General features: G+C 68.4%; 51 protein-coding genes (2 of these 51 cut by a window edge). 34 read left to right on the top strand and 17 right to left on the bottom strand.

The features are described 5' to 3' along the window. The 13 genes from NDR87_RS13005 to NDR87_RS12945 form a co-directional block, all read left to right on the top strand. Positions 1-2,104: the 3' portion of a hypothetical protein gene (locus tag NDR87_RS13005; RefSeq protein WP_251912462.1), read on the top strand. It extends 443 nt beyond the left edge of the window; only the last 2,104 of its 2,547 coding nucleotides appear in the window; the start codon falls outside the window, past its left edge; it ends in the stop codon at positions 2,102-2,104. A 92-nt stretch (positions 2,105-2,196) separates the two neighbouring features. Beyond that, positions 2,197-2,691 (top strand): DUF6301 family protein, encoded by a 495-nt coding sequence (locus NDR87_RS13000; RefSeq protein WP_251912464.1) that lies wholly within the window; start codon positions 2,197-2,199, stop codon positions 2,689-2,691. A 231-nt stretch (positions 2,692-2,922) separates the two neighbouring features. Further along, entirely contained in the window at positions 2,923-3,237 is a 315-nt protein-coding gene (locus NDR87_RS12995; protein WP_251912466.1) for a hypothetical protein, read from the top strand. Continuing rightward, complete coding sequence (locus NDR87_RS12990; RefSeq protein WP_251912468.1) at positions 3,234-5,783, top strand: zeta toxin family protein; 2,550 nt, start codon at positions 3,234-3,236, stop codon at positions 5,781-5,783. The genes NDR87_RS12995 and NDR87_RS12990 overlap by 4 nt, the downstream gene beginning before the upstream one ends. A gap of 29 nt (positions 5,784-5,812) precedes the next feature. After that, on the top strand, positions 5,813-6,691 hold the full coding sequence (locus tag NDR87_RS12985; RefSeq protein ID WP_251912469.1) for a phage tail protein: 879 nt from the start codon (positions 5,813-5,815) through the stop codon (positions 6,689-6,691). Next, positions 6,688-8,346, top strand: coding sequence for a phage tail protein (locus NDR87_RS12980; RefSeq protein WP_251912471.1), 1,659 nt, complete (start codon positions 6,688-6,690; stop codon positions 8,344-8,346). The genes NDR87_RS12985 and NDR87_RS12980 overlap by 4 nt, the downstream gene beginning before the upstream one ends. 37 nt (positions 8,347-8,383) lie before the next feature. Beyond that, positions 8,384-8,806 (top strand): DUF2744 domain-containing protein, encoded by a 423-nt coding sequence (locus NDR87_RS12975; protein ID WP_251912472.1) that lies wholly within the window; start codon positions 8,384-8,386, stop codon positions 8,804-8,806. After that, complete coding sequence (locus tag NDR87_RS12970) at positions 8,803-10,416, top strand: hypothetical protein (protein WP_251912475.1); 1,614 nt, start codon at positions 8,803-8,805, stop codon at positions 10,414-10,416. Before NDR87_RS12975 ends, NDR87_RS12970 begins: the two co-directional genes overlap by 4 nt. Beyond that, on the top strand, positions 10,413-10,634 hold the full coding sequence (locus NDR87_RS12965) for a hypothetical protein (RefSeq protein ID WP_251912476.1): 222 nt from the start codon (positions 10,413-10,415) through the stop codon (positions 10,632-10,634). Before NDR87_RS12970 ends, NDR87_RS12965 begins: the two co-directional genes overlap by 4 nt. After that, entirely contained in the window at positions 10,631-10,960 is a 330-nt protein-coding gene (locus NDR87_RS12960) for a hypothetical protein (RefSeq protein WP_251912478.1), read from the top strand. The genes NDR87_RS12965 and NDR87_RS12960 overlap by 4 nt, the downstream gene beginning before the upstream one ends. Positions 10,961-11,005: 45 nt before the next feature. Further along, a complete protein-coding gene (locus NDR87_RS12955; RefSeq protein WP_251912480.1) occupies positions 11,006-11,368 on the top strand; it encodes a hypothetical protein in 363 nt (120 codons plus the stop codon). Positions 11,369-11,502: 134 nt separating this feature from the next. Then, positions 11,503-12,591 (top strand): lytic polysaccharide monooxygenase auxiliary activity family 9 protein, encoded by a 1,089-nt coding sequence (locus NDR87_RS12950; protein ID WP_251912482.1) that lies wholly within the window; start codon positions 11,503-11,505, stop codon positions 12,589-12,591. A gap of 154 nt (positions 12,592-12,745) precedes the next feature. Then, positions 12,746-14,353 (top strand): ABC-F family ATP-binding cassette domain-containing protein, encoded by a 1,608-nt coding sequence (locus NDR87_RS12945; protein ID WP_251912484.1) that lies wholly within the window; start codon positions 12,746-12,748, stop codon positions 14,351-14,353. A 6-nt stretch (positions 14,354-14,359) separates the two neighbouring features. Here the strand turns inward: NDR87_RS12945 and NDR87_RS12940 are convergent, their stop codons facing one another. The 13 genes from NDR87_RS12940 to NDR87_RS12880 all read right to left on the bottom strand — a co-directional run bounded on the left by NDR87_RS12940 (position 14,360) and on the right by NDR87_RS12880 (position 28,072). Continuing rightward, a complete protein-coding gene (locus tag NDR87_RS12940; protein ID WP_251912486.1) occupies positions 14,360-14,692 on the bottom strand; it encodes a YnfA family protein in 333 nt (110 codons plus the stop codon). Positions 14,693-14,917: 225 nt separating this feature from the next. Further along, positions 14,918-16,099, bottom strand: coding sequence for an acyl-CoA dehydrogenase family protein (locus tag NDR87_RS12935; RefSeq protein WP_251912487.1), 1,182 nt, complete (start codon positions 16,097-16,099; stop codon positions 14,918-14,920). After that, on the bottom strand, positions 16,096-16,725 hold the full coding sequence (locus NDR87_RS12930; protein ID WP_251912489.1) for a flavin reductase family protein: 630 nt from the start codon (positions 16,723-16,725) through the stop codon (positions 16,096-16,098). Before NDR87_RS12930 ends, NDR87_RS12935 begins: the two co-directional genes overlap by 4 nt. After that, the gene (locus NDR87_RS12925; RefSeq protein ID WP_251912491.1) at positions 16,722-18,071 is read right to left on the bottom strand and encodes an FAD-binding oxidoreductase; all 1,350 of its coding nucleotides are present in this window, start codon (positions 18,069-18,071) and stop codon (positions 16,722-16,724) included. Before NDR87_RS12925 ends, NDR87_RS12930 begins: the two co-directional genes overlap by 4 nt. After that, positions 18,068-18,391: a hypothetical protein gene (locus NDR87_RS12920; protein ID WP_251912494.1), complete on the bottom strand. Its 324-nt coding sequence runs from the start codon at positions 18,389-18,391 to the stop codon at positions 18,068-18,070. Before NDR87_RS12920 ends, NDR87_RS12925 begins: the two co-directional genes overlap by 4 nt. Then, entirely contained in the window at positions 18,388-19,683 is a 1,296-nt protein-coding gene (locus tag NDR87_RS12915; RefSeq protein WP_251912496.1) for an acetyl-CoA carboxylase biotin carboxylase subunit family protein, read from the bottom strand. The genes NDR87_RS12920 and NDR87_RS12915 overlap by 4 nt, the downstream gene beginning before the upstream one ends. A 29-nt stretch (positions 19,684-19,712) precedes the next feature. After that, positions 19,713-20,750: an FAD-binding oxidoreductase gene (locus NDR87_RS12910; RefSeq protein WP_251912499.1), complete on the bottom strand. Its 1,038-nt coding sequence runs from the start codon at positions 20,748-20,750 to the stop codon at positions 19,713-19,715. 1 nt (position 20,751) lies between these two features. Then, positions 20,752-22,275, bottom strand: a complete 1,524-nt coding sequence (locus NDR87_RS12905; protein WP_251912501.1) for a class I tRNA ligase family protein — start codon at positions 22,273-22,275, stop codon at positions 20,752-20,754. Between the two features lie 2 nt (positions 22,276-22,277). Continuing rightward, on the bottom strand, positions 22,278-22,676 hold the full coding sequence (locus tag NDR87_RS12900; RefSeq protein ID WP_251912503.1) for a cupin domain-containing protein: 399 nt from the start codon (positions 22,674-22,676) through the stop codon (positions 22,278-22,280). After that, complete coding sequence (locus NDR87_RS12895) at positions 22,673-23,977, bottom strand: SidA/IucD/PvdA family monooxygenase (protein WP_251912505.1); 1,305 nt, start codon at positions 23,975-23,977, stop codon at positions 22,673-22,675. Before NDR87_RS12895 ends, NDR87_RS12900 begins: the two co-directional genes overlap by 4 nt. A 456-nt stretch (positions 23,978-24,433) precedes the next feature. Beyond that, positions 24,434-25,927 carry an ABC transporter substrate-binding protein gene (locus tag NDR87_RS12890; RefSeq protein WP_251912507.1) on the bottom strand — a complete coding sequence of 498 codons (1,494 nt, stop codon included), beginning with the start codon at positions 25,925-25,927 and terminating at the stop codon, positions 24,434-24,436. Beyond that, positions 25,924-26,778 (bottom strand): isocitrate lyase/phosphoenolpyruvate mutase family protein, encoded by an 855-nt coding sequence (locus tag NDR87_RS12885; protein WP_251912509.1) that lies wholly within the window; start codon positions 26,776-26,778, stop codon positions 25,924-25,926. Before NDR87_RS12885 ends, NDR87_RS12890 begins: the two co-directional genes overlap by 4 nt. A gap of 127 nt (positions 26,779-26,905) precedes the next feature. Further along, positions 26,906-28,072, bottom strand: coding sequence for an NB-ARC domain-containing protein (locus tag NDR87_RS12880; protein ID WP_251912510.1), 1,167 nt, complete (start codon positions 28,070-28,072; stop codon positions 26,906-26,908). 1,312 nt (positions 28,073-29,384) lie between these two features. Here NDR87_RS12880 and NDR87_RS12875 point away from each other — a divergent pair. Beyond that, positions 29,385-31,676 (top strand): bifunctional (p)ppGpp synthetase/guanosine-3',5'-bis(diphosphate) 3'-pyrophosphohydrolase, encoded by a 2,292-nt coding sequence (locus tag NDR87_RS12875; protein ID WP_372494164.1) that lies wholly within the window; start codon positions 29,385-29,387, stop codon positions 31,674-31,676. A 485-nt stretch (positions 31,677-32,161) separates the two neighbouring features. Here NDR87_RS12875 and NDR87_RS12870 read toward each other — a convergent pair whose 3' ends face one another. Beyond that, entirely contained in the window at positions 32,162-33,004 is an 843-nt protein-coding gene (locus NDR87_RS12870) for a DMT family transporter (RefSeq protein ID WP_251912647.1), read from the bottom strand. Positions 33,005-33,421: 417 nt separating this feature from the next. Between NDR87_RS12870 and NDR87_RS12865 the strand changes: the two genes are divergently transcribed. From NDR87_RS12865 to NDR87_RS12790, 16 genes are all read left to right on the top strand, one after another. Beyond that, positions 33,422-35,020 (top strand): cutinase family protein, encoded by a 1,599-nt coding sequence (locus NDR87_RS12865; RefSeq protein WP_251912512.1) that lies wholly within the window; start codon positions 33,422-33,424, stop codon positions 35,018-35,020. A gap of 132 nt (positions 35,021-35,152) precedes the next feature. Next, positions 35,153-36,031, top strand: a complete 879-nt coding sequence (locus NDR87_RS12860) for a hypothetical protein (protein WP_251912513.1) — start codon at positions 35,153-35,155, stop codon at positions 36,029-36,031. A 13-nt stretch (positions 36,032-36,044) separates the two neighbouring features. Then, positions 36,045-36,914 (top strand): hypothetical protein, encoded by an 870-nt coding sequence (locus tag NDR87_RS12855; RefSeq protein WP_251912514.1) that lies wholly within the window; start codon positions 36,045-36,047, stop codon positions 36,912-36,914. Further along, positions 36,911-37,576 (top strand): hypothetical protein, encoded by a 666-nt coding sequence (locus NDR87_RS12850; protein ID WP_251912515.1) that lies wholly within the window; start codon positions 36,911-36,913, stop codon positions 37,574-37,576. The genes NDR87_RS12855 and NDR87_RS12850 overlap by 4 nt, the downstream gene beginning before the upstream one ends. Positions 37,577-37,700: 124 nt before the next feature. Continuing rightward, positions 37,701-37,997: a hypothetical protein gene (locus tag NDR87_RS12845; RefSeq protein ID WP_251912516.1), complete on the top strand. Its 297-nt coding sequence runs from the start codon at positions 37,701-37,703 to the stop codon at positions 37,995-37,997. A gap of 13 nt (positions 37,998-38,010) precedes the next feature. Continuing rightward, the gene (locus tag NDR87_RS12840) at positions 38,011-38,259 is read left to right on the top strand and encodes a hypothetical protein (protein WP_308212083.1); all 249 of its coding nucleotides are present in this window, start codon (positions 38,011-38,013) and stop codon (positions 38,257-38,259) included. 13 nt (positions 38,260-38,272) lie between these two features. Beyond that, entirely contained in the window at positions 38,273-38,914 is a 642-nt protein-coding gene (locus tag NDR87_RS12835) for a hypothetical protein (RefSeq protein ID WP_251912517.1), read from the top strand. Then, complete coding sequence (locus tag NDR87_RS12830) at positions 38,911-39,747, top strand: hypothetical protein (protein ID WP_251912519.1); 837 nt, start codon at positions 38,911-38,913, stop codon at positions 39,745-39,747. Before NDR87_RS12835 ends, NDR87_RS12830 begins: the two co-directional genes overlap by 4 nt. 79 nt (positions 39,748-39,826) lie before the next feature. Next, the gene (locus NDR87_RS12825) at positions 39,827-41,311 is read left to right on the top strand and encodes a hypothetical protein (protein ID WP_251912521.1); all 1,485 of its coding nucleotides are present in this window, start codon (positions 39,827-39,829) and stop codon (positions 41,309-41,311) included. Further along, on the top strand, positions 41,308-42,798 hold the full coding sequence (locus NDR87_RS12820; protein ID WP_251912522.1) for an SCO6880 family protein: 1,491 nt from the start codon (positions 41,308-41,310) through the stop codon (positions 42,796-42,798). The genes NDR87_RS12825 and NDR87_RS12820 overlap by 4 nt, the downstream gene beginning before the upstream one ends. Before the next feature lie 930 nt (positions 42,799-43,728). Continuing rightward, positions 43,729-45,900 (top strand): hypothetical protein, encoded by a 2,172-nt coding sequence (locus tag NDR87_RS12815; protein WP_372494165.1) that lies wholly within the window; start codon positions 43,729-43,731, stop codon positions 45,898-45,900. Between the two features lie 34 nt (positions 45,901-45,934). Next, positions 45,935-46,243 carry a transposase gene (locus tag NDR87_RS12810; protein WP_251912525.1) on the top strand — a complete coding sequence of 103 codons (309 nt, stop codon included), beginning with the start codon at positions 45,935-45,937 and terminating at the stop codon, positions 46,241-46,243. A 217-nt stretch (positions 46,244-46,460) separates the two neighbouring features. Further along, a complete protein-coding gene (locus NDR87_RS12805) occupies positions 46,461-48,149 on the top strand; it encodes a peptidoglycan DD-metalloendopeptidase family protein (protein ID WP_251912528.1) in 1,689 nt (562 codons plus the stop codon). A 185-nt stretch (positions 48,150-48,334) separates the two neighbouring features. Beyond that, the gene (locus NDR87_RS12800; RefSeq protein WP_251912530.1) at positions 48,335-48,883 is read left to right on the top strand and encodes a hypothetical protein; all 549 of its coding nucleotides are present in this window, start codon (positions 48,335-48,337) and stop codon (positions 48,881-48,883) included. Positions 48,884-48,920: 37 nt separating this feature from the next. Next, positions 48,921-50,759, top strand: a complete 1,839-nt coding sequence (locus NDR87_RS12795) for a type IV secretory system conjugative DNA transfer family protein (RefSeq protein WP_251912532.1) — start codon at positions 48,921-48,923, stop codon at positions 50,757-50,759. Beyond that, positions 50,756-51,151 (top strand): DUF4913 domain-containing protein, encoded by a 396-nt coding sequence (locus NDR87_RS12790; RefSeq protein WP_251912535.1) that lies wholly within the window; start codon positions 50,756-50,758, stop codon positions 51,149-51,151. The genes NDR87_RS12795 and NDR87_RS12790 overlap by 4 nt, the downstream gene beginning before the upstream one ends. 78 nt (positions 51,152-51,229) lie before the next feature. Here NDR87_RS12790 and NDR87_RS12785 read toward each other — a convergent pair whose 3' ends face one another. Together NDR87_RS12785 and NDR87_RS12780 are read right to left on the bottom strand one after the other, a co-directional pair. Continuing rightward, complete coding sequence (locus NDR87_RS12785) at positions 51,230-51,793, bottom strand: hypothetical protein (protein ID WP_251912537.1); 564 nt, start codon at positions 51,791-51,793, stop codon at positions 51,230-51,232. Between the two features lie 453 nt (positions 51,794-52,246). Beyond that, positions 52,247-53,122: a peptidylprolyl isomerase gene (locus NDR87_RS12780; protein WP_251912538.1), complete on the bottom strand. Its 876-nt coding sequence runs from the start codon at positions 53,120-53,122 to the stop codon at positions 52,247-52,249. A 152-nt stretch (positions 53,123-53,274) separates the two neighbouring features. Between NDR87_RS12780 and hisS the strand changes: the two genes are divergently transcribed. The 3 genes from hisS to NDR87_RS12765 all read left to right on the top strand — a co-directional run bounded on the left by hisS (position 53,275) and on the right by NDR87_RS12765 (position 56,498). Continuing rightward, positions 53,275-54,552, top strand: a complete 1,278-nt coding sequence (gene hisS, locus NDR87_RS12775; protein WP_251912540.1) for a histidine--tRNA ligase — start codon at positions 53,275-53,277, stop codon at positions 54,550-54,552. A gap of 87 nt (positions 54,553-54,639) precedes the next feature. Further along, positions 54,640-55,260: a hypothetical protein gene (locus NDR87_RS12770; protein ID WP_251912542.1), complete on the top strand. Its 621-nt coding sequence runs from the start codon at positions 54,640-54,642 to the stop codon at positions 55,258-55,260. 230 nt (positions 55,261-55,490) lie between these two features. After that, entirely contained in the window at positions 55,491-56,498 is a 1,008-nt protein-coding gene (locus NDR87_RS12765; RefSeq protein ID WP_251912544.1) for a malate dehydrogenase, read from the top strand. Here NDR87_RS12765 and NDR87_RS12760 read toward each other — a convergent pair. Continuing rightward, positions 56,495-57,367, bottom strand: coding sequence for a TIGR03619 family F420-dependent LLM class oxidoreductase (locus NDR87_RS12760; RefSeq protein WP_251912546.1), 873 nt, complete (start codon positions 57,365-57,367; stop codon positions 56,495-56,497). The genes NDR87_RS12765 and NDR87_RS12760 overlap by 4 nt on opposite strands. A gap of 77 nt (positions 57,368-57,444) precedes the next feature. Between NDR87_RS12760 and NDR87_RS12755 the strand changes: the two genes are divergently transcribed. Continuing rightward, positions 57,445-57,671: the start of an SDR family oxidoreductase gene (locus tag NDR87_RS12755; RefSeq protein ID WP_251912548.1), read on the top strand. Its footprint extends 535 nt past the window's final position; 227 of the gene's 762 nt are visible here — the first part of the coding sequence; it begins with the start codon at positions 57,445-57,447; the stop codon falls past the right edge of the window.

Here is a 57,671-nt window from a genome sequence, read left to right as displayed (position 1 = left end):
CGGACTGGTGGGTGGCGTGGCCGGTGCGGTCGGGATGGCACCGGCGCTGGCGGCGGCGGTGGGCGACCCTGCGGCCTTCGCGGAGGACATGCTCCAGCAAGGCCCTGACATGGCACAGACCCTGCTCGGTGGTGCTGCGCTGGGGGTGAGCGGGCAAGGCGCCCAAGGTAATCCGCAGCCTTCCGAAACGAGCCCACAGCAGAGGGCGGGGGCCAAACCTTCGCAGACGGCGGGCGCGGCGAACACCTCCGCCGACGCGATGAAGAAGACCGCGGATGCGGCGAAGGCGTCGACCGAGGCGATGAAGAAGTCGGCCGAAGCGGTGAAGGGCTCGTCCGAGGGGGTCAAGAAGCTTTCCGCGGAGGTGGCCAACTCTGCCAAGGTGCAGAAGTCCGCGGCCAAGGCGACCACGGATATGGCCGGGTCGCAGAAGAATCTGAACTCGGCCATGCGCTCGAATCCGCTCGGGATGGTGGTCACCGCGATCACCGCCGCGATCGGCGTCATCACGCTGCTGGTGCAGAACTGGGACAAGGTCAAGACGGCGTTCGACTGGGTCTACAAGAATGTGTTGGTCCCCGTCGGTAAGTGGTTCTCCGACACTTGGAGTGGGACGGTCGTCCCGATGTTCAAGGCCAGTGTCGAGACCGTCGGTGGGTTCTTCGGTTCGATGGGCGACACCATCAATGGCGTATGGAACGGGATCGTCGGCACCATCAAGACGGTCATCGGCACGATCGGGAACATTCTGAAAAAGGTGCCCGATATCGGCCCCGGTTCCTTGTTGCGCAGTTTCGGTGAGACGCTGGTCAACTTCGCCAGTCCGGAAAAGAAGGCCGATGGCGGTCTGCTGAGTGGTCCCGGTGGGCCGCGCGAGGACCGGATCCCGGTGCTCGCCTCCAATGGCGAGTACATCGTGAATGCCGCTGCGACAGAGCGGAATCTGCCACTGCTGGAGTCGATCAACGCCGGAAACGTGCCGAGATTCGCCGACGGCGGCGTCGTGCACTCGAGCTGGTCGGATCTGCTCGGCGCGCAGGCACAGGACGCGGCGAATCGGTTCTTCTTCGGCCCCGGCGGCAAGCCCGATACCGACGAGGGCAAGAAGGCCGACCCGGTGCAGGCCGCGTGGTCGAACGCGTTTTCCGGATTCGCCGGTGCGGCAGGCAATTTCGTATCCGGCATGGTCGGCGACGCGCTCGGTGTGTTCGGTGCCGACCGGGTGCCGTACCTGTTCCAGGCCGTCGCCGGGGCGCACAATGCCATCGAGAAGAAGCGTGCGGATGATGCGCAGACGGCGCTGGAGAGCACCGAATCTCTCGAGCCTTCGAGTAATTCGCCGTCCGATGATTCGGAGCAGCAACCGGGTGGGTTGTCCGCGAAGGCGCTCTCGCTGATCGAGTTCGCCAAGGACGTGGAGGGCAAGCCATACAAGTGGGGCGGGGTGAACTGGGGCGACTGCTCCGGTGCCGTAGCCGCGCTCGCCAATTTCGTAGCCGGTATGCCCCCGTTCGGTTCCCGTTTCTCGACCGCCGACGAGGCAGCCGAGCTGATGAAGCGCGGCGCCCGATGGGGTTCCGGCCCTGCGGGCAGCCTCGACATCGGCTGGTACCACCGCGGCGGCACCGACGGCCACACCGCCGCCACCCTGCCGAACGGTGTGAACTTCGAGATGGGCGGCGCACGCGGCAACGGCCAATACGGCGGTATGGCGGCGGGTGCGTCCCACCCGATGTTCAACCACCGGATGCATTTCCCCCCGGCCACGTTCCTGGCCCGCGGCGGAGGTGTCCGCGGCCCCGGCTCATCGATCGGCGACCTCATCCCCGCATGGCTGTCCGACGGCGAATTCGTCGTCAACGCCAAGGCCGCCGACGCGAATCGCGCACTGCTGCAGGCGATCAACGACGGCGAGAACGGGCTGGCGGGCCTGACCCAATCCCTGCCCATCCCATTACGCGCCCTCCCCGGCACCGGCTGGGAGAACAAGGTCGACCAGAGCACAACGATCCACATGTCCACTCCCGACCTGGACACGGCCTTCCAGAAGGCCAAGACCTGGGAGGCCCAGCGGGCGTTGACGTACGTGGGGCGCTGGGGCTGACCGGAGGCAGTTGCCGACGTCTCGCCCGACCCGGCGAGGCGCGCCGGTCCACCAAGATCCATCCGCCGTATCCCAGGAAGTAGGATCCACCCATGCAAGCCGACCTCGAAGGCGCCGCGCAGATCGCAAGGACCGCAGCCGGATTCGACTGGACGTGGACGCGAGACGATGTCGAACGGTTCGCCAGCGAGCTCGGTTGGCATGTGGCCGAGGTCCGAGAGCTCGGTGCCACCTTGACGACGAACCTGTCGGTCGATCGGCCGGTTGTCAACGTTCACTTCGGCGGTAACTATTTCAGTGCGGCAGACGAGGCTGTTGAAGACTTCTCGATATACGTATCGGACGTTGCCCCCACGGGTGATGCCGCGCCAATCGAGGTTCTTGCTGTTCTGTCCGATCTGGCGACCCGTGTTGAAGTGGAGTTGGGCGAGTCTGAGCTCGACGGGGCCGATCTGGACAGCATGTTCCGCTGGGATTTCGACCGCGTTGTGGTCACGTTGAGTGCTACGCGGTATGCGGTACGTCTAAAACTGATCAATCCTGAGTACCAGAATTGGCTGGGCAGCGCTGCGGACGACGACTACTGATTCGTCCTGCGGCAAAGCCTCGTCGCTCTTTCAAGACTATTCACATGTCCACTCTTGACGTGGATACGGCCTTCCAGAAAGCTCAGGCATGGGAGGCTCGGCGGCTTCGACATATGTGGGTCGCTGGTCTCAACTGCCGAGGCGTTTCGGCGAGTAATGAACACGTCTCGGAGTCTGTGATCCGGGTAGAATTCAAAAATCCGTAGCGGTCGAGTCCGAGGAGGTATTGCTGTGAACGAAGAGTACGCGAACGACGAGGTGGATCGAGTTTTCCGGCAAGGTATCCCCATTCCGTCCTATGAAGTCATTCACCTCGTCGAGGATGCCAAGGGGTTCATTGAAATGGCGATCGCTTTGTATTCGTCAATTGCGTCCGATGAGACCGATCCGGCCGAGAAAGCACGACTCGAAGCGAACCGGGATCGGCAGTCGGAATTATTGAAGTCGAGGCGATGGATGGACATCGATGAAGCTAAGCGAATTGTGCAGGAATATCCCGAGATTATTGACAGGCTGCGCGAGAAGGACAACTGGGGTAGTGCATGAGCGACACTGAAGCTCATCGCGAAGCTTCCATTATCGAGCAAAACAAAAATCGGCGCATCCTCGACCTTACTCCATCGGAAGTCCCGACTCGCGCGCCTGGCCGGCGACCCAGGGTGATCATCATTGCGGGCCAACAGGGTGCAGGAAAGAGCACAACTCAAGATTTTCTTTCCCGCACCCTCGGGCCGGGTTGGGCATCTTATGATGCCGACGACAACGTCAAAGTGCATCCGCGCTACGCGGCCATAATGAAGGCAAGGGGAATTCACGGCCACCAGGCTGTTTCCAGCGAGATGCCCGACGGGCATCACGAGGAGTATCTGGCGAACCTGCGGGGCGATCTTGGCGGTCCGAAGTACGACATGATCGTGAGCGCGCCGCTGGCCGAAAGGTATGTGGAGGACTTTGGCGAGCGGGGATACGAGACTTTCGTCGCCTATGTAGCCAATAACGACTCGAATAGCTTGCTCGGGATTGCAGAACGCTATCAGAGAAGCGTCGATCAGAAAGGCTACGGACGCTGGGTTCCCCCAGAGGGGCATGATGTAATCTACGAAGAGAGTCTTCGTGAAGCCCATAGGTTGGAGGTTGATGCGAAGCCCGATCGTATCTATGTGGTAAATTCCCGAGGTGAAGTTCTACATCAGAACATTCGTGGCGCGGACGGCACTATGCAAAATCAGCCAGGTGCCGTGGAGGCGATCAGGAGAGAGCGTAACCGCAAGCCGACGCCTGAAGAGGCCGAGATATTCGATCGGCGAGTTGCCAACCTGCGTAGCACTGACCGAAAAAGGCCCATCGAAAGAGATGTCGACGAGCTTGTCGGCTACGCTGAAGATGCGCAGCGATATCTTCGCAGGAGAGGGCAGGATTCGGAAGCGCCTGGTCGTCTTGTAAATATTGGCGTAGCGATCGGGCACTTATCTCGCGAAGACGACGAAAAGGGGGGCTCGTCCGCTCCGGGAGCAGAAAATTCGAGGGGCGGCAGGCCAGGGTCCAGAGGACGTGGTCGTAAGGCGGTGGCGAGCATTACGTTGATCGGTGGAATGGCGCTGTCTCCGCTTTTCGGTGGGACGGTCACCGGTCGAACCCCCGTCGCGAACGCGGCTGTCGTACAGGTCGACGGCGAACTGTCCCGTGCGCTACAGGCCCACGGCAAGGACTCGACCTCTGCTGCCGGAGCACTGCGGAAGTTCGTGGAAGCAGCCCGGGGTGGAGCTGGAGCGCACGTGGGAACTGCTGATGCATCGAAGGCCACCGCCGATGGGTCGAGAAAGTTCTTCTCCGAGGTAGGGAAGGCCGTGGGCGTGTTCAACATCGCGGCGATCGCTATTCAGGCTTGGGCGATCGTGCAGCGAGTACTGAACGTGGTGATGCGAGCCAACCCGTTCGGGATGATCGTCACCGCGATCACACTTGCCATTGGCGCGATCGTTCTTGTCGTCGAGAACTGGGGCACTATAAAGACTGGGCTGCAGTGGGTTTGGCAGAACGCTCTGGTGCCGGTGGGGAAGTGGTTCTCGGATACCTGGAACGAAACCCTGGTGCCTATGTTCAAGTCGAGTATCGAGAGTATGGGAAAGTTCTTCGGGGCCATCGGGGAGTCGGTTCGCGGGGTGTGGGAGGGGATTGTCGACACCTTCAAGGGGTTCATGCGGTGGATCGCTGATCTGGTCGACAAGGTTCCGGTTGTGGGCAGCAAGGTGGCGAAGCGCATTCGGGAGTTCACCGATCCCGAGCGGAAGGCCGATGGGGGGTTGCTGCGCGAGGGTGGCGGGTCGCAGGAAGGTCTGGTTCCGGTGCTTGCTTCCAATGGTGAGTTCGTGGTCAACGCGGCGTCGACCGCACGGACTCTGCCGCTGCTGGAGGCGATCAATTCCGGAGCAATGCCGGTGTTCGCTGACGGCGGGCTGGTTACGCGTCTGTCTGTGGGCGGCGGTCTGTCCTGGAGTAGTACAGACGATGCCCAGGACTTGTCGGACGCAGGTCGGGGACATCGGTCCGAAAACGCAGCGACGACAACAGGAAACGGTACGGCACGCCGCTCTGGATCCATGGCCGAAACCGCGGTCGTGCGGGCGGCCGATCTCGCGGCTCCGGCGCGGACACCACTGGGCGTTGCCCTGCGGGAAGCCACGGTCGGGCCTCTCCCACAGCTGGATGAGTCCGGTCACCCAGACGCAGGCGCCGTTTCGAGCGCTCCGAACACTGGAACCGAGCTCGGCTGGATCTCGCCCGCGGACGTCCCGCCGGAGGTGTTTCTGGCGGGCGGAGGATTCGCCGGTGACGCCGGAACCAGCGGTGGGTTCGCCGCGGCGAAGCCACTATTGCAGCTCATTGGCAGGGATGCCAAGGCGCTGGCGAATCTGCAAGGCGCACAAGGCCGTCCGACTCGGGCGATCGGCACCGGGCGGATTCGGCGCAACGACCGCGTCGACCGCTCGCTGGCCATTCATCTGTCCGCGCCCGACGTGGACGCCGAATTCACGCGGGCCAAGGCCGCCAGGGCGCGACGCGCACTGACCTATTCCGGCCGCTGGATCTGATTACGAACCTAGAACTGAGGTGACTCACCATGGCACAAGCCGCGACCATCGAAGTGGAAGGCGTCGACGGCTCGCACTGGGTGCTGGCGGGGCCGGGGCAGGGGCGGGAGGGTGTCGAATTGGGCACCACGCCGACCGGGCTCTACGACGCGCCGGTGACCACGATCTGGAACTCGACCGCATTCCAGATCGGCGCCACCTACGGCGGGGCGAACTGGCAGAAGCGGGATGTCGTCTTCGGGGTCAATGTTTACGAAACCGGCTCGGACAGCTGGGAGACCGTGGACTCCGCCTGGCGCAAGGCGTGGGCGTACGACCGCGATTCGAAACTGATCGTGACGACCGAATTCGGGGCCCGCACACTGCATCTGCGGATGTCGCAGCAGCCGGAATTCAAACCGCTGCGCGATCCGCATCTGAAGCGCTGGGGCCAGGTCACCATGACGTGCACGGCCGGTATTCCGTGGTGGGTGGAGGACGATGTGACCGCGACCGCGGTCTCGACGATCGACACCAGGCCCGAGGGCAAATCCGAAACCCTGCGGCTGCCGGTGTCGAATCCGACGGATCAGCCGCTGTGGTTGCGATGGGTGGCCACCGCGCCGGGCCTGTGGACCCTGCCGGACTTCTCCTGGGCCGACGACAAGAACAAGGCGCGCGTCATCACGCTGCCCCCGTTGGCCGCCGGGCAGGACATCACCGTTGACACCGATCCGATGGAGGAGATGATCGTCGCGGCGGACAGCAGTTCGGTGTGGGCGCGCATGGGCGGCAAGATGTTCCTGCATTCGGTGCCGCCGTGGACGCCGGAGACCGAGCTCCCGGTGACGGTCGAGGGCGCGCCGCCCGGCGCGACGATTCAGGTGCGCTGCCCGCGCAGTTGGTCCCGCCCGTGGGGGCTGCAGTGACGAGCCCCGCGCAGTCTCAGCAGATCGAGGCCATCTATCGCACCGCGGTCGCGACGCGCCAGCGGCGCAAGAATCAGCGAATTCAGCCGCCGCTCATCCGATTGTGGGACGGCAACTGGAATCTGCGCGGCATCTGCCGTGCCGAGTACTCCGCCGATTTCAAATGGCTGCTCAACGAATCGGGCACCGGGCAGATCGAGCTGCCCGCCGATCATTACCTGGCCAAATGGATCATGGATATGCGCGGCCGCACCACCCAGAACGTGCACATCACCGTCGACAAGGACGGGACGCGGTGGAGCGGGCGCATGAAGACGGCGACGTTGCGCAAGACCGAGACCGGTCTGCAGACCGTGATCGTGCAGTTCATGCACGACTACGAGGAACTGAAGTACATCCAGGTGTGGAGCAATCCCCTGCTGCCCGCGGCCGTTCAGTTTCCCCGCACGTTCATGCTGGCCGGTCCCTCGGCGTGGTGCCTGAAACTCGCGCTGTTCCTCAATATCTTGCGCAAGGAGGCCAGCCTCTGGGCGCTGCCCGACGATCCGCTCGATCCCGGCCAATGGTTCAACCTGAATCAGGAAACCTGGTCGATGGTGGTGGCGCCCAACGACTTCCTGTCCGACACCTCGGTGTGGACGGTGCTGTCCTCGCGGTGGAAGACCTGGCACGAGATGGCCGCGACCATCCTGGAGGACGCCCAGCTCATGGTCACCTGCCGCAGGTGGCTGAACGGCGACCCGCCGCCGTGGCCGGGTGCGAAGCTGCGACACGGCTGCCTGGTCTTCGACATCGTGGACAAATCCGGATACTACGAGGGCACCTCACACGGTGGCTCGGTGCTCGACGGACTGGAGCGCACATTCGCCAGATTCGTCAACGACTTCCTCGAGGAGGAGCAGAAGGCGCTGCCGAACCCGAACACTCCCGAGGAATATCAGCAGCGCGACTGGCTGGGCACGCGGCCGAGTATGCCGTGGGTGGTGTACCGGGAATCCGAATACACCGGCATCCAGACATCCGAGTTCACGATTTCCCCCGCCACCGCAGTGCAAATCAACTGCGGCGGGAGCAGCCCGTACGGTGTGAACGAGGCCATCTCGGCCGCGGTGAACCTCGCGGGCGATCTGGCCGCCAATGCCCTGCTCGGTTTCACCGGTGTGCCGCTCGGCGGCTTCCTCGACGCCTTCCTGCATCCGCTCTACAAGGACACGATCCTGGCGTGGATGTCGTTCAAATCGCCGCTGCGCGCCCCGAAGATGGGATGGTCGCACTACTTCGAGCATTTCCAGCAGGGCGCGGACAAGGCGTATACGTTGAGCGCGCTGGTCACCCTGCGCGCGGGTTTGTGGGCGACAAGGTCTTTCACCAGCCACAAGCTCACCGTGGCCGACGGCGCACCGTATCTGATCGGTGAAAACGGCCAGGGCCATTACTTCCTCGGCGATCGCGTCGGATCGACCGTGGCGGGCATGCCGCCCGGGCAGGTCTTCGTGGACCAGGTGACCGCGCTCGAGCTGTCCTGGAAACGCGGCGTCACGCCCGCCTGGCAGATCACCATCGGCGACGACAAGGCACTCGAGGATCCGGTCGCCCGTGCGCTGCGGCACATTCAGGGCATCATGGGCGACCTGCACGATCTCGGCGTTATGTGAAGTAGCGCAAGGCAATTCGATAAAACGGAGTCATTTCATGGCGCTTCCCCTGCAACACGAATGCGATCCCGACAATCCGTCGGAGGCATTCGTCTGGGCGCTGGTCGGGTTGCCCGGCCCGCGCAACGGTCCACTGCTCGTCCCGCCGCAGGTGCTCGGCCAGTGGTCGAAACACCTGTGGGACATCGGTTTCCGGCATCATCCCGAGGAGCAGACCCTCGAATATCAGCCCGCCGCGCCCGGCGGCGAACACTGGATAGGCCAGGCGGGCCGGTGGGTTCCGATCGGCACCCCGATGCCGCCCGAGGTGACCGTGCCCTCGGTGGCGGACATGTCGGCCGAGGAGCGCCGCCTGCTGGTCGAGCAGCTGCGGGCATCCGGTGAACTGGCCCACCTGGTGGACCGACGCGAACTGGAACCCGTGGTGGCGCAAGAAGGTACGTACGAGGGTGACGCATGACAGCACCGGACGGCAAACTGCCCGATGGCGTCTATTCCGGCAAGCCCGGCGGACCGGTCGTCCGCAGTCTGGCCAAGGTTACCGAGGCCTCGGCCAGGGCGGCGCTGCAGGCCGACGTGCTCAAGTCCTACACCCCGGTGCAGATCAATATGGCCAAGGTGATGGAGGCGGGCTTCGACATGTTCGCGGCCAACCTCTGCGACGCCATCACCGGCTTGACCGGCGGATTGATCGATCTGTCCGGCTGGGCGCGGCGGCTGCGTGCCGATGCCGAGCGGGCCATGCGAGAGGCTCGGGGCGCGCAGCAGAGCGCCGATACGGCGCAGCAGACGGCCGACAGTCAGACCCCGGTCATCAAATCGACGAGCTCTCGTGTGCAGGTGGTCGTCGACGGACTGCCCCTGCGGCCGTATTGGGAGACGATGAATCTGACCGAGGAATCGTCGTTTCCGCGCACTCTGCTGCACAGCACGCTGTGGGGTGTCGCGGGTCAATCCCAGCCCGGATGGGAACCGCTGACCTTTCCAGCGGCCAGTGGGCAGGCGACGCTGTGGTGGTTGACCATACCGAGGTACACCCCGCAGGCCAATTCCATGGAGGGCGCGTTCATTCGCTGTCTGTACGACGGCGGCCGCCGGGTGGTCACCTATATCCCCGACGACGTGTCCAATCCGTGCGAGTTGTACGTGGTGGTCGGCAGAATGCTGGACACCGGGGACGTCAAGATCGAATGGGTATCGGAGAACCAGACCCCGCTCATCACCAATTCGCGATTCGAGCGATCGGTGCAACTGCCGAACGATATCGTCTTCTCGACCGGTGAGACCGCCTACGTCGGCATTCATCAGCGGGGCAGCGGAAATCCACGGCAGCTGCTCGGCATCCCGGCGGTCGACATCCCGCGGTCCCCGGAAGTGTGGCCGCCGCAGATCAAGTCGAGTTTCGCCAGCTCGTCGCCGTTGACGGCGGGCTCGGTCATTCCCCGCAACGGGCTGAAGTTCACCTCGATCTTCACGCCGTATCTGTCGCTGGGCAAGGCGCTGATCACCGGGAATCCGATGCGGCTGAGCTTCTTCGAAGACTTCGAGGAGGGTATGCCGGAATCGCTGGTGCGGATGTCGTCGTTGCACGCCACCGTCGAGGGCGGGGTGTTCGTGGTGTCGGGCCTCACCGATGGACAACGCCGCTACATCTACGGCCGCAATCTCAACTACGACGACCAGATGGTCGCCGGGCGCGTTCGCAATCCGACGGAACGGTTCGCCTGGCTGGTACTGCGATCCGATGTGCGCAACAGTTCCTGCGTCGCATTGGGCGTCAATCACAGCAGCGTCCATATCTTCCGTGTGACGGGCGCCGAGAATTTCAAGAGCCTCGCCGGTGCGCAGGTCGCGATTGCCGACAATGCCGAGCTTCGCCTGCGGGCGGTCGGCAACATGTTCACCGCCGAGATGAAAACCAACGGCGCCTGGGCGACGGTCGTGACCTACCCCGACACCGACAACGTCATCCCGAAGGGGCCGGCGTACCGCTTCACCGGTCTCGGCACCGAGCGGCAGAGCTGGACCAACGGCGGTGGCTGGGGAGATTGGAAAGCAGAGGATCTATGACAACGCTTGTGACGATCGACGGATACGAGTTGGCGCTGACCATGTCGAACGGATTGCTGACCGTATCGACCGTCGGCACGGCCGGTCCCGTCCCGCGCGGCAGCCTGTATCTCGGCGCTCTGGAGCCCGAGCCCGCGCCGACATTCATCGAACCCGATCCGGTCGACGACCCTCCGGTGGAGCCCGGCGGCGTCTGGCCCACGACAGGAGCATCATGACCGAGCAGACCCAGCTCGGATACGACCCGACCAGTCGCACCCTGGTGCTGTCCAAGGGCGCCGATTTCGTGCACACCCTGGCCCTGGCCGACGGTGCGTTCTTCCCGAGCGGCACCACCGTGCGCATCGTGCTGTTCGATGCCGCGGAGCGGACGCTCGACACCTGGAATGCGGTGCTCACCAACACGGAGGCCAAATTCGTCGTGCAATCCGATTTCGCGGATGCGATCCCCAGCGGCGCGAAATACCGCCTGTACGTGTCGTATCCGACCACGCCCAGCACCGAGTACCTCTGGTTCTACGGCGCCGTGCGTCGCAAGCAGTAGCCGAACCGGCTGCCGCGCAACCCATTTCGATCCAAGGAGAAAACCATGGCCATTGCAGTCGCCGCCGTTCGCCAGGCGCTCGCCGACGCGTACAAGATGTTCGCGGGTGCGCCCGCCGCCTATGTGAGCGTCCACACCGCCGATCCCGGTACCACCGGGGCCAACGAGGCCAAGGACGGCGCGCCCGCCTACGTCCGCAAGCAGACCACCTGGACCTCCGGCACCGGCGGTGTGATCACCGGCTCCCAGGTGACCATCGATCTGCCCGCCGGCACCTACACCTATGTGGGTCTGTGGAAGTCCGAGAAGGGTGGTCAGGCCGACTTCATCGACAAGGTCGCCATCAGCTCGACCACCCTGGGCGGTCAGGGCCAGCTGCTGATCACCCCGACCTTCACCCAGAGCTGATCGGAGGAAGCCGAATGGCTCCGCGGCAGTCTCAGGTGCGCGCCGTGTCGCCGACGGTGCCCACCGCTGTGGTGCGGGCTCCGAAAGTGGTTGGAGTCCAGTCGATTCCGCCAGGTGCGCCGAGAACGTTTCTGGTGACCGAGGTTCCGGTGATTCGACCGTATCTGGTGGCGAGTTTCAACGGTTCGGCGGCCGTTGTCCCGGGCTACGATGCCGTCCGCGCCGCGGCACCGGCGCCCGCGGCCGGGTCCGGTGCGCTCGCCGGTGAGCCGTCGGCCTGGTCGGCACTACCTTCCACCGCCGGCGGCAGCGGTACGGCGACCGCGCGCGTCGCGATCAGGTCCGGCAGACCCGTGCTGTCGCCCGTGCCCGCGGCGGCGTCCGGGGCCGCGAGTGCCGAGATCAGGGTCGGTGGCGCGGCACCGGCGCGCGCCGCGGGTTCGGCCGCCGTCGTCTGCATCGCCACGGCGGTCGTGGACGCGGTGTTCAACTCGGAGGGGCGGTATTCGGGCCTGTCGCCGGAAACCATCCGGGGAACCGCCGAGGGCAGCCTGAGCGCGGCGACCGGCGCGGCGGGCCCGGTCGTGGTGGCGGTGGATCACGGTGCGGCCGGGGCGTTTTCGGCGGCGTCCGGTTCCCGGTCGGCCATCTCCGGGGCCGGTGCGCTGTCGGTACTCACCGGGCTACCCGCCACCGGTGCCGGGGAGGGCACGCTGGCACAGGTGAGTACCGCACGGGCCGGTGCCGAGGCGAGGCATACCGGCGCGGGTTCGTTGACCGTGGACGCCGTATCGAGCTTTCAGCCGTCGTCGATGACCAAGAACGGTTACTGGAATCGAATGAGCAGCTCGACCTGGGAAACCATTTCCGGGTGGAAACCCGATACCGAACGCTATCCGGGGTCCGCGGTGTCCTCGGACGGCCTGGTCGTTCAGAATCCGAAGGTCGGGGCCAAGATCGTCGCCTCGGTGGTATTCAGTAGCGCCGGTCAATTCGTGCCCGAGGCGGAGGTCAGGGTTCAGTTGCTCGTCAACCGCACGGTAGTGGTCGTCGGCACCCCCCGGAAGGTGCCCAGCGGGGGCAACGCGACGATCGGTGCGTCGATTACGGCGACGGTCAACGCGGGCGATGTGATCACCGTCCAGGCCAGGAGCTCTGTCGCTTCGTACCATCCGGTCGTCGATACCAACGCCGAATCCTATGTGCGTGTCACGGAGTCGTAGTCGTTCGAAAACCTCTTGCGCGAGCTCGTTGTCGCCGCTAGCTTGTTGAAGGTCTTGTTCCCGTTGATCGGAGTCGTGCCGTTGCTCTTCTGAGGTAGCCCCGAGTGGCCCGCATTCGCGCGCCGCATCCCTCGCCACCCTCAGGAGCACGCACATGTCTATTACCTCTGTTTCCATTTCCGATCTCACCTTCGCCTGGCCCGATGGGACGCCGGTGTTCGAGGGGCTGGATGCGGCGCTGGGGCCTGGGCATATAGGGTTGGTGGGCAGCAACGGTGCGGGGAAGTCCACGCTGTTGCGGCTGATCGCCGGGGAGTTGCGGCCGGTTCGTGGGTCGGTCACCGTCGGTGGGCGGCTCGGATATCTGCGTCAGGATCTCGGGCTCGCCGCGGGGCAGCGGGTGGACGCGGTGCTGGGTATCGACGATGTGCGAAATGCCCTGCATCGCATCGAATCCGGTGCTGCCACCGAGGCGGACTTCGAAATCGTCGGCAGCCGTTGGGATGTCGAGGAGCGGGCGATCGCGCTGCTGGGACGGCTCGGGTTGCACTATCTGGCCGATGATGTGGCGCAGCTGGATCGGCGGCTGGAGACGCTCTCGGGCGGGGAGACCGTGCTGCTCGGCCTGGTGGCCGAGCTGCTGGCCGAACCGGATGTGCTGCTGCTCGACGAGCCGACCAACAATCTCGACGCGGCCGCGCGCGAGCGGCTCTACGAGGTGGTCGGGCAGTTCCCGGGGACCGTGCTGACGGTCAGTCACGATCGGGAGCTGCTCTCGCGCGTCGCGGCCGTCGCCGAGCTGCGGGGCGGTGAAATTCGCTTGTTCGGTGGCAATTTCGACGATTACGAGGCGATCGTCGAAGCCGAGCAGGAGGCCGCCCGCGCGGCCGTCCGCGATGCCCGCAGCGATGTTCGCAAGCAGGCGCGCGAGCTGGTCGAGGCCCGCATCAAGCTCGACCGCCGCAAGCGCTACGGGCAGAAGATGTACGAGCAGAAGCGGGAGCCGAAGATCGTGATGCAGGAGCGCAAGCGCCAGGCCCAGGTGTCGGCGGGCAAGCTGCGCAACAGCCACATCGCCAAGGTGGAGGAGGCCAAGGAAACCCTCGCCCATGCGCAGGAGCTGCTGCGTGACGACCGGGAGATTCGCGTCGAATTGCCCGGCACCCGTTTGTATCCCGGGCAGGACGTGATCGAGCTGCACGAGGTGGAACTGGCCAACGGTCCGGTGGTCTCGCTCACGGTGAGCGGGCCGGAACGGATCGCGCTCACCGGCCGCAACGGCGCGGGTAAGACGACGTTGCTGCGGCGCATCGTCGCCGAGCCGCCGAAGGTGCCGTGGCGGCTGCTTCCGCAGCGGCTGAACATCTTCGACGAGTCGAGGTCGGTGTTCGAGAACATCGCGGCCCAGGCGCCGCATGCCTCGGCCGAACGGGTCCGGTCGCAGCTCGCCCGTTTCCTGTTCCGCGGCGCGGACGCCGATGTGGCCGCGGGCGCGCTCTCGGGCGGGGAGCGGCTGCGGGCGGCGCTGGCGATGCTGCTGCTGGCCGACCCGGCGCCACGGCTGCTGCTGCTCGACGAGCCGACCAACAACCTCGACCTGCCCAGCCTGCGTCACCTCACCGAGGCGCTGGCCGGGTTCGAGGGCGCGCTGATCGTGGTGAGCCACGACCCGCGCTTCCTCGACGAGATCGGGGTGACCCGCAGGCTCGAGCTCACCGCGGCCGGTCTGGTCGATCGCGACGCGCCGGGCCAGCCGGGGTGATCGGCGTCAGTGCCGCGGCGCGTACATGATCACGGCCACTCCCACCAGGCAGATCACCGCACCCAGCACGTCGAATCGGTCGGGCCGGAACCCGTCCACGGCCATACCCCAGGCCAGCGACCCGGCCACGAAGACGCCGCCGTAAGCGGCAAGGATGCGTCCGAAATTGGGATCCGGCTGAAAGGTGGCGACGAACCCGTAGGCGCCCAGGGCAATGATGCCCGCCGCGATCCACACCACCCCACGATGTTCGCGCCACCCCTGCCACACCAGCCACGCCCCGCCGATCTCGGCGAGCGCGGCCAACCCGAACAACACCAACGACCGGGCAACGATCATGCCCCGACCGTAGCGAACCCCGCACCCCTTTCCGCGCTTCGCACCCCTTCTCGCTGCCCGCAAGGGGTGCGAAGGCCCAGAAAGGGTGCGACCGTCGCCGCCACCGTTCGGATCGCCGCACCCCTTCCGATGCCTCGCACCCCTTCCGGCCGCCCGCAGGGGGTGCGAAGTGCGGGAGAGGGTGCGGCGATTGGTGCCCGCTCCCGGGGGCCGCGCGCTGGGGGGCTAGCTGGTGATGCCCAGGGCGAGGCGGAAGCTGGGGGTGCCGCCGGTGAGGTGGGCGCCTGCGGATTGGAGGATGCGGTCCTGGGCCACGACGTGCTGGCACATCGTGGTGGTGTCGCGCAGCCAGCGGTCCAGGGGGGAGGGCTTGTAGATCGAGGCGGTTTGGCGCAGGTCGTAGAGGCGCAGGACGATCGAGCGGGCGGTGCGGAAGGCGTGCAGGCGCGAGAGGGGGAGTGCCGCACGCTCTTCCGGGGTGAGGTCGTCGAGGGTGCCGCCGTCGGAGAGGACCTCCCATTCCCGGCGCAGCGCGGTGTAGACCCCGGCGCGGGTGGCGTGGTAGTCGGCCTCGCAGTCGGCGAGGGTGACCTGCAGCCGGTAGTCGTCGGCGCGGGCGGCGGATTCGGTGCGCACGTGGTCCAGCGCCGCGCGGGCCACGCCCAGCGGGACGCCGGGCATATTGCGCATGTGGACCTCGGGCTGGGCCAGCGGTCCGGCCGGGCCGTGCACCTCCGAGAACACCAGGGTGTGCTCGGTGGGCACGAAGACGTCGGTGATGGTGTAGTCGCAGCTGCCGCTGCCGGACAGGCCGGTGGTGTGCCAGGTGTCGAGCAGTTCGACCTGATCGCGCGGCACCATGAACAGCTTCGAATCGTGACTGCCGTTCTCGTCCGGTTCGGGCTTGCCGTCGCGGAAGATGAATCCGCCCGACACCACCCAATCGGCGTGGTTGATGCCGCTGCCGAACTGCCAGCGGCCGGTCAGCCGGTAGCCGCCGGGCACGATCTCGGCGTGCCCGATCGGGAACAGCAGCCCGGCGGTGGCCATGTCCAGGCTCGGGAACATCTTGCGCGCCACCTCCTCGGCGAGGAAGTTGGCGTACAGGCCGGTGTCGGAGCCGATCATCGCGCACCAGCCCACCGAGGCGTCGCCGTAGGCCAGCGCCTCGACCACCTCGGTCTGCTCGATGGAGGTGAGTTCCGGTCCGCCCCAGTGCTTTCCGAAGGCCATCCGGAACACACCGGCGTCGCGCAGCAGCTCCACGATATCGTCGGGCAACCGGCGCAGCCGCTCGATCTCCTCGGCGCGCTCGCGCACCAGCGGCGCGATCGCCTGGGCGCGGGCCAGGATCTCGGCGGCCTCGGGGCCGCGGTCGGTGAGACGGGGTTCGTCGACGATGGTCACGGGGTGCCTCCTGGGCGGGTGTCGGGGGAGTGGTCGAGAATGTGAAAGCGGCCGTGCGTGAACAGCAGTTGCGCGCCCGGCTCATGGGTTCCGGCCGCGACCACCACCCCGATGAACAGGGTGTGGTCGCCGACCTCGTAGGTGCGGTCGAGCACGCATTCCAGCCAGCCCGGAGCGTCCAGCAGCAGCGCGTCGGTGCGGGTGCCCGGGCGGGTGGGCAGCGCCGCCAGGGCCGCGGTGCGGGTCTGGCGATCGCGCGCGAAAGTGCTTGCCACCGAGCCGGACTCGCCGCCGAGAATGCAGACGTTCCACTCCCGCGAGGCGAGCAGATCGAGCCCGAACCGCGAGTCGCGCCGCAGCGAGATCGCCACCAGCGGCGGCTCCAGCGACAGCGAGACCAGCGAATTGACGGTCACCGCGTCGTGCGCGCCCTCGCGATGGGTGGTGACCACGGCCACCCCCGTCGCGAAGTGGCGCATCGCCCCGCGCAGGTCGACCGCGGTCCCGGCGATCGAACGCAGGATGGGCGCACCGGGAATCGGCTCGCCCCAATCCAATTCGGACTCCGCCCACGCGACCGCGGGCTCGACGACCTGTTCGCCCGCCCGCACCGGCAGGGTCATCATGAACCCACCGCCTGACAGAAGTCGAAGACGTTCTCGGGGTCGTAGTGCTTCTTGATGCGTTCCAGCCGCGGCAGGTTCGTGCCGTAGTAGGGCGTACACCCCGACAGCGACGGATCGGTGAAGTTCACATACGACATATCGCTGGCGTGCGCACCCATCTCGGCATGCAGCCCGTCCAGCCATTCCAGATTCGACCACACCGTGAGCGACGGATCGCCGGTGCTCCACGAGGTGTCCATGGAGATCAGGAACAGCACGTCGCGATGCGGGAAGGCGGTGGCCGACACCGGAATCCGATTGATCGCCCCGCCCCAGGTGAACAGCGCCACGCCGCCGCCGTCGGGATTGGAGCTGCCGGGCCAGCGGTTCAGCGCGGCGACGATGGTCTCGATGCCCGCCTCCGACAGCGGTGTCGGCGTGGTGCGGGTGCGCACCGCGAAAGGGTCCCCGGAGGTTTCGTGGTGCAGGAAGTCCTTGGCCTCCCAGTAGGTCTTGTCGCTGATATCGCAGTGCCGGGGCGCGGCGGTCGCGATCGCCGGGGCCAGCAGGTCGCGCAGTTCGCTTGCCGGACCCAGATGTTGGCCGATCACCGATACCGTGCCCGGCGAGTCACCGGCGCGGCTCACGCCGATCCGGGCAGCGAATTCGTCGGGTGCCTCGGCCATGATCCGCTGCATGACCGCCAGCACCTCGCGCGCGTGCTTCCAGTCCCACAGCAGCAGGCAGGTCGAGCTCGGTAGCGGGTCGCGGGCCTGGAAGGTGAACGAGGTGTTCACCCCGAAGTTCCCGCCCCCGCCGCCACGGCAGGCCCAGAACAGATCGGCGTGCTCGGTCGCGTTGGCACGCACGATGGTGCCGTCGGCGAGCACGACCTCGGTCTCCACCAGGGCGTCCGAGGTCAGCCCGAAGGCCCGCGACACCGCGGCCACACCGCCGCCGAGGGTGAGCCCACCGATGCCGACCTCGTCCGAATTGCCCAGCGGGAAGGCCAGATCGTGCTTTTCCAGGGCGGCGTAGATCGCGCCGCTGCGGGCGCCGCCACCGACCGTGACCCGCCCGGTGTCAGGATCGACCCGGATCTCGTCGAGTGCGCGCAGATCCAGCACCAGCCCGGTGCCGGTGGAGAAGCCGGCGTAGCTGTGCCCGCCGCCGCGGACCACGATCTGCTCACCGGTGTCGCGGGCCCAGACGATGGCCCGCGACACATCGGCGGCGTCGCGTACCGCCAGCGCCGCGGTCGGCTGGACGTCGGCATAGCGCTTGTTGAACGGGGCGGTGGCCGCCGTGAAGCCGGGATCTCCCGGATACAGCAGACGGCCGCCGACGAGCTCCTGCAGCTCGGTCACCGCACCTCCTCCAGGTAGGACACCCCGGCAGACCCGTTGGGCCCGTAGCGCTGCCATTCCTCGCGCAGCCGCAACACGCCGTCGTCGGTGTGCTCGGGTGTGGTGTGGGTGAATCCGGTGATGATCTCGTTGTCGGCGAGCACCATGGTGTACGCCAGCTTCAGCACGCCGGAGCTGTCGACCACGCCGTTGACGCTGCCGCGGCGGACCTTCCCGCCGGAGAAGTGCGCCCACACCAGATCCCCGCTCTGGTGGTAGCGCGCGACCACACCGTCGTCGGCCTCGGGGTTACGGAATCTGCGGCCCTCGTAATTGATCATTTGTCGGCGTCCAGGAGTCCGGAGGGCAGGGTGAAGGTGGCGCCCTCGGCCAGCGGTTCGAGCGGTTCGCCGTCCAGGACGACGAGATCGGCCGCGGCGTCGAGCAATTCGTCGCAGCGCCGCGGATCCGACGCCTCGCACACCACGAACGAATGGCGCGCGATGTAGCCGCCGGGCGGCAGCCGCAGTTCGGCGCCGGGCTCGACCATCGCCGCGGCGGTCACCAAGCCGGGCGCATGCTCGGGCACGGTCACCGAACGCACCTTGCGGTCGCGGTCCGGGTAGCCGAATCGGATGCCCGCCACCGCGTTCCGGGTCGGCGCGATGGTGGGCCGCCGCCCGCTGGCGATATCGACCAGCACCTCGCCCGGATCGATGCCGGTGGCGGTCTTGCCCAGGAACGGAATCAGATCACCGCCGAGACGGCCGTTGATCTCGATGATCAACGGGCCGCGCTCGGTCAGCCGCACCTCGCTGTGGGTGATGCCGTTGTCCACCCCCAATTCCCGATGAGCCCGGGCGAGCGTCCCGATGAGCGCCTCGTCGCGCAGCAGCGGGTCGTCGGCGTCGACGATATGCCCGATCTCCTCGAAATACGGTTCCAGTCCGGTGCGTTTGCGAGCCAGGAACATCGGCGTGTACTCGCCCTTGTAGACCGCCGCGTCGATGCTGATCTCGGGTCCGATCGCGAACTCCTCGACCAGCGCCGTGCCGATGAACGGCTCGTCGCCGATGGTGCTGGCCCCGGCCGCGACGCCGAAGGCGGCGTCCAGCTCGCCCTCGTTCGCGGCCAGCACCACGCCCATGCTCGCGCCGAGGGCCTGCGGCTTGACCACGACCGGGTAGCCGATGCGGGCCGCGGCCGCGCGGGCCTCCTCGACGTTGTGGGTGAGCGCGAACTTCGGTTGCAGCATTCCGGCGGCGGTGAGCACCGAGCGGGTGCGGTTCTTGTCCCGGCAGCCCCGCACGCCGTCGGCGCTCAGGCCCGGAACCCCCAGCTCCTCGGCCAGATCGGCGGCGGGCTGCACCAGCGGCTCGTCCCAGCACATGACGCCGACAATGCGGCGGCGCCGGGCGATCTCGCGGCCCCGCTCGGCCAGGATCTCGTGGTCGAACAGATTGGCCACGGTGGTCTCGTCGAAGTACTCGCGCTGCCAGGTGGGTTCGAGGTTGTTCAGCAGCACCAGATCCAGGCCGTGCGCGCGGGCGCGCGCATGCAGCGAGCGGACCAGATACTCCCGGTACAGTTGCAGGCCGCTGCCGATGGCCAGCAGGGCATCGTTCTGGGTCATGGGATTCCTTCTCCTGTAAGGCGTTTCGGCTAGGCGGCCACGGCGGTGGCCGCGAGTTCGGCGATGCGGTCGGCGACCAGCGGCGCGGTGCGGAACCCGTCGCCGCCGACGGCCGCCCGGGCCCAGACCGCCGGGCCGACCTGTTCCAGGGCGGCCGCGCCGGTGCGGGCGTCGACGGTGTAGTGGCAATGCCGCACGGCGACAACGGGATAGCGCCACGGCGCGGCCAACAGGCGTTCGCGGCAGTGGTGCGCGGCCGCCCGATCGAGGTGGTCGTCGTCGGACATATCGGTCACCGTGCGGCACATGCCGGTGGCCGACAGCTTGAGCAGGGTCCCGTCGCCGGGCGGCAGCAGCCATCCGGTGCCGTCGTCGCCGACCCCGCCCGCGGTGGGCGCCTGCTCCCACCAGTCCGCCAGCTCGCGCGGCGGGCGCACGTACACGATCGTCTGGCGGTGCACCACGGTGTCGGTGGGCACCAGCTCCCGGGTCCACGCGCCCGCCGCGACGAGGACGAAATCACCCGCGAGCCAGGTGTTGTCGGCCAGCCGCACCCGGGTGCGATCGGTGTCGACCTCGACCACCTCGGTCCACGGCCGCAGCGTGACCGCGGAATGGCGGCGCAGCCAGCGCGCCGCCGCGTGCAGCACCCGTTCGGCCAGCAGCACCCCGGCGTCGAGCTCGTGCACGCCGACGTGACCGTCGGGAAAGACGATGTGCGGCAACCGGTTCGGTTCCAGCACCGCGATTCGCATGCCGCTGCGTTCGGCGGCGGCCGCGGCGGTGTCGACGCGGTCGGCGGGCCAGCCGCTGACCACACCCACCCGCCGGTAGAACCGGCCGCCGAGCAGGGTCTGCAGCCGCATCCAGCGCTGGTGCAGATCCGTTGCGGCGCCGGTGTTCTCGGTCGTCAGCGCGCGCAGCGCCCGATGCTGGTCGAACGAGCTCGACCCGTGATTGGGCACCGGGCCGCGGTCGACCACGGTGACCCGATGTCCGGCGCGGACGCATCGGATGGCCGTGATCAGACCGTTGATGCCCGCGCCCGCGATGACGACCGAGCCCATCTCAACCCTCCGCCGGTGTCAGGCGCGGCAGCCGGATCGGGGTCACGGTGTCGCGCACCGCGATGCCGACCAGCGACCGCTCCGGCAGCGCCGCGCCCAGGTCGATGAGAATCGGTGCGGCACAGCGCAACAGCACCTCGGCCTCGTGACACAGATCCCCGTCGGTCAGCTCGGCGCGGTCGAGCCGCTCGAGCTGCTGGGTGAGGATGGCCGCGGCCCGGCTCAGGCTGAACCGGGGCAGCTCGTAGGCCGAGCGGAATCGGTCCAGGATGCGCACCGCGGAGGTGCGCGAGCGCCCCGACACCGGCAGCGGCCCGCTGCCCACATGGGGCTCCACCCGCTCGGCGATCCGGTTCCACGGATCGACCAGCCGGATCCGGGTCAGCCGGTCCAGCTCGGCCCGATTGAAGCTGGTCCGCTGGAACTCCGGGCTGTCGCAGGCCAGATGGAAGCGGATCAGATCGCGCGGCACCCGCTCGGCCAGATCGCGGCCCCACACCAGATGTCCCCGGCTGGTGGAGAACTTCTCCCGGTCCAGCTCGTAGAACTCATTGGTGAGGAAGCGGGTCGGCAGCGGATAGTCCGGGCCGTAGGCCAGCAGCATCGCCAGGCCGGAGATCGCGAACGGGTGGACGTTGTCCACGCCGAGGAAGTACACGATCTCGGTGCCCGCCTCGCGCCGCCACAGCTGGTCCTCGGTGACCGGGGTGAGTCCGGCCTGTTCGGCGGCCAGCATGGAGCAGTACATGGTCCAGGCCACCGGCTCGGCGTTCGGATTGATCACCTGGCCGGGCAGCCCGGGCGCGGGAATGCCCCACTCCAGCGGGTAGGTGACCGGGAACTCCGGCAGCGGCTTGGCCAGGATCTCGTCGATGACCTGGGCCGCGCGCGGTCGCAGCGAGCCGGAGATGCGGTCGAAGTGCGCCCGCAGCCTGCCCCGATACTCCTCCGCGGGCAGCACCAGCACCTCGGCGGTGCGGAATTCGATGGGCTCGTCCGGATCGCGGGTGGCATGCGGATCCAGCAGATCCGCGGCCGCGACCGGATGCCCGCAGGTCTCGCACAGCCCGCCGCAGCTGTCGGCCAGGCAGATCGGGCACGCGCCCGCGATATGCCCGTCGACGAGGTACTCACCGGTGCTGGGCGAATAGGGAAACTTCATCTCGCGCAATCGGAGTCGGCCGGAATCGCGCAGCTTCTCCACCACTCGGGAGACGAAGGAGGTGAACCGCTCCTCCCAGCCGGTGAATCCGTCCACCGCGATGCCGAGCGCGCCGAGGGTGGCCTCGACCTCCTTGGCCGAGCGGCGCACCAGCGCCTCCGGTGAGGTGCCGAGGCGGCGCGCGGTGGTGACCACGAAGGTCGAGGTGTCCTGCACGCCCGTGCCGAAGACCACGGTGCGGCCGGTGGCACGGGCGTAGCGGGCGTAGACGTCCGCGGCCAGGAACGGGCCCGCGATATGCCCCAGATGCAGATCGCCGTTGGCGGTCGGGGCGGGGGAGATGATGATGGTCGGGCCGGTCATGATCACACCGAACTACTCTGGGGGACAGGGGGATTGGACTGGTGGCGGGCCAGGAACCGGTCGGACATGTCGGTGTCCCACCAGATGGCGTACCACTCGAAGTCCTCCGCGCCGACATTGCGCACGTAGTGGTGCGTGCCGGGGAGGTGGTGGGCCAGATCGCCCGCGACGAAGGGCCGCTGCTCGCCGTCCTCCTCGAGGACCGCCTGCCCCTTCATCGCGATGAACAGCTCGTATTCATGATGGGAATGCGGGTCGGACGCCTCGCCGGGACCCAGTACGCACCACGCGCCCTCGAACGGGGCGTTGAGCAGCTCCCAGGGCAGCAGCCGCTGCGAGGCCACGCCGTAGGCGACCTCCAGGTGCTCGCGGTCCAGCCCGCGAATCTCGAACTTTCTCATGCCGACCGCACCTCGACCACCGCGCGCTCGCCCAGCTCGGCGCGCCGATCCAGCAGATCGTCGACGATGTCCTGGGAGCGGTGCGCCAGCACGCTGATCAGGGTGTCGGAGATGCCGTGCGTGGCCTCGTTCATGCCCTGCAGATACACCGCGCCCCAGGCGTGTTCACCGATATCCCAGCGATATCGGCGGCTCACCTCGATGCTGCTGACGCCGATGAGGTCGGCCAGCGCGCGCACCATGGCGGGCATCTCGGGGGAGTAGCCGGTGCCCAGCAGCACCAGATCGCTGCGCAGCTCCTCGATGCGGCCGCTGCGGATATCGCGCAGCGACAGCACGATGTCCTCGCCATCGAGCTGTGCGCCCACCACATCGACCATCGGCACGATGCGAGAACGCTGCTGCCCGAACAGCTTCTGCGAGTACAGCATCGAATACAGCTCGTCCAGGAACGGCGGGGCCAGGCCCGCGTAGTTGGTGAGGTGCACCTGGTCGAGGATGCGGCGGCGGGATTCGGCGTCGCAGTAGTAGAACTCGTCCACGAACGACGGGTAGAACAGCTCGTTGACGAACTTGCTGGTCTGATAGTTCTGCAGGCCGATCGAGCGCATCACCATCGTCGGCATGCTGCCCGGCAGATCGGTGTGCACCGCCATGAACATCTCCGCCGCGCTCTGCGCGCCACCGACCACGACCGGCCGCTCGACCGTCCGGCCCTCGGCGAGGATCTCGGTGATGCGGGAGGTGTACTGGGTGCTGTGGATGACCTTGTCGGTGGGCAGGCCCGCGAACTCGGCGGGGATGCGCGCATCGCGGCCGGTGCCGAAAACCAGGTCGCGGCAGGCGATCCGGTCGCCTCCGGCCAGGTACACCGTCCAGCCGACGATGCGGTGGTCGGCGCCGCGGCGGGGCTCCACCCGCTCGACGCGGGCGTTGTAGCGCACCTTCACATGCTCCAGCGAATGCGCGACCCACTGCTGGTAGTCCGACAACTCCTGGCGGTAGGGATTGAATGTGGCCAGGTTGACGAATTCGTCGAGGCGTCGGCGCTCGTGCAGGAAGTTGAGGAAGGTGAAGCGGCTGCGCGGGTTGCGCAGCGTCACCAGGTCCTTCAGGAACGAGACCTGGCTGCGGGCCCAGGGCAGCAGCAGATTGCGCTGCCACTTCACATCGGGGTGCTGCTCGAGTACGAGGGTGCTCTGGGCGAGGGCCACGTCCCCGGATTCCTCCAGGGCGACGGCCAGGGCCAGATTGGCGGGTCCCGCACCGATGGCTAGGACGTCGACGTCATATGCGGTCACAGTGTTCCACCTGAGTCTTGGTAGGGCTCGGATAACGCTGTGAGACAGTCAATTCCGTCGGCGCGTTGGTCGAAAGCTTTTGCGCGCACCGAACATCAACCGATCGTCGGGATCGTTCGGTGTGCTGGGAATACCCACTGGCGCTGCCGAACATGCCTGGGGCGCAAGGATTGTGGCGAATCGATGGCCATCGGGTGTTCACGCCGCGTTGTCCGCATTTTGCCGAGAACGTTAACGCCGAAGCGGGTCGCAACTATCCGGGTTGTGGAGACGTCCGCCGAAAGCGGGCCGATCCGATCCATGCCCGGCTAACGACCCGGGGGCCCGCGCATCGTCGCGCGCGCGGTCGGTGACCAGCACGGACAAAAGCGACGAACAATATCGTTCGTCACCCATGCGAAAGCCCCGCCACCGCAGCCGTTTCCGGCCGCGGGGGCGGGGCTTTCACCGTATCGGTCAGTCCTCGAGCGTCACATCGAACAGATCCAGCTGCAGCAGCTGGGTCACGGTGACGTTGCCGGTCCGGGTGGACCAGCCCGACTCGACCTTCTGATACCACAGCGGAATCGCGGGCATGTCCTGCAGGATGCGCCGTTCCGCCTCCTGGTACAGCGCCCAGCCCTCCTTCTCCGACGGCGCCGCGTCGGCCCGGGCCAGCAGCTCGTCCACCTCCGGATTGGAATAGCCGGAGCCGTTGACCGCCGCGCCCGTGCGGAAGATCGGGTTGAGGAAGTTCTCGATCGACGGATAGTCCGCGACCCAGCCGGAGCGGAAGATGGTGGTCATCTTCTGCTCGTTGATCAGCTTGCGGAACTCACCGAAGGTCGGGACCGGCTTGTACCTGGCCTCCACGCCCAGCGCCGCGGTGATGGTTTCGCAGGCCGCATCGATCCACACCTGGTTGGCCGAATCGTCGTTGGAGCACAACTCGATCGGGCCCTCGAAGCCGGAGGCGTCGAACAGCGCCTTCGCCTTCTCCGGTTGGTAGGTGCACAGGTCCCCGCTGGCATTGCCGCCGTACCCGGGCACGATCGGCGGCACCAGCCCGTCGGGCAGCATCTTGTCGCCGTCGAATGCCTTGTCGATCACGTACTGCCGATCGATCGCCATCGAGATGGCCTGGCGCAGACGCGGATCGCCGAAGCGCGGATCGTAGAGCGGAAACGAGATCGACTGCACGCCCATATACGGCTGGGACACGTAACGCCCGGCCAGCTCCTGCTTGTACCGGCCGCCGTCGAGCGCGTCGGCCGGGACGAAGTCGAGGTAGTCCAGCTTGTTGGCGACCACGTCGGCGTAGGCGTCCTCGAGCATCTTGTAGAACCGGAACTCCACGCCCGCGACCTTCGGCTTGCGGGCCCCGGCGTAGGCGTCGTAGCGCTTCAGCACGATGTGCTGCTGGGGCACATGCGATTCGAAGGCGAAAGGGCCGTTGCCGATCGGATGCGCCTCGAACGCCGTGCGGTCGGCGAAGAAGCCGCGCGGCAGCGGGAAGAACGCCGCATAGCCGAGTTGGGTCACGAACGCCGAGAACGGCGCCGACAGGGTCACCTCGAAGGTGGCGTCGTCGAGCACCCGCAGCCCGGACAGTGTGTCGGTCGAACCGCTCTGGGTCGCCTCGTATCCGTCGATATGCGACAGATATGCCGCGCCCTGGAGCTTGTTCGGGCCGTAGGCGGTGTAGTTCCAGGCGTCGACGAAACTCGCGGCGGTGACCGGGGTGCCGTCGTGGAAGGTCCAGCCCGGGTTCAGGGTGATCGTGTAGACGCGCGAATCGGCCGACTCGATCGACTTCGCCACCGCCCGGCGCGGTTCGGCCGTGCGCGGATCGTATTCGACCAGGCCGGTGAACAGGGCGTTGACGATCTTCACGCTGTCCCGCTCGGTCGCGTCGCCGGGCACCAGCGGATTCTCCGGTTCGGTGCCGTTCCAGCTGATGATGCCGGTCATGACGCCGCCTCCCCAGCCGGGCGGGCGAGCAGCGCCTCCACCGCGCCGAAGTCCAGCGCGCCCGCGAGCGCGTTGTAGGTGCCCTCGGTGAGCAGTTCCCGCGCCGCGGTCCGCACCCGCTCGTAGGCGGCCAGCGCGACCACCGGGCCGAGGCTGACCCGGCGCACGCCCGCCGCGGCCAGCTCCGAAACCGCCGGGGCGCCGGGGCCGGTCATCACATTGATCGGCAGCGGCGACTTGCCGGACAGCTCGCGCAGGGCGTCCAGGTCGAGCAGACCGGGCACGAACAGGCTGTCGGCTCCGGCCTCGGCGTAGGCCGCCGCGCGCGCCACCACATCGTCGAAGCGGCCCTCGGGCGCACCGATGCCGAACAGGTAGACGTCGGTGCGGGCGTTGATCACCAGCTGCGGCAGGCCCGCTCGGGCGGCCGCCTCCCGGGCCGCGCGCAGGCGGGCGGTCTGCTCGGCGATGTCGAACAGCGGGCCGCCGGGCCGCCGCGAATCCTCGAGGTTCACCCCGATCGCGCCCGCACCGATCACGCCTTCGACGGTGGCGGCCACATCCTCGGGGGCGGGGCCGTAGCCCCCCTCGACATCGGCGGTCACCGGCACCGCGACCGCGGCGGCGATCTCGCGCACCCGCTCGATCATCTGCTCGCGGGTCAGGTTCTGCCCGTCGCCGCGGCCCGCGGCCCAGGACACCGCCGCGCTGGTGGTGGCGACGGCGGCCGCGCCCGCCTCGGCGACGAGCGCCGCGCTCACCGCGTCCCAGGCATTGGGCAGTACCAATACGCCGTCCGCGTGCAGCTGCCGGAACGTCTCCGCCTTCTTCTGCTGACTGTCGGTGGTCACCCTGCGACTCCTCGTGAGGTCGAATTTTCGATATGGATTGATCCCGGCAAACAGTACCGAGCGTGGGTCCGAATCGCCTGGCGGCGAACGCATTCCGAACAATCGAACGCCAAAGGGAACGGACCGGTCACCCTCGAAACGGTTGTGCGGGGGTGCGGACCGCGGGCAGCTCGGCGGTGTCGAGATCGCGATGCATGGCGAAGCGACTGGTCTCCTGGGCGACCAGGCGTCCGATCAGCGGTGGCAGCGCGTAGCGCTCCGGCGCCGGAACCCGGTGCAGCAGGCCGATATCGATGAGGCTGTCCATCGCGTACTCCGCGGAGTCGATCGAGATGTGCAGGGCCCGAGCGAGTTCGGCGGGGGTGACCTCGTCGCATCCAGCGGCGAGCATGTGCACCACGTGTTTCGCCAGTGGCGGCAGCGAAAGGTAGGCGGGCAGAACGGAATCCGCCAACCCGACGTCACCTATCCACAACCAGTTGGCCACCTGCACGCCAGCGTCCAGTCGATCGGCGACCTCGGACAGCCGCCGCCCCGGCTGCGCGGCGATCTTGCGACCGGCGATCGTGATGGCCAACGGCAGGTGGGCGCAGAACTCGGCGATACGCAGCGCCGCGGCGTGTTCGGCGCGCACCCGGTCGCTGCCGATCAGCAGCCGCAACAGGTCCAGCGATTCGGTGCGGGCCAGCGGCCCGAGAGTGATGCGCCGCACGCCGTCCAGGCCGAGCAGTCGCGACCGGCTGGTCACCAGGATCTGGCTGGTGGTGGAGCGGGCCAGTAGGGGTCGCACGCGAGGTTCGTCGCGCACATTGTCCAGCAGCACCACGACTCGGCGTTCGGCGAGCATCGATCGATAGAGTCCGGTGCGGTGCATGTCGTCGGCGGGGATGCGGTCCCAGGGCACGCCCAGGGCGTGCAGGAATCCGGCCATCACCTCCATCGGGGCCAGGTCGTCGGCGCCCATGTCGGCCCACAGCTGGCCGTCGGGGAACTGTTCGATCAACCGATGAGCGAACCGCAGTGCGAAGGTGGTCTTGCCGATGCCGACCGGCCCACGGACGACCAGGGGGACGCGGGCCTCGGTCATGGGTCCGGTCGCGGCCAGGGCGCTCGCCAATTCCGCTGTGCGGCCGACGAAGTCGTGGGGCCCGATGGGCAGTTGGGCTGGTCTGGGGTGTCCGATTTCGGCCGGATATCGATCCTCCGATTCGTCGGCCGCGTCGAAGCCGTTGATACCGCGGACCTCTCGCCACCTATGTTCCCATTCGGTAGTATCACCACCACAAGCACGCACGAATGCCAGCGTGACTTGCAGCGTGGGAAGTCGGTGACCGCTGGCAGCCTCCGACAATACCGAGGGGGAATATAAAGCCACGCTCGCCATCCGTCGATAGGACGGATTTCCCGCCGCCGCACGGAGTTTGCGGAGATCCCCGGCGAAGGCGGCGAGGGGCCCGGACCGAGTGTCGAGTGGTTTCTCTCGTCTACCCATCAGGCGGTATCCCTCTTCTGAATCACGTTGCGGCCCAGGGCCGAACCTGTCACGTTCCGTGACACCATGTTGTGCCCTGACCCCCGATGTCCCCCCTAAGGATCATCGCGAGTCGAGCCACATCGCGCCATCGTCCTTACGGACGATGAACGGTCGGCGTCGACGCGGGGTTCGACAGTCGACTGCGTGTCTAACCCTGCATCGTTCCCCGCGGGCCGCGGGTTAACGAGATCAAGTGAAACACAAAGTTTTTCGAGTCACCGGTTGATGGGACGAAACTCCTAGTAGAGGCCGATCCAGCGGTATGGACGAGCCCGGAAAAGGGCCTGTGATGTGCTCGCGATGTACTGTCGATGTTCCGACTGTGTTCCGGCGCAATAACATTCACACTCCCCGAATGCGCGCAGCTTTGGTGTCTTTCGGTCGGATATTGCTATTCGCCCCTACCGGCTCGGACGCGCCGTCGCCGCCGTTCGGGCGCGCGCACGCTGCCCCGACGAGCCGAAGTCCCCGCGGCCGCATTCCAGGTATCCTGTACACCTCCATTCCGGGCGCCCGATTCCCGCGCCCGACAGCCGCCTCGCCCCGGCCGCAACCGCAAATATTTGTCATCCCCGGTCGCCCATACCATCGCCGCACCATCCCAATTACATTTCCTGTTCCCGGCGGTTACCTCTTCCGTCCTCTGTCCCACCCTCGCGCCCCTGTCCCCCCCTCACGCCCCTGTCCCGCCCTCGCATCCCTGTCCCGCCCTCGCCCCCTTCCCCCGCCCCGCTTCTCCCGACCGGAGGGAGGGAACACTCCCCGGAAGCCATTCGTTCCTCTCCCGGGGGCGATCGGCGAACGCCCGTGAAACCGCAGGTGACGGTCCGGGGGCTCGGCGGCCGTGCGACGGCCCGGCGCGAGTCGGTCGACCGGATTAAAGTTGGTGGTCTGAGCCGTTGCAGCGGTCGGATAGGGTGGTCCGATCGAGCCGGTGAGAGGTGGTGGCATGACTCAGCATCTGGAGAAGGCGAATGCGGAGCAATCGTCTGCTGGTAATGGTGCGACACCCACCCCTGCCGTGACCCCGCCCCCGGCGCCCACCCCGCAACCCGCGCCGACTCCGCGCAGTATGCCCATGCGCCAGCCGGGCAGCCCCGCGGCCGTGCCGACCTCGGCCTCCCGGCGGGTCCGCGCCCGCCTGGCCCGGCGAATGACCGGTCAGCGCGGTATCGCCGCCGTCAAGCCGGTCCTGGAGCCGCTGGCCACCGTGCATCGCGAGCTGTACCCGAAGGCCAACCTGCAGCTGCTGCAGCGGGCCTTCGACGTCGCCGACGAGAAGCATGCGCACCAGTTCCGCAAGTCCGGCGATCCCTACATCACCCACCCCCTCGCGGTCGCCAACATCCTGGCCGAACTCGGCATGGACACCACCACGCTGGTGGCCGCGCTGCTGCACGACACGGTCGAGGACACCGGCTACTCGCTCGAGGAGTTGACCAACGACTTCGGCGCCGAGGTCGCGCACCTGGTCGACGGCGTCACCAAGCTCGACAAGGTCAACCTCGGCGCGGCGGCCGAGGCCGAGACCATCCGCAAGATGATCATCGCCATGGCCCGCGATCCGCGCGTGCTGGTGATCAAGGTCGCCGACCGGCTGCACAATATGCGCACCATGCGCTTCCTGCCGCCGGAGAAGCAGGCCAAGAAGGCCCGCGAGACGCTGGAAGTCATTGCGCCCCTTGCCCATCGGCTCGGCATGGCGACGGTCAAGTGGGAGCTCAAGGATCTGGCCTTCGCGATCCTGCATCCGAAGAAGTACGACGAGATCGTGCGCCTGGTGGCCGATCGCGCGCCCTCGCGCGACACCTATCTGGCCCGGGTGCGCGCCGAGATCGTCAACACACTGGCCGCCAGCCGCATCAACGCCGTGGTCGAGGGGCGCCCGAAGCATTACTGGTCGATCTATCAGAAGATGATCGTCAAGGGGAAGGACTTCGACGACATCCACGACCTGGTCGGTATCCGCATCCTCTGCGACGAGGTGCGCGACTGCTACGCCGCGGTTGGCGTGGTGCATTCGCTGTGGCAGCCGATGGCCGGGCGGTTCAAGGACTACATCGCCCAGCCCCGCTACGGCGTCTACCAATCGCTGCACACCACGGTCGTCGGCCCGGACGGTAAGCCGCTCGAGGTGCAGATCCGCACCCAGGACATGCACCGCACCGCCGAATTCGGCATCGCCGCGCACTGGCGCTACAAGGAGACCAAGGGTAAGCACTCCGGCGATGCCGCCGAGGTCGACGATATGGCCTGGATGCGCCAGCTGCTCGACTGGCAGCGGGAGGCCGCCGATCCGGCCGAGTTCCTGGAGTCGCTGCGCTTCGACCTGAAGTCGCCGGAGATCTTCGTGTTCACCCCGAAGGGCGATGTCATCACGCTGCCGCAGAAGTCGACACCGGTCGATTTCGCCTACGCGGTGCACACCGAGGTCGGGCACAAGTGCATCGGCGCGCGGGTCAACGGGCGGCTGGTCGCGCTGGAACGCCAGCTGGAGAACGGTGAGGTCGTCGAGATCTTCACCTCCAAGGCGCAGAACGCCGGGCCCAGCCGCGACTGGCAGAACTTCGTCGTCTCCCCGCGGGCTAAGGCCAAGATCCGCCAGTGGTTCGCCAAGGAGCGCCGCGAGGAGGCGCTCGAGGCGGGCAAGGAGGCGATCAGCAAGGAGGTCCGCCGCACCGGACTGCCGCTGCAGCGGCTGATGAACGTCGACGCGATGACCGCGCTGGCGCACGAACTGCACTACACCGACATCTCCGCGCTGTACGCGGCCGTCGGCGAGGGGCAGATCTCGGCACACCATGTGGTGCAGCGGCTGGTCACCCAGCTCGGCGGCGTCGGCGACGTGGAAAACGAACTGGCCGAGCGCAGTACGCCCTCCACCCTGCCCGCCCGCCAGCGCACCAGCGGCGACGCGGGCGTGGAGATTCCGGGCGCGCCGGGCACGGTCGCCAAGCTGGCCAAGTGCTGCACCCCGGTGCCGGGCGACGAGATCATGGGCTTCGTCACCCGCGGGGGAGCGGTGAGCGTGCACCGCACCGACTGCACCAACGCCGATTCGCTGCAGGCCCAGCAGGAGCGGATCATCGAGGTGAAGTGGGCGCCGTCGCCGTCGTCGGTCTTCCTGGTCGCCATCCAGATCGAGGCCCTGGACCGCACCCGCCTGCTCTCCGATGTCACCAAGGTGCTGGCCGACGAGAAGGTCAACATCCTGTCCGCCTCGGTCATGACCTCCGGCGACCGCGTCGCGATCAGCAAGTTCACCTTCGAGATGGGCGATCCGAAACATCTGGGCCATCTGCTGAACGTGGTCCGCAATGTCGAGGGCGTCTACGACGTGTACCGGGTGACGTCGGCGGCCTAGGGGCGGGCGGGGTTCGCGGTTCGCTGTCGAAAGTTCCGTCATACCAATCGGTTCGGACGGTGGAACCCGTGGATTCGGCGGACGTGAGCGGGTCCGATCGATGATGCTGGGTCGAGTATCCGATCATTCGATTGGGAGGCGGGGGCAATGGTCGGTTCCGGAGTGGTACGCAGGCTGCACTCCGGCATCTCTCGGCACTCGCAACCTCTCCGGTAACGCGGTGCCGAACGTGCCGGTCCAGCTGCGCCTCATGCGCCCGTGCGACCCCGCGACCAACGAGATTCCGCTGCCCGGATCCGGCACCGAGGTGCTGCGCCGCGATGGCGTCATCGACGCGAACGGATCGGCCACCTTCACCGTGCCGCTCGGCTGCTACTACTCCTACGTCGCCTTCCCCCACAACGTCTGCTGGGCCAAGGCATCGGCCGACGGCGTCCCCCCGCCTGAAGGAGCACTTCCAGTACACCAGGTGCTGATCGAAAAGCTCAGGTCAGCGCCTGGGCGCGGGACAGCCGCACCGCCGCCACGCACATCACCAGCACCGCGATTCCCACGAATACGGTGCCGACCGGGCCGCTGCGCAGGCGCTCGTCGAGGACGGTGATGCCGAGGAATGCCGCCCCCAGCGGTTCGGCGACGGTGAAGGCGGGCAGGGAGGCCGCCAGCGGGCCGACCTGATATCCGCGCTGCTGTAGATACAGACCGAGCAGGCCGGTCGCGGCGAGGGCGTACGGTTGCCAGCTGGCGAGGACCGCGCCGAGCCCATGGCCGAACAATTCCGTCACATGTTCGGTGAGTGCGGCGGCAATGCCGAACAACAATCCGGCGCAGGCGCCGAGCAGCAGCGCCCGCAGGGCGGGCGAGCGCACGACCGCCACCACCGCCACCCCGATCGCGATCAGCGCCACCAGGATCGCCAGCGGCAGCGCCCAGCGCCGCCCCGGCGCACCGGCGCTGCCCTCGGTCGGATCGCCCACGATCAGGAATACCGCCAGCGCCGCCGCCAGCGCGAGCGCCTGCGCCCACATCCGCGGCGTGACCCGGCGGCCGCTGTAGCGCGCGGCCAGCGGCAGCGCGAACACCAACGCGCTCACCAGGATCGGCTGCACCACCAGCACCGACCCCAGCGCGAGCGCCGCCACCTGGAAGGCGAAACCGCCCGCGTCGCCGATCAAACCGGCCCACCAGCGCGGACTTCGGAGCAGCCGGGCCAGCAGCGCCTCGCCCTCGGGGACCGCGGCGGCCGCGCGCTGCTGCGCGACCGCGGCCACCGCGAACAACACGGCACCGGCGAATGCGCAGATCACGGCCGCGACAGGAAGTTCCAGCACGCGGCCCAGTCTGCCGGTGCCGGCCCGTCGCCCCGAGCGGGCTCGCCGGTGTGTCGCCCACATCCGATACCGATCGTCGCTGTACGACAGCGGTTTCGGCGCGCGCGGCGTATGATCGCCGATCAGTTGCCGTCCACAGCCGAATCGGACGTAGTGGACTACAATTCTTCCGGTCGGTTCGCTCCGACCGGGATTTCTTCCGGTCTTGCGTGCGCAATGTGCAGGATGCACTGCGGCGTTCGCCGGATTCTGTTACGGTCTATTGCGTTTCGGGGCTCGCGGCAACACGAGATCGACGGTCATCTCCCCGCACCTGCGGGGATGAGCCTTCGAAGCCCAAGGATGCTCGCTCTCGGGTCGCCGCGGCACTCGACCCTCCGGACTATTGCATACGGCTGGTGAGGGGGTCAGAAGATGATGCTGACCGCGCGGACTACCTGGAGCAGGTTGGGCAGCACCGCGATCGCGATGGCGGCCATCACCACAGTCGTCGCCCCGCATTCCGCCACAGCCCAGGCGCCCACCACCAATATCGCCGTCGACACGTGTCCGGCCCTGTACGCCTTGGGTATTCAGGGCACCGGCGAATCGTCGCCCGACGCCGCGCCCACCACCGACACCGGCATGCTGTCGTCGGTATTCCTGCCCATGCTGGCCAAGGCGCCCGAGCGCGGCCTGGTCGAACGCGCCTATGTGCCCTACGCGTCCGGCTTCGGCGGTGCGGTCGGCGGCGCCGCGGTGCCGTACGCACAGTCGGTGCTCGGTGGTCTGGATCGGTTGCGCGGCATGGCCGCCCAGCTCGCGCAGCGCTGTGACAGGACCAGATTCGCGATCGTCGGCTATTCCCAGGGCGCGCACGTGGCCTCGCTGTTCGCCCAGGAGATCGGGCGCGGGCGGGGCGTGCTGACACCCGAGCGGATCGCCGCGGTCGCGCTGTTCGCCGATCCCACGCGCAATTCCGGCGCCCCGCTGTTCCCGGGTGCGCCGGAGCGGACCAGCCCGGCCGCGCCGCCCGGCGTCCCGACCGAACGGCTCGCGGCCGTGCGGGCACTGCCCGGGCAGACCGCCGGGGGTGGCGGCATCGGCCCCGGGCGCGATCAGGCTGCCGACTTCGGCGCGCTGACCGGCCGGGTCGCGAGCTTCTGCGTCGCGGGCGATCTGGCCTGTGACGCACCCGCCGGCGCGCCGATCCTGCGCGCGGTGGCCGCCGTGGCCGGGCAATCCCAGCTCTCGGGCGGGGATCCGATCGCCTCGCTGTCCTCGATCGCGCAGGCGCTGGCGTTCACCTCGATCAAGGCGGCGAGCACGATCGTCAACCAGGATCTGCGCGGCACGACCTCGGCCTCGCTGTCGTATCAACCCGGACAATCCATCTCGCAGCGCATCGCCGAGGCGTCCGATCCGCGCACCCGCCTCGCGGTCGCCGATCCGATGCGAGCGCTGTTGCGGGTCGGGTTGATCGGCCTCAACGCCGTCGGTGTCGTGGTCCGGGCGGTCCTCGATCCGGCCACGCTGACCCAGCTGGCGCGCGCCGCGCTCAGTGATCCGCCGAAGGCGCTGGTGCTGTTGGGCAGCGAATTGAGCGGTGCGGTCACCCAATTGGTACCGCCGACCACGGTGTCGCGGCTGATCGAGCAGGCATATCGGGCGGTCGTGCAGAACATCACCGACAATCGCGCGCTGCTCGACACCACCACCTGGGTGCGGTACTGGGACACCGTCCAGCGGCACGGGGCCTACGCCACCGCGGCCGTCGACGCCCGCGGCGACTCGCCGGTCCGATTCGTCGCCGACTGGTTCGCCGCGATGGCCCGCGATCTGGCCGCCGCGGGCGCCGCCGCACAGCCGCCGAAGGGCGGCGCGAGCAGCCCGATCACGGGAATCTTGGGTCCGGCTCCCGGCGCGTCGAGTTCGCCGAATACGTCGGGTACGGGACAATTTCCGTTCGGGACAGGTCTCGGTCCCAGCGCAGGTACCGCTGACAACAACAACTACCCGTTCTCCACGAACTGATCGCCGAGAGGGTCCGACGATGCTGCACGACGTGGCTGGCTCCGCGGGAATGGGGGAATGTTGAAGTCGTACAAAGACTTGCGGCGCTGGTACCCGCCCTTGGAGCCGAAGGGCGACGCGCCGGAGAAGCCCGTGCCGCCGGCACCGCCGATCGAATCGAGCTTCGACGAGGACGGCGCGGCCCGGTATCCGCATTACATCCGCCAGACCGAGCCCGAACCGTTCGACATCGCCTTCGTCGACCAACCGCCCACGCGCCGCGCCGAATTCACCGGCGGCTGGACCGACTGGGTCGGCAATCATGCCCCGGGCCCCGACGACGACTATCCGGTCGGCGACGGCGAGGTCGTCCACTTTCCCTGGGACGACGAGGACGAACCGGCCCCGGCCGAACGCCCCCGGCCGCGCCGCCGCCCGCGGGTGGGCCGCGACGGGCCGGGTGCGGCCGCCTCGCCGGACAGCCCGCGCGCCCGCCCGAGCCGCCTGCGCATTGTGCTGGTGCTGGCGGTAGCGGTGTTATTGCTGACTGCCGCAGCCGCATTCGCCTTGTATTTGCTGCGCGACGGCGGCACGGCCCGTAAAGGCTCGGGCCCGCCCGCGGTGACGATGCAGCTGTCCGCGGTGACCACCGATGCCGCGGCCGGGGACTGCCCGACCGAACAGGGCAACGGGGTGCTGCGCAGCGCGGAACCGGGCGGCACCGAGTCCGGGCCCGCCGCGATCCTGTGGTTCCAGCATTCGTATTACGTGCAGCGGTCCGGGGAACGGGCCTGGGAGGTGGTGGCGCCCGGCGCCGCCGTGCCGCCGCCCGCGGTGATCCAGCGCGGTATCGATTCCGTCCCGGTCGGCACCACGCACTGCGTGCGGGTGGCGACCCAGACCGGCAACAGATTCACGGTGGAGGTCACCGAGCGCCGCCCCGGCGACATTCCCAAGACCTACGACAGGCAGACGGTGACCACCGCGGTGGTCGACGGCCGCACGCTGATCACGAGCATCACGGCCGGGTAAGAGGAGAGCTGAGATGGGACAGGACTGGAGCCGATGGCTCGACGAGGCGCCCGAGGCGGGCGACCCCGCGGGTACGCGCGCGAAGGCTCCGGTGGTGCGGCTACGCAAGGACCGGGGCGACGATTCCGACGGCGGTTCCTACACCCGCCCGATCCTCGTGGTCGGCGGCTGCGGGGGCGCGGGCACCACCACGACCGCCCTGGGCCTGGCCGGTGAGCTGGGCGCGGCGGGCGCGCCGACGGTCGCGGTCGACGCCACCGCGGCGGGCAGCGATCTGGCGCTGCGCGGCGCGGACGAGCATCTGAGCCCGATCAGTTTGCAGCAGTGGCTCTACGGCCGCGGCGACGACGAACCCGCCCCGCTCAAGGAATGCCTGTCGCACGCCACCTCCGGCATCGGACTGCTGTGGCGCGACGCGGCCCCGCTGCGGCGGCGCGCCACGTATCTGACCGTGGCGCGGGCGGTTTCGGATGCGGGCTACACCCCGGTCTACGACGGCGGCAGCCCGATCGCGGCGCGGCAGCTGCGCCCGCTGCTCGAGGATGCCGAAGTGGCGCTGGTGCTGGCGATTCCGGCCCGCGTCGACGCCGCCAACCGGCTGCGGGTGACTTTGGAGTGGCTCGACGACGAGTTCGGCGGGCAGACCGAGGGGCAGGGCGGCGGCATCGTCGGCGACACCACGATCGTGGTCTCACATCAGCTGCCTGGTAACGAACCCTCGATCGCGGAACATTTGCGGGAACATCTGACCGGATGGGTGCGCGACATTCGGGAGATTCCGTACGATCCCCACCTGGCCCGGGGAGAGCTGGTGCGGCACAACACCCTCGCCGCCGAGACCCGTAGGGCCTATCGCAGCCTGCTGGCGGGGGTGGCATCATGACCGCGGCCATGAAGCAACATCGCTCCTCCGAATCCTCGCCCGCGGCAGGCGTTGTCGCCCCGCCGGAGTCCCGCCGCGCCCCGATCTGGGAGCGGCCCGTGCCCGGCGTCGGCCGGGCCCCGCTGGTGTGGCTACTGGGCGTACACGGCGGCGCGGGCGCCAGCACGCTCGCCCATGTGCTCGCGCCCGCCGCGGATTCGCATCGGCGCTGGCCCGGCGTCTTCGATCGGGAATCGCCCTATGTCGTCCTGGTTGCCCGCGAGACGATCGCCGGACTCACCCGCGCCCACGATCTGCTGCGCCAGTACCACGCCGGACTGGCGGGCCCGAGCGAGGTGCTCGGCCTGATCACCGTCGCCGCCCGGCCGGGCCGCCTGCCCGCCGAGATCCGCCGCTATCGCGATGTGGTCGGCGCGCTGGCCGGGGAGATGTGGCAGGTGCCCTGGCACGAGGAATGGATTCTGGTCGAGCCCGATCAGCTGCCGGTGTGGTCGCCGTCGGATCCGCCGCCCTCGCCGAAGAAGCGCAAACTCGATCCGCTGCAGGAGGTTCCGCACGACGTCGACGAGCTCGGCGCGAGCATCGTCGGCCTGATCCGCGACCGGGTCAGCGCCGCGGCGGCGGCCGAGCACGACGAGGACGACGAGGGCGACGACGAATGAGCGGACACGCCATGCCGACTCGGCCGCGCCGACTCGCCGCCAGGGGGCACGAGGGTGTTGTGACTGAGGGTCTACCTCAGGTACACGGTTATGTATTCCGATCACCGATTGAGAAGGACGCTCGATGAGTACCATCCTGCTCGCCGTGCACGACACGTACGGCGCAGTTCTCGCCCAGGTCGGGAATCCGACCCCCGAGGCGCCGCCCGCCTCGGAAAAATTGCTCCGATTGGTTCGTTACTTCACCTGGTTCGTGCTGCTGTCAGGCATTCTCGGCATCACCTACGCGGGAGGCAAATTCGCCTGGGAGAAGTGGACCGGCGGCGGGTTGGAGTCGCCGAAGATGGTGGCGGGCGCCATGATCGGCGGCATCATCGCCACCAGTGCGGGCACCATCATGAATGCCGTGATCGGGACCTAGGGCCGGAGCGACCGTGCTTGCCTACAAGCAGATTCCGGCCGACGTCATCGCGCCGCTCATGCAGCTCATCAACTGGCTGCTGTGGGTCGTGCTGCTGTTCTGCCTGGCCTGGCTGATCATCTCGGCCGGTCGCCTGTGGTCGGCGATGCGCGATGACTACCTGGCGTACAACGACGCCACCACCGGAATCGTGATGAGCCTGGTCGGCGCCATCGTGGCCAGCTCGGCGAGTGCGATCGCCCTGACCTTCCTACCGACGTGAACGGTTGCGCCCCATGACATCTGCCGAGACCACCGCATTCGCGCCAGCGCCGCGCCTCCGCCGGGCCGCGGTGGGCGTGCTCGGTGCCGCCGTGCTGGCGGTCGCGGGCTGCGGTGACGACGGCTCGGCGCGGGCCGATCCGGCCCGCTCGCCCACCGGCGTGCGCTGGCAGCAGTACCAGGGAGTCGCGCTGCCGGTCACCGAACAGGGTCCGGCCCACGAGGAGGACGGCGCCGCGACCGGATTCGATCACGGTCCCGCCGGAGCGGCGGTGGCCGCCGTCAACCATGCCGTGCGCCTGGCCGTGGCCCCCGACAACCAGTGGTCGGCGGTGCTCGCCAAGGGGGTCGTGCCCGGCCCCGCCCGCGACGACTGGGCGGTCGACCGGGTGCAGCTGTCCATCACCGGCCCGGCGGCCCGCGAGTACGCACCGCGCGTACTCGGCTATCGCATCACCGAATACACGCAGGACAGAACGACCGTGGACGTGTTCACCCAATACTCCGACGGCTCGCGCGCGGTGAATCACACCACCGTCGAGTGGTTCGGACAGGACTGGAGGTTACGGCTGCCCGAGCCGGGCGCGACCGCCCGACCCGTCGACGCGATCGATCAACTACCCGGCGATATCGTGATCTTGGAGGCACCGACATGAGTCCCAGGGACTCCGACCCGGACGAGCGCAATGTCTCGTTCGGCGTCATCGCCTCCGCCGCGGTGATCGCGCTGATCGTGATCGTCGGGGTGTTCATGTACGTCGGGCGCGATACCTCCTCGCCTTCGCAGGGCCAGGGCGAGCCGGGTCCCGGTCCCGCGCCGACCGCGGGCACCGGCGCGACCGGATTCGCGGATCCCGAGATCGATTTGTTCGGACGCCGCATCGACATCCCGAACAATCCGGCCGGACAACCGCTGCCGCAGGACGCGTCCAGGCAACGCCGTCCCGGCGACGAGGACTGGCTCACCGCCGCACCGGTCGGGACCACCGAGCCGCGCGGTTGGCAGCGGGTGTACGGCGCGGTGGTGCCGTTTTCCACCAGCGACGGGCCCACCTCGATCGAGGACGGCCAGGCAGTGGGCTATTCGCATACCCCGCAGGGCGCGGCGCTGGCGGCGGCGCAGATCACCTACCGGCTCAATGCCCGTCCCGCCGACCGCGAGCTGTACGTGCGCCAGGTGCGCGCCACGGCCCAGCAGATCGCCGCCTACGACAAGGCGCGGGCGGCCGGAAAGCTGCCCGAACAACAACCGGAACGGATCACCAAATATCTGGTGGCGCCCGACGCCTTCCAGATCGAGAACTACGCCGACGATATGGCGATCGTCCGACTGGCCGCGCGCGGCCCGGTCCTGGAGGGCAAGCAGCGGTGGGCGGCGGTGCGGCTGATCATGGTCTGGGACGGCGGCGACTGGCGGCTCAAGCCGACCGAGGCGCGCGCCTCGCAGACCGAGTTCGTGGACTCGCTCGGGGGGTGGACGAAGTGGTGAACATTGTTCGACCCGCAAGAAAGGCGTGTGCAGTCATCGCTGGCCAACCGACACTTCGAAGCATCGAGGGGTGGACCACATGGTGAGGCGAATCCTCACGATCCTGGCGGTCGTGTTCACCGTCATGATCGCGACACCGACGGTGGCCTACGGGCAGACCTACGGTTACGACCAGACCTGCAACGAGATTCACGACAGTCTCGACGGTCTGGGCCTGCCCGGCATCTCGCTCGGCGACGCCGCCTCGGCGGCCTGTAAGGCCAGTAACGCCGCCACCCACCCGGGCGAGGCCGCGGGTGCCGTGCGGGACAAGGCGTGGGACTCCACCTTCGGCAAGGTGGTCGACTCGCTGATGAACGGTCTCGGGCAGGCGCTGATCCTGGCGCTGACCTTCTGGATGAAGGTGCCCAACGAACGGATCAGCGACGGTGGAGCGCTGTTCGGAAAGATCAACGACTACACCTACCAGGCGCAGATATTGCTGCTCATGGTGTCGGTGATCCTGTCCGGCATGAGATTGGCGCAGGCCAGACGCGGGGCGGTGCTCAGCGAGGCCGAGGAATCGTTTCGGATGTTCGCCCGCGTGGTGTTCAGCTCGTGGATGCTGGGCGCGGTGATCGTGGCGGGCGCGCAGGCGGCGGATCGCTTCTCGCAGTGGGTGATCGAGGACGCCAGTAACGGCAATGCCCAGAACATCGCCGAACTACTGGTGAAAACCTCGAAGCTGCAAGCATTCTCGCCGGGCCTGGTCTTGATCATCGCGATCGTCGGCCTGCTCGGCGCGCTCGGGCAGATCGTGCTGGCCATCGTCCGCCAGGGGCTGCTGGTGGTGGCCGCGGGCATGCTGCCGCTGGCGGCGGCCGCCTCGGGCACCAATACCGGGCGGCAGTCCTATGGGAAGCTGCTGGCCTGGATCATCGCGTTCCTGCTGTGGAAACCGGTGGCCGCCATCGTCTACATGATCGCGTTCATCGCCGTCGGCGAGACCGACGAGACGACCTCCACGGCCGGACTGCCCGACGCCGATCAGGCCCAGCGCATGCTGGTGGCGATCGTGCTGCTGAGCAGTGTGGCGTTCGTACTGCCCGCGCTGATGCGGCTGGTGGCGCCGACGGTGGCGATGATCGGCACCGGCGCCTCGGGTCTGGGCGCGACCGGCGGCGTGCTGCTGGGTGCGGCCGCCCTCGGCGCGGTCGGCACGAAGGCCGTGGGTGTGCGCGGAGCCGCGGCCACCGGCGCGCCCGGGTATGTGGGCCGCGGCGGTTATCCGCGGCCGCCGGGTGGCGCCGGCGGGGCGATGCGCGGTCCGGGTGGTCGGCCGGTGCCGCCGCCGACCGGTCCCGGTGGGGGCCGGGTCGGGGCGGGTGTGCCGCCGGTGCGTCCCACCTCGCCCGCCGGATCGGGTGCCGCGCCGTCCGGCCCGGCACGAATGATGAATCGCATCACCACCGCTCGTGCGGCCGGTGCGAGCCTGGGTCGCGCCGAGTCCGCCATGGGCGACGTCGCCGGTGACCGCTGGGCCAACCGCGCACCCGACCTCGGCAGGAGCACGATTCCGCGATGACGTCGACCGAGACCTACGAGCGCCGCTCGTACGGATTGTGGCAGAAGCCCCGCAGCGCAGGCCTTTTCGGACTGCGCTGGGGGGAGACGGTGCTCGGTTTCGTCGTGGTCATCACCGCCCTGATGACGGCGTTGGTGGCCGGGCCGAAACCGGCGTTCTTCGTGGCCGGGGCGGGCGCGGTCGTGATGATTCCACTGGTGTGGCGGTCCGGGGGCCGCTCCGGGTACGAGACGGGATTGATGATGTTCCACTGGTTGCGCGGCCGGAACAAGGGCGAGCACGTCTATCGCGGCGGCCGGTTCTCGCGGATCCCGGGCGGGGTGGCGCGGCTGCCCGGCCTGATGGCCCCCTCCAAACTCTACGAGGGTATCGACGCGGGCGGTTACAGCTTCGGCATGATCCATCTGCCGCAATTCGCCCAGTACACGGTGGTACTGCGGGCCTGGCCGCAGGGGCACGAGGCGGTGGATCAGCCGGTGATCGACCGGTGGGTGGCGGCCTGGGGCACGTTCCTGGCCTCGCTTGGGCAGACCTCCGACATCGTCGCGGTGGTGCCGGTCATCGATACCGTGCCGGAGACCGGAAACCGTTTGCTCACCGAGGTTTCCACGATCACCCATCCCGAGGCGCCGGACCTGGCGCAGCAGGTGATGTACGAGCTGGCCACCGAATTGCCGCAGGAACGCGTGCAATTGCTGCCGCGAGTGGCGATCACGTTCAAGGCCACCACCGCCGAGCGGCGCAAGAATCCGGCCGAGGAGGCGGTGGAGATCGGCAGGCGGCTGCCGGGCATCTGCGCGGCGCTGGCGGAGGCGGGTGTGCGCGCGCAACCGATGTCGGCCGACGAGGTCATCTCCTTCATCCGGCGCAGTTACGATCCCGCCGCGCAGGCCGATCTCGAGGTGGCCGCGGGCGAGCCGGGCGGGCACGGGCTGGATTGGGCCGACGCCGGGCCGATTTCGCACGAGGAGCGCTGGGACCACTTCATCCACGACGGCGGCCGCTCGGTCACCTGGGAGATGGAGACCGCGCCCGAGGGGGCGGTGGACGAGCGGGTGCTGCAGCGGCTGCTCGCGCCGAATCCGGAGGTGCCGCGCAAGCGCATCGCCATCGTCTACCGGCCGCATTCGGCCGCCGACGCCGCCGAGATCGTCGACGACGACTACAAGAACGCACTGGTGGCCCAGCAGAGTGAACGCGGCGTGGTCTCGGCCGCGGCAACGCTGCGGGTCGGTGCCACGCAACAGGCCCGCGAGGAGCAGGCCCGGGGTCACGGTGTGACCCGCTTCGGTGCGCTGGTGACCATCACCGAGCCGCTGCGCGGGGATCTACCGCGCATCGAAGCCATCACGCGCGATCTGTCCACGCAGGCGCGCCTGAAGATCCGGCGGTGCTACCGCTACCAGGCGGCGGCCTTCGCGGCCTCGCTCGGTTGCGGGGTGATTTTGCCGGAGCACGCATCCATTCCGAAAGCATTGGCGGGGTGAGCGTATATGGCAGGTGAGCAGGAACCACCGATCCGGTACCGGGGCGAACCGCCGCGCTATCGCGAACGAGTGGTGGACCCGGATGATCCGGCGCCGCCGCGCCGCGGTGCGCGCCGCGGCCACGACGACGGGTGGGATATCGAGGCGTACACGCCCGGTGACCCCCGTGCCACCCTCCCTGCCGATTGGGACGATGCCCCCGTGCGCCCTGCCCGCCGCCGTGCGATCGGGGCGCCCGCCGCGGACGAAGATCCGCCGCCGTCGCGCCGCAGTTCGCCCCGCTCGGATCGCGTGACGAATCCTGGTGCGGGGCAGGGTATTTCGGAAGAGCGGGCCGCTCCGCCTCGGCGTGGTTCCGGGCGGTCCAGCGATATCGTGATTCCTGCCGAGCCGGAGGTTTCGGAGCGGCGGCAACCGCCGCCCACGCGGCGGGCTCGGAAGAGGCCGGTGGCGTCCGATGATCCTGTTATGGGATCGGGTATTTCGTCGGATGTGGGACGCGCGCCGTCCGAACCTGATGTGGCAGCGGGGATTGCGGGTATCGACTCCGGTAACCCCGTTGCTGGGCAAGAGATCTCGGACAGCTCGGGTAGCTCCTCGGGCGGCTCGAGGCTGCCGTCCGCTTCGGGTGAAAACTCGAATGGGCGCACCGGTGCCGACGACGCCGACCCGAATGCGGAGCTGCCGCAGGGGCTGCGCGGTGCGGCGCTGCACCCGTCCGCCGATGCGGTTGTGGCGGAGGGGGATTCGAAGGAGACGAAGGCGAGTGCCGAGCGCCGGGTGCCCGGCGGGACCGGTATCGGCGGTGGGGATGCTGTCGCGGGGGATGGCGAGCAGGTGATGACGGCGGGCGGGGCGGGTCGTGGGCAGGGCGCCGGCACGTCCGCGGAAAAGGCGCGGCCGCGGCGGGATTCGGCCGACGGTGACCGGATGGCAGCGGATGACGGGGTTGCCGCTGCCTCCGAGTCCGCCGACGAGCGGGGGCGACGCCCGCAGGGGCGCGACGAGAAGAAGGCTGCGGGCAATGGGGCCCGTTCGGTGCGCAAGCCCGGTGCAAGCGGTTCTCGGCGTGGGAAATCGGGAGACCACGAGGCCGGGGCGCGGAAACGACCGGCGGGGCAGGAACGGGAAGACATGCGTGACAACGGCCGGACGCCCACTCGCCGCGAAGAACGCCGAACGACCGAGAACGGGCTGAGCAACGGCCGGTCCGCAGAGCGGCGCCGAAATCTCGACCAGCCGACCGAGCGGTACCGGATTCAGCCGGAGGATCGGTTGCGCGGCAACGGTTCTCGTTCCGAGCGCGATTCCCGGCGGTCGGGTCGCGGCCGGACGTCCGGCTCCGACCGTGCCGCATATGCCCGCACCGAGCGTGCCTCCGGGCGGAAGACCAAGCCCGCCAAGCCTCGCAAGCAGGGTCCGCCGCTGCTCGACGACGCCACGAGGGCTCGGTACGAGGCCATCGCGCGCGAACGTTCCGGGCTGCGCGCGGCCTGGGCGGCGTTTCGCATCCGCACCGACGACCTGCGCCGGGTCAATGCCGCCGCCCGGATCGAGGCGGTGGTGGATGACGGATTCGACCGTGAGACAGCGCCGCTGACCGACCGCGGCTATGCCGGACCCGGCGGCGGGCGGATGAGCGTGGTGGGCCGCCCGGTCGAATACCGGGCGACCACCGCGCAGGTGGCGGGTCTGTGGCCCTGGTCGGTCGGCGCGGGCGCCCCGCTGATCGGCACCCCGCTGGGCTCGCATCTGCACACCGGCGCACCGGTCTGCTTCGATCCGATGAACTGGTTCATGCGCGGCAGCTTCATCACCGCGCCGAGCCTTTTCGTCCTGGGCCTCAACGGTTTCGGTAAATCCTCGCTGGTGCGCCGGATCGTGCTGGGCGGCGTCGCCCAGGGCATCACGCCGCTGGTGCTGGCCGACGTCAAGCCCGACTATCGCAAACTGGTGGAGCTCGTCGGCGGGCAGGTCATCGATCTCGGCTACGGACACGGCAAGCTGAACCCGCTCGCCGGTGGTGTGCTGGGCTCGATAGTGCCGATGCTGGCCGAGATGCCCGCCCTGCAATTGCAGGTGACACAGGAACTTCGGGCCCGGCAGGTCACCCTCATCGCGGGCCTGGTGGAGCTGGTGCGCGGGGCCCGGGTACGCGACTACGAGGAGACGCTGATCTCCACCGCGCTGCGCATTCTCTACCGCGAGGGCAGCGGGTTCGCGCCCGACAATCCGCCGATCATGGAGAACCTGCTCGAGGTGATCGTCGGCGGCGGTGAGGAATTGATGCTCGACGCCGGTGCGGACAGCTCCGAGGAGTACCACGAGGCCACCAAGGGGCTGCGGCGCTCGCTGCGGGCGCTGACCCAGGGCCCGTTCGGCGCGGTGTTCAACGGGCAGACCACCGCTCCGATCGACACCTCGGCGGTTGCGGTCTGCATCGACGTCTCACACATCCCCGCGGGCGACAAGAAGCTCAAGGCCGCGGTGATGCTGGCCTGCTGGGCCGACGGTTTCGCCTCCGTGGAGGCCGCGCATGTGCTCGCCGACGCGAAACTCGGGCCGCAGCGCTATTTCCAGGTCGTCATGGACGAGCTGTGGCAGGTGCTGGGCCTGGGCGACTTCATGATCGACCGCGTCGACGAGCTGACCCGCCTGAACCGCACCATCGCCACCGCGCTGATCATGATCAGCCACACCATCAAGGATCTGCAGTCGCTGGGCTCGGAGGCGGCGATCGCCAAGGCGCTCGGTTTCCTGGAACGCGCCCGCGCCAAGATCTTCGGCGCGCTGCCGCCGGAGGAGATCAAGCGGCTGGACTCGACGGTGCCGTTCACCGCCGCCGAGGAGGAGATGGTGACCGGATGGTCGGCGCCCCAGGCATTGACCGGTGAGGCGCTCAAGCCCGGCCAGGCCCGGCCGCCCGCGCCCGGCACCGGCAAGTTCCTGCTCAAGATCGGTGAGGATCGCCGCCCCGGCATTCCATTCCACATGGAGTTCACCATCTCGGAGAAGGAAAGCGGGATCCACGAGACCAACCAGCGTTTCAGCGAATTCACGGAATCCACCGCGCGCCGCGGTGACGAGGGGAGTGCCGCGTGAGATTAGACGAGCCCACGAGGCGGAGGTTGGCGCGATGATGCCGCACAGGTCCTATCGCAGAGTGTCGCCCGAGGTGCGGCAGGCGGCGGTCGAGCAGGTGCTCGCGCTGACCGGCAAGCTGCGCAGCGAGTCGGAGGCCTGCCGCGTGGTGGCCGAACAGATCGGTGTCCACACCAATTCGGTCCGCAACTGGGTCCGCGCCGCCGAGGGCCCGAGCCTCGAGCGCATGGACGCGGTAGCCCTGCGCCGCAAGGTAGCCCTCCTGCAACAACAGCTGGCCGCCGCCGCCGAAATGAACCGCACCCTGGTGGAAACCCTCAACGAAACCAAACGCGCCACATGACAAGCGCCCACCCCACCACACCCGCCCCCGGCGTTGGAATCCGCATCCCCCCACCCGAGATACGGATCCCAACACCAGGTGCGGCTGTACCCACCCGCGAGTCCTGGCGTGCGGCAGCGCTCTCCGCACCGGTTGTGGCGCTTCGCACCCGTTTCGGCCGCCCGCAGGGGGTGCGGGGTGCGGGAGACGGTGCGGCTGAGAGTGGGGCGGGGGTGCGGTGAGTTCGAAGAGTTTGTTGTGGGTGGGGTTGGGGAGCGTGATCGGGTTGGTCGCGCTGGTGTTGGTTGTGGTGATGCCTGCTTCGGAGGATGAGTGTGCGGATCAGCCGAGTGTGTCGGGGTCGGTGTTGCCGGGGGATCCGCGGGCGTTGGGAGGGGCGGGGGTGACCCCGAGTGGGGTGGTGCAGGGGCCTGCGGTTGTTACCGGGACGACCGCGCCGGGGGTGAATCAGCCTGCGGCGCTGGGGAATCCGGCTGTGACGGGGACGCCGTCGCTGGCGGCGGGGCTGGCTCCGATCCGGCGGACCTGGCCGTTGGCCGCGGGGACGTTCACCATTTCGGATCATTTCGGGGCGCGGGGCGGGGCGCATCTCGGGGTGGATATGGCCGCGGCGGATGGGACGCCGATCTTCTCCGTTGCCGATGGGGTGGTGGTGGCCGCGGGGGCGGCGTCCGGATTCGGTAACTGGATCGTGGTCGATTCCATTGATGTGAACGGTCGGCCGTTCTCGGCGGTGTACGGACACGAGTGGGACAGCGGCGTGCTGGTGCGGGCCGGTCAGGTGGTGCGGGCGGGGCAGCAGATCGGGCTGGTCGGGTCGGCGGGTGAATCCTCCGGGCCGCATTTGCATTTCGAGATCGTGCCGGGCGGTCGGTTCGCCGGCGGGCGGCAGATCGATCCACTCCCGTGGTTGGACGGTGCGCCGACGCCGAGTGCGGCGGGTGCGTGGCCGTACTCGGTGAACCCGCTGTGCCAGCGCGGTTTCGGCACCGCGGGCGGCGCACTGGCGGACGGCAAGGTCCCTCCGGAACTCGAGATCTGGTACCGCCGCGCGGGCTCGCTGTGTCCGGAGATCACCCCGTCGCTGCTGGCCGCCCAGGGGCGGCAGGAGTCGGGCTTCCGGCGCGGGCTCACCTCTCCGGCCGGGGCGCAGGGTCTTTCGCAGTTCCTGCCCGGCACCGCCCGGGCGACCAATCCCGACGACGGGCAGCCCTATCTGCTCGATGCCGATGGCAACGGCAACGCCAGCATCTGGGACGACGGCGACGCGATCCTCGCGCAGGGCCGCTATATGTGCTCGATAGCCCACCAGATCGGGCGCTGGATCGGGGAGGGCAAGGTGCACGGCGACGTCGTCCCGCTCGCCCTGGCCGCGTACAACGCCGGTGAGGGCGCGGTGCTCGCCTCCGGCGGCATGCCGAATCGGGTGGCAGCGCACTACTCCGAGACCCAGCCCTACGTGGCGAACATCCTGGCCATGGAACCGCAGTTCCGCGCCCCGGGGTCGATGGGCCGGTTCCAGCCCGAGGGCGAGGCGAGCGGCGCGGAGGTCGTGGAGGCGGCTCGCCAGTGGCTGGGTACCCCGTACGTCTGGGGCGGCGGCGGTCCGCAGGGCTCGACCGGCGGCGGTCTCGACGGCCCGGGTCTCACAGCGGCCTCGGTGTTCGCCGCCTCCTCCGGCCGAATCATGCTGCCGCGCACCGCCGAACAGCAGTGGGAGGCGGGCGCGGAGGTGCCGCTGCGCAAGGCCCAGCCGGGGGATCTGGTGTTCTCCCGATTCGGCCCCCGCGGCCCGGCCGAGGTCGGCATCTACACCGGCAACGGCACGATGATCCGCGCCGCCGATTCGTCCGGCGTGCGCGAGGCCCCGGTTCCCGGCGACAGTCGCATACGGAGGGTGCTGTGAATCTCGGTATTCGCTGGTGTGTCGAGCCCGCTTTCCGCAACTCCGACATCGGCGCGGGCGGCCCACGAATCGGACACGTGGAGGTCACGGACGTCGCGCCGCGCCCCGTCGACCGGTTCCGGCGATTAGCCTGGAAATCAGTCCGACCGGCCGCCGCGCGGCGGTCGGTCCTCCGGAATTCGGCGGTGAAACACGCTAACCTGGTGGTGATGCTGGTGGTGGGCATCGCGATGCTGACCACGGGCTGCGGCGGCAGCAGCGGCGGCGGCACGGAATCGCCCGTGCGCCCGCCCACCTCGACCGTGCGGCAACTGGAGGCGGTCCCCGCGCCCGATCCGACCACTCCCGACGGGGTGGCGGTCGCGGCGCTGAAGGAGATCTACACCTGGTATCCGGCCACCGAATCCCAGGGCGGTTCGATGTCGCGGGCGCGGAAATGGCTGGGCCCCAGCCTCGTCCGCACCCTGGACACCCCGGCCGAGGGCGGCGACACCCCGAAACCGTCGCTGCAATGGGCGGACTGGGGCAAGGCCGGGGCGAGGGTCGAGGCATTCACCTTCGCGTCCGGCGAGAAGGCGCCGCCCAGCGGCGATCCGGATCACGAGCAGTACAAGATCGGGATCGAGCAGACCGTCGTCTACCCGGACGGCCGGCGTCAGCCGCTGCCGCCGACGACGGTCATCGCCACCGTCGCGCGCACCCCCGACGGTTGGCGGCTCGACGGATTCCGGTGAGCCACAACAACGTATACGGTCACCTCAGGAGGCGGAGATGGCGAAGAAGGTGAAGGATCCGGCCGAACCGGGTCCCGACCTCACCCTGTACATGATCTACTTCGGGTTCGCGATCGTCGGAACCCTGTGGGTCGCCCTGCATCTCGGCAACCGGATGGCGGTGACCAAACAGGACGTCCCGATCAATCCGATCGCGATCGTGGCGGGCCTGGCCCGCGGTCAGCTGCAGTGGCCGCGCGCGTCCACGGTCATCGTGCTGCTGGTCGTGGCGGCGGTGATCGGCGTGGTGATCGTGCGCCGGGAGCTGAAGAAGCGCAAGGGTAAAGGGCGCTTGGCGGTCGACGACAAGGCGCAGTACATGGGCGCCGGTGGCGCGATCTCGGCGCTGACCGAGGGTGGGGTGCGGGAGAAGGCCGAGCAGCTGGGGGTGCGGCTCGGGTACGACGATCCGCCGGGGGTGCCGATCGGCGTCGCGGTGGCCGACGGCACGATGCTGTACGGGTCCTATGAGGATCTGCACGTGGACATCTGGGGTCCGCGGCAGGGCAAGTCCACCTCCCGGGTGATCCCGGCCATCCTGTCGGCCATCGGCCCGGTGCTGGCCACCTCCAACAAGCGCGATGTGGTCGATGCGACGCGAGATGTGCGCGAGGCCAAGGGATCTCAGGTGTTCGTCTTCGACCCGCAGGGCGTGGCCGACGAGGCGCCCACCTGGTACTGGGACCCGCTGGGCTGGGTGGACGCCCGCCGCGAGGGCTGTGAGATGCGCGCGGCCCGGCTCGCCGGACACTTCGCCGACGGCGACGACAGCACCGGACCGGCGGTGGCGACCGGCACCGACGCCTTCTTCGACCAGGAGGCCGAGGATCTGCTGGCGGGCCTGTTCCTGGCCGCGGCCACGGCGGGCCGCCCGATCACGCAGGTGTGGGATTGGGTCACCAATCCACAGGACACCGAGCCGATCGAGATTCTGCGCGCGAACAGCCATCACTTCACCGCTGCGGGCCTGGCCTCGCAGTACAACGCCGATGTCCGCACGCTCAGCGGCGTTTTCGGCACGGCCAAGAAGATGATCCGCTGCCTGAAGCTGTCGAATGTGCATCCGTGGATCACCCCGGGGAACGATCGCCGGCAATTCGACGAGCTGGATTTCATCGAGCGCAACGGCACCCTCTACAGCCTCTCGCTGGAGGGCCGCGGCTCGGCCGCACCGCTGGTGAGCGCGCTGACCGAGGCCGTCATCGACGTCGCCATGCGCAAGGCGTCGCAGTCGCACGGCGGTCGCCTTTCGATTCCACTGCTCGCCGTCCTGGACGAGGCCGCCAACGTGGTCCGCTGGAAGGATCTGCCCAAGCAGTACAGCCACTTCGGCTCCCGCGGCATCGTCGTCATGACCGTGCTGCAGTCCTGGGCGCAGGGCGCGCGCTGCTGGGGCGCCGACGGCATGGAGGCGCTGTGGGGCGCGGCCAATATCAAGGTGCTCGGCAGCGGCGTCGACGATACGAAGTTCCTGCAGGAGCGCTCGGACGCCATCGGCGAGTACGACGTGATCTCGCAGTCGGTGTCGGAATCCAAGGGCAGCAAGAGCTATTCGCGTTCGCTGGGGTCGTCCAAGACCTTCAGCGTCAACGCGCTGGCGACGCTGCCGCGCGGGCGCGCCATCGTATTCTCCTCCGGCGCACCGGCGGTGCTGGTTCGCACCGTTCCCTGGTGGGAGGGCGAGTACGCTGACGCGGTGCGCCGTTCGATCGATCACCACGATCCGCAGACCCCGCGCCGGACGACGATTCAGGATCTCGTCGAGGAGCGCAGGCAGCACGAGGATGTCACTCCGCCGCAAACGTACGGGCAGCCCGAGGAGGTTCGGCCGCTGTGAACGACCAGCAGCAAGACATGATCTACTCGAACGTGGTCGAGTTCGTGGAGAACTATCTGAGTCTCGTCTATCGGCGGCAGGTCACCGATCTCACCGACACCGTGTGGTGTCCGGAATGGTGGAAGCACGCCGAGGCCGCGATGCGGCTCGAAGCGCTGTGGCGAGCCTGGGAATATCTGCGTCAAGACGGCAAGACGGGAATGAGCGTGTGGTTCCTCGATCACGCCGATCCCCATATGGCCAGGTTGTTCGACCCGAAGGGGCCGTTCAAGTACTGCAGCGTCCGCAATGGTCACAAGGACATGCTCAACCCGCTGCCGCTGAAATCCCCACAGCAGGGCCTGTTCGGCGATCCCACCATCGATCCGGCGACCGGCGACTTCCGTTCCTGAAACCGGCTGGGCGACAAGAGGTTCGAGGGGCTGCGGAGATCTGGTCCGCAGCCCGAAAAAATACGTTGAGGGGGAGTCTCAGCCGCGGGTACGCTCGAGACCGCGCGACAACTCCTGCTGGCGAGCGCGGACCACATGCGGCGGCTCTTCGGGGCGGCTGCGCACGGCGGCCTGGGGCGGCTGCGCCTGACTGACTTCCATCAGCATGCGTACCGCGGCCAGTTCCGGTGCGACGCCGATACGGGCCAGATGAGCGGCCAGCGCGGTGCGCCGTTCGACCGAGTCGTACCGGCCGCCCATCTCCTTGACCTTGCTCTTCGCGGCGGCCTGCGCGGCCATTCGAGTCGCGGTGGCCTGCGCGGCGAACCGATCCTTCTCGAGCGAGACACCCTTCTCCATCGGGGGCCGGTCGAGCATGCGGGACAGCTCCAGGTTGCGCGGGTCCTTGGCCTTGGCCTCGCGGGCCTCGCGCAATGCCAGCTCCCTGGCTTCCTTCCGGCGCTCCTCGGTGACCTTGACGCGGGCCTCGGCTTCCTTCTGGCCACGCTCGCGGGTGCGCAGTGCGACCAGCGTCGCAAGTGACAACATTTGCCTCATCAAAGCCGCTGTCTCGCGGCCGATGTCGTCGAGTTCCTCGGCCATTGCCTGCTCCCCGATGCTGCAGTGATCACTATGGATGATTGTGGTGCTTCGTCGGAGGCGTCGCCAGTGGAACGGTGGTTCTGCCTGGCGATGTCCCCGCCTGCAAACGCGGACACCGGGAGCACTGGAGGAGCAGTCCTACCCGGTAGGGCGGTTACTACGCCGCTTCGTACTCCGTGCTACGAGATTACCAGCGAAAATGCAGGGCAGCCTTACTCGCGTTGTGCAACAACAGCATATATCGCACATTTCCGACAGGGAGCCCGAAGCGCCGGATGTTCTCCGGTATAAGGATGCCCTAAGCGGATCTCGTCTGCCAGCCCGACACGTCGCCATTTCGCTGCCCCGACAGGGCATCTGACCGCCCTTGCCGCGAGCGTCGGGCCCGCGAACGCGTCGTGCCGGTACGCCGGTTGGGGAGCGTACCGGCACGAGTGCCCGAAGTGGGGAGTTTCAGCCGATCTTGACCGATTCGAAGGTGACGGGCTGGTTCGGCTTGCCGCCGCCGGGGCCCGAATCCATCGAGCCGTCGTCGCCGATCTCGGCGATCTTGTCGAGGGTCTTCAGGCCGGCCTCGTCGACCGTGCCGAAGATGGTGTACTGCGGCGGAAGTTGGGAATCGCCGTAGAGCAGGAAGAACTGGCTGCCGTTGGTGCCGGGCCCGGCATTGGCCATCGCGATCGTGCCGCGCTTGTAGAGCACCGGCATCTGGGCGTTCGGGTCGTCCTGTGCGTAGACGTCGGTCGGGTACTCGTTGTCGTAGACGTAGCCCGGGCCGCCCTTACCGGTGCCGGTCGGGTCGCCGCACTGCAGCATCTTCAGGCCCTTGGTGCTCAGCCGGTGGCACGGCGCGCCGTCGTAGTAGTGCTGGCTCACCAGGCTGGCGAAACTGTTGACGGTGCAGGGAGATTCCGCGCGATCGAGGGTCAGGCCGATGGGTCCGTGATTGGTCGTGATCGTCACCGCCTCCTGGCCCTTGGCGACGATGTTGTCGCCGTTGGGCTTCTGCACCGGCTTGGCGGCCGGACCGCCGCCGTCGCGGTAGGTGCAGGAGACCGTCGTGGCCTTGGGCTGCGGGGCGGGCGGCGGCGCGGCCTCCGGGGTGCTCGCCAGGGAGGAGTCCGAGGCCTGCGAGGCCGTGTTCTTGGCGTCCTCGTCGCCGCGCGTGAGGTAGTAGATGCCCACCCCGGCCGCGACCACGACGACCACGCCGAGCACCGAGCCGGCGATGGTGAGCTGCTTGCGCCTGCGAGCCCGCTCGGCCTGCCGGGCCAGTCGCCGCTCCAGCTTGCGTTTCGCCGCCGCTCGCCGCTGTTCGTTACTCGGCACTACCGCTTCCTCCCGTGATGGTCTGCTTGTCGACGTAAGAGTGTGCCATCACTTCCTGAGATGAGACCTAACGTTGGGTATTCACCCCGTACAATCCCCTTCCCGATAACCGGTTGGACTTGGTGCGGACGGGTTTGAAAGACTGGACGATCGTGACCAAGACCAGCAGCTTCACCGCCCCGAAGGGCATCCCGGATTACGTGCCGCCCGGCTCGGCCGAGTTCGTCGCCGTGCGCGACGCGCTCGTGCGCTCGGCCCGTCTGGCCGGATACGGGCATGTGGAGCTGCCGATCTTCGAGGACACCGCCCTGTTCGCGCGCGGGGTCGGCGAGTCGACCGATGTGGTCAGCAAGGAGATGTACACCTTCGCCGACCGCGGCGACCGCAGTGTGACGCTGCGGCCGGAGGGCACCGCCGGGGTGATGCGCGCGGTCATCGAGCACGGCCTGGACCGCGGGCAGCTGCCGGTGAAGCTGTATTACTCCGGCCCGTTCTTCCGCTACGAGCGGCCGCAGGCGGGGCGCTACCGGCAGCTGCAGCAGGTCGGCGTCGAGGCGATCGGCGTGGACGATCCCGCGTTGGACGCCGAGGTGATCGCGATCGCCGATGCCGGATTCCGCTCGCTCGGACTGGACGGCTTCCGGCTGGAGATCACCTCGCTGGGCGACGAAACCTGCCGTCCCCGGTACCGGGAGCTGCTGCAGGAATTCCTCTTCGAATTGCCGTTGGACGAGGAGACCCGCCGTCGCGCCGAGATCAATCCGCTGCGCGTGCTCGACGACAAGCGGCCCGAGGTGCGGGAGATGACGGCCGACGCGCCGCTCATGCTCGACCACCTGTCGGATTCGGCCAAGGTGCACTTCGAGCAGGTGCTCGGTTACCTGGACGCGCTGGGGGTGCCGTACGTGGTCAATCCGCGCATGGTTCGCGGCCTGGACTACTACACCAAGACCACGTTCGAATTCGTGCACGACGGCCTGGGGGCGCAGTCCGGCATCGGCGGCGGCGGGCGCTACGACGGGTTGATGGCCCAGCTGGGCGGGCAGCCACTGTCGGGCATCGGCTTCGGGCTGGGCGTGGACCGCGCGGTGCTGGCGCTGCGGGCGGAGGGCAAGTCGGTGGCCGATCCGGCGCGGGTGGACGTGTTCGGGGTGCCGCTCGGCGATGCCGCCAAATCGCGGCTGGTGGTGCTGGCCGCGCAGCTGCGGGCCGCGGGCATCCGGGTCGACCTGGCCTACGGCGGGCGCGGGGTGAAGGGCGCGATGAAGGCGGCCGACCGGTCCGGTGCGAAATACGCTCTGGTGCTCGGCGATCGGGACCTGGCCGAGGGCGAGATCGGGCTCAAGGAGTTGGCGACCGGCGATCAGCGCCAGATTCCGATCGATGCGGCGGTCTCGGCCGTCTCGGACGCGCTGGCGGCCGATCGGTAGTACGGTCACGACGATGGCCCCGGTCACGGCCGGGGCCACTCCCGCTCGGACGAATGTGGACGCGTGACTGACGACTCGAATTCCCCTGTGGCGCAACCTGTCGGGCTCGACCTCATCGCGCCGGAGCTGTTCGCCCCCATGCTGCGGCGACTGACCCTGGTCGCCGTGGGGGTCGGCGTCGTGGCGGCGCTGGTGCTCGCGCTGGTGGTGAGCTGGCCGCTCGCGATCCTGGCCGGTCTGGCCCTGGGCGCGCCGACGGCCCTGTACGCGATGGCGGTGCGGCGGCGACGAATGTGGCTGGTGGGTAACGAACTTCGCGCCCGCACCCTGTTCGGGTCGCGTCGGCTCGACGTCGCCGCGGCCACCGGCGTCGAGGTGCTCGTCTACCCCGGCCGCCTGAGCCGGATCGTCGTGCGCATCACCGCGGGCCGCGACAGCCAGATCGTCCCGCTGGCCATGTACACCGACTCCGGCAGCGGCCGCGAACTGCACATCCTGGGCCTGCGGACCCTCGCCGACGCCCTGGCCCGCAGCGAACTGGCCGCCGCCCTGGCGGTTTCCGCCGTGCTGATCGCCCAGCTGCGCGCCGAGGCCCGCGACGCCCCCCTCGAGCAGCGCCCCCTCTACCGCGCCGTCCGCCTGGTCCGCGCCCGCGACATCGTCCAGCCCATAGTCCTCGCCGACAGCGATATCGCCGCCCTCGCCTGACCATCCCTCTCTCTCCCGGCAGACTCTCGCGCCGACCGCTCTCGCGCCGACCATGCCCTCACCGGCGATGCCCACCCCGGTTCTCTCGAAAAACGTTGCCGTCATTGCGATTCCGGCCCGCCCGATTTGCGAGGTGCGAATGTCTGCTTGCTCACGCTCGGGAGTTGCCCGCCGCCTGCGGGGCTAGGCTCGGGGCAGGTTCGACGAGCGCCTGGACGTGAGGAGTCGATGTGAGTACTGCTGCCCGCACGCCCGTGACGGTCACCGTGACCGGCGCCGCCGGTCAGATCGCGTACGGGTTGCTGTTCCGCATTGCCTCGGGGGCGATGCTCGGGTCCGAGACGCCCGTGCGGCTGCGGCTGCTGGAGGTTCCGGCCGCGGTGGGGGCGCTCGCGGGGGTGGCCATGGAGTTGGAGGACGGGGCGTTCCCGCTGCTCGAGTCGATCGATATCAGCGACGACCCCTGGGTGGGCTTCGCGGGTGCGAATGTGGCGGTGCTGGTGGGGGCGCGCCCGCGCACCGCGGGCATGGAGCGGTCGGATCTGCTGGCCGCCAACGGCCCGATCTTCACCGATCAGGGCGCGGCCATCAACGCCAGCGCCGCCGCGGACGTCAAGGTGCTGGTGGTCGGCAATCCCGCCAATACCAACGCCTATATCGCGATGAGCAACGCCCCCGACGTTCCGGCGGCCCGGTTCACCGCGCTGACCCGGCTCGACCACAACCGCGCGATCGCGCAGCTGGCCAAGAAGTCCGGCGCGCCGGCCGCCGATATCGCGCGGGTCACCGTGTGGGGCAACCACTCCGCCACCCAGTATCCGGACCTCACCCACGCCACCATCGCCGGACGCCCCGCCCTCGAGGTGGTCGAGGATCGGCAGTGGGTGCGCGCGGACTTCATCCCGACCGTGCAGCAGCGCGGCACCGCCATCATCCAGGCACGTGGAGCCTCCTCGGCCGCGAGCGCGGCCAGCGCCGCCATCGACCACATCCACGACTGGGTACTCGGCACGCCGACCAACGACTGGGTGTCGATGGCGGTGCCCTCCGACGGCTCCTACGGCGTGCCCGAGGGACTGATCAGTTCATTTCCCGTCACCTGCGAAGGCGGCGAGTACACCGTCGTGCCGGATCTCGAACTGGACGAATTCTCGCGCGAGCGCATCGAACTCAGCGTCGCCGAGCTGGTTGCCGAGCGCGACGCGGTCATCGACCTCGGCTTCGCGAAGCGGCCCTAATCGCACTTGGCGATGACCGATTCGCCGAAGCGCTCGATATTGGCGATCTTCCGCTCGAGCGGTTCGGTGTCGCGTCCCGCGACGTAGGGGTAACGGAAGCCGACGATCACATCGGTGACGCCCTTGTCCTCGAGCCGCTTGACGCCGTCGGGGGTGTAGGCGTCCAGCGACGCGACGTGGATTTCGAACACCCCGGAATGGTCGCGCTCGCGGCGCAATTCGGTCAGCCGCGCCAGCATCCGGTCGAGGTCCCCGGCGTCGCCCCCGGCGTGCATCCAGCCGTCGCACAGCCGCACCGCACGGCGCAGCGCGGCATCGCTGTGCCCGCCGACCAGGATCGGCAGCGGCTCGGTCGGCGTCGGCGTGAGCTTGATCCGCGGGACGTCGTAGAACTCCCCGTGATATTCGAAATATCCGCCGCGGCACAGCCCGCGCACGATCTCGATGCACTCGTCCATCCGCTTGCCGCGCCTGTCGAACGGCACGCCCATGATCTCGAAGTCCTCCGGCCACGGGCTGATCCCCACACCGAGGGAGAAGCGGTTGCCCGACAGGCAGGCCAGCGAGCTCGCCTGCTTGGCCACCAGCACCGGCGGCCGGATCGGCAGCTTGATCACGAACGGGGTGAAGCGCAGCCGCGTGGTCGCCGCCGCCAGCGCCGCCGAGAGCACGAACGCCTCGATGAACGGCTTGTCGTCGAGGAACTCCCGATTGCCGTCGGGCGTGTACGGATAGCTGGAATCCGATTCGGCCGGATAGGCGATGCTGTCGGCGATCGACATGCTGTGAAAGCCCGCGGCCTCGGCGGCCCGCGCCAGCGGAATGTAGTACGTCGGATCGGTCATCGCCTCCGCGTAGGTGAAACGCATCGGTGTCCTCTCACAGGGCAGGCAAACTAGAACAGATTCTAGTTCTGCGATGTTAGTCCGTTCCGAAGGAGTTTCGAATGACGATCGCCATCACCGGGTCCGCCTCGGGCATCGGCGCCGCCACCGCGACCGCCATGTCGGCGGGCGGGCACGACATCATCGGCGTCGATCTGCACGATGCCGAGGTGATCGCGGATCTGTCGGGTCCGCAGGGCCGGGCGGCCGCGATCGAGGGCGTGCTGGCGCGCAGCGGCGGCGTACTCGACGGCGCGGTGCTGTGCGCCGGCATCGGCCCGCACACCCC

Source organism: Nocardia sp. CDC159, assembly GCF_023740735.1.
In the GTDB taxonomy this organism is placed as follows: Bacteria; Actinomycetota; Actinomycetes; order Mycobacteriales; family Mycobacteriaceae; genus Nocardia; species Nocardia pulmonis.
Note: the sequence above shows the minus strand (reverse complement) of the source record. Positions and strands in the feature narration are given on the sequence as shown.

Bases quoted from the DNA above. Each gene is read 5' to 3' on its own strand.
- NDR87_RS12910 (WP_251912499.1), bottom strand. From the start codon at position 20,750: ATGGGCTCGGTCGTCATCGCGGGCGCGGGCATCAACGGTCTGATCACG.
- NDR87_RS12900 (WP_251912503.1), bottom strand. From the start codon at position 22,676: ATGAGAAAGTTCGAGATTCGCGGGCTGGACCGCGAGCACCTGGAGGTC.
- NDR87_RS12795 (WP_251912532.1), top strand. From the start codon at position 48,921: ATGGCGAAGAAGGTGAAGGATCCGGCCGAACCGGGTCCCGACCTCACC.
- NDR87_RS12920 (WP_251912494.1), bottom strand. From the start codon at position 18,391: ATGATCAATTACGAGGGCCGCAGATTCCGTAACCCCGAGGCCGACGAC.
- NDR87_RS12965 (WP_251912476.1), top strand. From the start codon at position 10,413: ATGACAACGCTTGTGACGATCGACGGATACGAGTTGGCGCTGACCATG.
- NDR87_RS12905 (WP_251912501.1), bottom strand. From the start codon at position 22,275: ATGACCGGCCCGACCATCATCATCTCCCCCGCCCCGACCGCCAACGGC.
- NDR87_RS12850 (WP_251912515.1), top strand. From the start codon at position 36,911: ATGACCGCGGCCATGAAGCAACATCGCTCCTCCGAATCCTCGCCCGCG.
- NDR87_RS12915 (WP_251912496.1), bottom strand. From the start codon at position 19,683: ATGACCCAGAACGATGCCCTGCTGGCCATCGGCAGCGGCCTGCAACTG.
- NDR87_RS12955 (WP_251912480.1), top strand. From the start codon at position 11,006: ATGGCCATTGCAGTCGCCGCCGTTCGCCAGGCGCTCGCCGACGCGTAC.
- NDR87_RS12820 (WP_251912522.1), top strand. From the start codon at position 41,308: ATGACGTCGACCGAGACCTACGAGCGCCGCTCGTACGGATTGTGGCAG.
- NDR87_RS12890 (WP_251912507.1), bottom strand. From the start codon at position 25,927: ATGACCGGCATCATCAGCTGGAACGGCACCGAACCGGAGAATCCGCTG.
- NDR87_RS12940 (WP_251912486.1), bottom strand. From the start codon at position 14,692: ATGATCGTTGCCCGGTCGTTGGTGTTGTTCGGGTTGGCCGCGCTCGCC.
- NDR87_RS12990 (WP_251912468.1), top strand. From the start codon at position 3,234: ATGAGCGACACTGAAGCTCATCGCGAAGCTTCCATTATCGAGCAAAAC.
- NDR87_RS12875 (WP_372494164.1), top strand. From the start codon at position 29,385: ATGCCCATGCGCCAGCCGGGCAGCCCCGCGGCCGTGCCGACCTCGGCC.
- NDR87_RS12815 (WP_372494165.1), top strand. From the start codon at position 43,729: ATGGCAGCGGATGACGGGGTTGCCGCTGCCTCCGAGTCCGCCGACGAG.
- NDR87_RS12865 (WP_251912512.1), top strand. From the start codon at position 33,422: ATGATGCTGACCGCGCGGACTACCTGGAGCAGGTTGGGCAGCACCGCG.
- NDR87_RS12830 (WP_251912519.1), top strand. From the start codon at position 38,911: ATGAGTCCCAGGGACTCCGACCCGGACGAGCGCAATGTCTCGTTCGGC.
- NDR87_RS12810 (WP_251912525.1), top strand. From the start codon at position 45,935: ATGATGCCGCACAGGTCCTATCGCAGAGTGTCGCCCGAGGTGCGGCAG.
- NDR87_RS12960 (WP_251912478.1), top strand. From the start codon at position 10,631: ATGACCGAGCAGACCCAGCTCGGATACGACCCGACCAGTCGCACCCTG.
- NDR87_RS12975 (WP_251912472.1), top strand. From the start codon at position 8,384: ATGGCGCTTCCCCTGCAACACGAATGCGATCCCGACAATCCGTCGGAG.
- NDR87_RS12930 (WP_251912489.1), bottom strand. From the start codon at position 16,725: ATGATGACCCTGCCGGTGCGGGCGGGCGAACAGGTCGTCGAGCCCGCG.
- NDR87_RS13000 (WP_251912464.1), top strand. From the start codon at position 2,197: ATGCAAGCCGACCTCGAAGGCGCCGCGCAGATCGCAAGGACCGCAGCC.
- NDR87_RS12785 (WP_251912537.1), bottom strand. From the start codon at position 51,793: ATGGCCGAGGAACTCGACGACATCGGCCGCGAGACAGCGGCTTTGATG.
- NDR87_RS12845 (WP_251912516.1), top strand. From the start codon at position 37,701: ATGAGTACCATCCTGCTCGCCGTGCACGACACGTACGGCGCAGTTCTC.
- NDR87_RS12985 (WP_251912469.1), top strand. From the start codon at position 5,813: ATGGCACAAGCCGCGACCATCGAAGTGGAAGGCGTCGACGGCTCGCAC.
- NDR87_RS12760 (WP_251912546.1), bottom strand. From the start codon at position 57,367: ATGCGTTTCACCTACGCGGAGGCGATGACCGATCCGACGTACTACATT.
- NDR87_RS12835 (WP_251912517.1), top strand. From the start codon at position 38,273: ATGACATCTGCCGAGACCACCGCATTCGCGCCAGCGCCGCGCCTCCGC.
- NDR87_RS12855 (WP_251912514.1), top strand. From the start codon at position 36,045: ATGGGACAGGACTGGAGCCGATGGCTCGACGAGGCGCCCGAGGCGGGC.
- NDR87_RS12945 (WP_251912484.1), top strand. From the start codon at position 12,746: ATGTCTATTACCTCTGTTTCCATTTCCGATCTCACCTTCGCCTGGCCC.
- NDR87_RS12970 (WP_251912475.1), top strand. From the start codon at position 8,803: ATGACAGCACCGGACGGCAAACTGCCCGATGGCGTCTATTCCGGCAAG.
- NDR87_RS12825 (WP_251912521.1), top strand. From the start codon at position 39,827: ATGGTGAGGCGAATCCTCACGATCCTGGCGGTCGTGTTCACCGTCATG.